This is a genomic window from Flavobacteriales bacterium, assembly GCA_020635855.1.
In the GTDB taxonomy this organism is placed as follows: domain Bacteria; phylum Bacteroidota; class Bacteroidia; order JACJYZ01; family JACJYZ01; genus JACJYZ01.
The window spans coordinates 1,730,146-1,787,816 of sequence record JACJYZ010000002.1 but is presented as its reverse complement, the minus strand read 5'-3'; the positions used below and the strand labels follow the sequence as shown (position 1 = coordinate 1,787,816).

The window sequence follows — 57,671 nt, the reverse complement described above, 5'->3', positions numbered from 1 at the left end:
TTTGTGTTTACCAGGTGAAAGATGGCAAAATCGCCCGGGAGCAGTTCTTTCATACGCCCATGATGGCTCCGGCCCAGGCGTAAGGAAGCCCGGTAAAAGTACCCATGAGGTCCGTTCCGACGATACCGGAGCGGACCTTTTTGTTTCCTGTGGATGTCCGGGGTCACAAAAAAGCGATGACAGCATACAACTTGCGCGTACTTTCCCTACCTTTGCACGCGATTTTGAGGAGGTAGCCGAGAGCCGGTTATCCGGTAAAGGTTTCATGTTTATCAATCCCGTTGGAAGCGGGTTTAGAAAGGATCAGGATGCAAAACATACGCAACGTAGCGATCATCGCCCACGTCGACCACGGTAAAACCACCCTGGTAGATCGCATCATCGAGGCATGCCAGACGCTGAAGGACAAGCGCAAAGACGACGGAGAACTGATTCTTGATAACAACGACCTGGAACGGGAGCGAGGTATCACCATTCTTTCCAAAAACGTATCGGTCATGTACCGCGACGTGAAAATCAACCTTATCGACACCCCCGGTCACGCCGACTTCGGAGGAGAAGTGGAGCGTGTATTGAAAATGGCCGATGGCGTGCTGTTGCTGGTGGATGCATTCGAAGGCCCCATGCCGCAGACACGTTTTGTGTTGGGCAAGGCGATCGAGTTGAAGTTGAAACCCATCGTGGTGGTGAACAAGGTCGACAAGGAAAACTGTACCCCCGAAGAAACCCAGGAGAAAGTATTTGACCTGATGTTCTCACTGGGTGCCACAGAAGATCAGCTGAACTTCAAGACCATCTTCGGATCCTCCAAATTCGGATGGATGAGCGACGACTACAAGCACAAAACAGAGAATATTTTCCCACTGCTGGATGCCATCCTGAGCGAAATCCCGGCACCTCCGGTGGTGGAGGGAGCCGCACAGATGCAGATCACATCCCTGGACTACTCGTCATTCAAAGGCCGCATCGCCATCGGTCGCGTGTACCGCGGTGCCCTGGAGGTGCGGAAGGACTACATGATCATCGAAAAGGGAGATGTCAAGCGAAAGGTGCGGATCAAAGAGCTGGAACTGTTCGACGGTCTGGGAAGGGTGCCTGCGGAGAAAGTGGTATGCGGTGATATCTGTGCGATTTCCGGTTTTGATGATTTTGAAATAGGTGACACCATAGCGGCTGTTGAACTGCCGGAAGCACTTCCCCGCATTGCGGTGGATGAACCCACCATGAGCATGCTGTTCACCATCAATACATCCCCTTTCTTCGGTAAGGAAGGAAAATTCGTGACCTCACGTCACCTGCGTGAACGCCTGATGAAGGAAACGGAAAAGAACCTTGCCCTCAAGGTACAGGAGACCGACTCGGAAGATAAGTTCATGGTGTTCGGACGTGGTATCCTTCACCTCTCCATCCTCATTGAAACCATGCGCCGTGAAGGATATGAACTGCAGGTGGGCAAACCCAAAGTGATCCTGAAAGAGATCGAAGGCAAGAAATGTGAGCCCGTGGAAACACTGGTGATCGATGTGCCGGAAGATGTGGCAGGTAAAGCCATTGAACTGGTAACACAACGCAAGGGTGAAATGAAGATCATGGAACCCAAAGGCGATCTTCAGCACCTGGAGTTTGAAATTCCGGCACGTGGACTGATCGGACTTCGCAACCTGATGCTGACCGCCACCGGCGGTGAAGCCGTAATGACGCATCGCTTCAAATCATACGAGCCCATCAAGGGCGACATCACCGTGGAAGCCAAAGGATCGCTGGTGAGCATGGAAACCGGACAAGCCCTGGCGTATGCCATCGACCGTCTTCAGGATCGTGGCAGGTTTTTCATTGAACCCGGCGACCAGGTGTACAAAGGCCAGGTGATCGGCGAACACACCCGCAACAACGACCTCGACGTGAATGTGATCAAGGGTAAGAAACTCACCAACATGCGCGCATCCGGCTCGGATGAAGGTGTGAAGATCGCCCCGCCCATCCGCTTTTCACTGGAAGAGTACATGGAGTATATCAAAGACGACGAGTACCTGGAAGTGACACCGCAGAGCATGCGGATGAGGAAGATTTAAGTTGTTGGCTGTTGGTTGTTCGGGATTGAGGCAACCTGCTCCGTAGGAGCAACACATTGGTCGCATGCAGTTCAACGATGCGTGAATGCGTGCCGTAGGTACGCCACCAAAGTCTCAAGTTTCAAGTCGTGAGTTTCAAGTTGGTCCAAGGCGTCAGGGGGGCGCTCGGTTGGTTGGGGATTGGTAGTTAGGAATCAGGAATAGTCGCTCGGACCCCAATGACGCGACCATCGGGAGCAATTTACAGCGTAGCGCATTGACGGCGCAGCCCTCTTACGCGACAGCGACCGGGCATTTACAAAATAGACGGGATAGCAGTGGAAAGCCCCATTCAGTCATTTGAGGGTAGGCAGGGCTTGTAACGGATAGCCCGACAGGAGTTGGAACAGGCGATCGGCCATCTTCTTCAAAATAACACTATTGCTGGCGGATTTGTAATCCGTGCCTGAATACCTGACAAACATGTGATGGCCGAGTATCGGCATAGGTAGCAAATGCTACGGGATATTCAGACGAAGGTGCAACCTTCGCCTAACGCAGCAAACAACTTTGCATTTTAGGTTGAATAAGGCACGGATTACAAATCCGCGCCAGCTGCAGACAACTTGAGACTTGAAGCTCCTAACTTGAGACTCTCTACCCCGCCACCAGCTTCTCGCGCTGTTCGGTCACCCTTTCGTTTTCGAGGTATTCATCGTAGCTCATCACTTTATCGATGCAACCGTTGGGGGTAAGTTCGATGATGCGGTTGGCCACGGTTTGGGTGAAGGTATGGTCATGTGAAGTGAACAGGACGGTGCCCGGGAATGAGATCAACGCGTTGTTGAAGGCGGTGATCGATTCCAGGTCGAGGTGGTTGGTGGGTTCGTCGAGGATGAGCAGGTTGGCCTGGAACTGCATCATGCGGGCGATCATGCAGCGGACTTTCTCGCCGCCCGACAGCACGTTGGATTTCTTCAGGCTTTCTTCGCCGCTGAACAGCATTTTGCCGAGGAAACCACGCAGGTATACATCGTCTTTTCCGGGGGCGAATTCCCGAAGCCAGTCGATCAGGTTATCGTTGGACTTGAAATACTGGTCGTTCTCATTCGGCAGGTAAGCCCAGGTGATGGTTTGTCCGAACTTGAAGCCACCGGCATCCGCTTGCAGTTCACCTGCCAGGATGCGAAAGAAGGAACTGACGGCAAGACCGTTCTGACTGATCACAGCGATCTTGTCGCCCTTGTTAACGGTGAAGTGGATATCTGAGAACAGCAGGTTTTTTTCAAGGGATTTACCCAGGCCTTCTACGGAAAGGATCTCGTTACCGGCCTCGCGTTCCTGTTGGAAGATGATGCCGGGATATTTCCTGGAAGAAGGTTTGATTTCGTCGAGGTTGATCTTGTCGAGCAGTTTCTTCCTGCTGGTGGCCTGGCGTGATTTGGAAGCATTGGCGCTGAAGCGGGCCACAAATTCTTCCAGTTCCTTTTTGCGGTCTTCGGCTTTTTTATTGGCAGCCTGGCGTTGTCTCAGGGCGAGTTGGCTGGACTCGTACCAGAACGAGTAGTTACCTGTATAGATGGTGATTTTACCGAAATCGATATCGGCGGTATGTGTACAAACGGTGTCCAGGAAGTGGCGGTCGTGCGAAACCACGATCACGATGTTGGGGAAATCCATGAGGAAGTCTTCCAGCCAGGTGATGGTTTTCACATCCAGGTCGTTGGTGGGCTCATCGAGGATGAGGATGTCGGGGTTGCCGTACAGCGCCTGTGCAAGCAGCACCCTTACTTTCAGGCTACCCGGAAGGTCGCGCATCAGCAGGTGGTGGTTGGATTCGGGGATTCCCAGTCCGCTCAACAGTTCTGCGGCGTCGGCTTCGGCATTCCATCCGCCCATCTCAGCGAATTGTGCTTCCAGCTCGGAGGTACGCATGCCGTCTTCTTCGGAAAAATCCGGTTTGGCGTAGATGGCGTCTTTTTCTTCCTTGATCTTCCAGAGCACTGAGTGGCCCATCATGACGGTATCCAGGACGGTGTTGTCATCAAACGCGAAGTGGTCCTGTTTCAGCACGGCCATACGTTTTCCGGGTTCGATGTGTACGTGGCCCGAATTGGGTTCGATCTCACCGGAGAGTATTTTGAGGAATGTGGATTTACCTGCTCCGTTGGCTCCGATGACTCCGTAGCAATTGCCGGGGGTGAATTTGAGGTTCACTTCATCAAAGAGTACCCGTTTACCATATTGAAGGGAAACGTTGTCGACCTGGATCATAACGTAGTTTATTTAGGACTGCAAAGGTACAGCGAATGTTTGAAATGTGGTACAATCCCTGCAAATAAAGAGGTAATGGAAGGGGAGTGGGCAAAAAAAATCCCCCTGCGGCAAGCAGGGGGACTTTTTCGGATTGGTTAAGACCGGATCACTTGGTGAATTCGGTCCACGTATAATGATGTATATAGGTATTGGTGCTTTCCACCTCAGTCTCGGTAGCCACGCGGCCGTTATCATACGTATAGGAGACGGTGAAAAAGGGTGTGGTGGGTGATGCGGACAGATATATTTTGGTTTCGTTGTTGGTGCAAAACATGTCCAGGATTTCCTCGGGGTCATTGGTCCAGCTTTTAAAAGGCCTTTCGGCGGTCAGGTCGTAGTCTGCCTTCACCATTCCGTAGCTGTTGCTTTGTGCATCTGCCAGCATCAGGGAATCAATGTTGCCGTTGGTGAAGACAATGGAACTGAAGTCGGCAGGTTCATTCGGTGCGTCATTCTTACCGGAACGGAAAACCTTGTGATACCTGGTTAGTGTGCCTGAGGCGTAGGTGTAAATGTGTGAGAGTGCATAGGCACCGCTGTCGTTGGTTCCGGTTTCTGTTATCGAATCAAGTACGCTGCCGGAGTAAAAATAGGTTTGCACCTGTTCCGGGGTGGAGGAGCCGCTGTTATACCTTTGCAGCTTGGACAACTTTCCGGAAGCATAAAGAAGCGTGTCCCAATCGCCAGGTGTACTGCTTCCATTGTAGTAATTGGCGATTTTGACCGGTTGATCGGATGTGTTGTAGGTGTATTTGGCAATGGAAATGTTGGTGCCGTCTGAGGCACTGTCCTGGGTCAGCAATACCACGGTTGTGGTGCCACCTCCTCCACCGCCATCATCATCGTCATCATCTTCTTTTTTGCAGGATGCAGTGAATGTCAGGCCGGCGAATACAAGTCCGCCCAGAAGTAGCAAAGAGGCTCTTTTCATGATATGTGTGTGTTGATTGGGTTACGGGGTGCGGTTTACGGAAGGATATGCGGATGGGTTACAAAGAAAAAATGCGCTTCGGAAAGGCATTGTAATTACAGGCCTTTTGTTATCTTTGCCGCCACTTATCCGACTCCGTAGCTCAGTTGGTAGAGCAGCTGACTCTTAATCAGCGGGTCGAAGGTTCGAGTCCTTCCGGGGTCACAAAACAGTTTGGAGTGTGAGTGGTGAGCGAGAGCGAGCTGCTCGCACGTAAAGCTGTTTTGTTTCTCGAGTCTCACACTGTAACTCACACTCCTATGTTTGATTTTGAAAAACTGGGGGTATATGTCAAAGCAAAGGATTTCAATCATTCTGTTTCGGATTTTATAGAAACTTCTTTGCTTGACAAACCTACCCAGGATCAGCTAAGGAGGGCGTCATTTAGTATCATGTTGAATATTGCGGAAGGTTCGGGTCGGTTTACCAGACCTGATCGTCGTAACTTTTACGTAATTGCCAGAGGGTCGGTATTTGAGTGTGCGGCGGTCATGGATTACCTGAAAGATCGCAAGCTGCTACCGGAATCTTCATACGCACGATACTATTCCGTATTAGAGGAAATGTCGAAAATGCTTTATGCATTGATCAAAGGTCTGACGGATTAAAATACGTTTGAAAAGCGAGCTTTTCTTTTTGTAAGCGCCTTGTGAAATGCATGCGAGGAACGAGCATGCCCATGATCTGGTTTGGAACTTGAACCACCGAAGGCCCGGCGCAGCCAATCATTGGCAGCATACAGCAAGAGCATACAGCATACAGCGAGCACAAACACGGGGATTGTTAGGGAGTCGCTCAACATCAATTACCTTTTTTCGGGGTTACAGGTATGATCCGTTACGGATGTATGCTGCGATCGTTTTATCCGTGGCGGGAACCCAATGCCGGAGGCATTGAAGGTTTATAGACGATTGCATGGGTATGATGACGTACGACCCCGTTGGGGTCGCAGCATTTTCCATGTTTATGTTTTCTATAAACGTTGAATCCCGCCGGGATTCTTTTGGAACCACCGAAGGTCCGGCGCAGCCAATCATTAACAGCATACAGCATACAGCAACGGCATACAGCAACAGCATACAGCAACAGCATACAGCGAGTACGTGCCGGCCATATGCTCTTGCTCTTATCAACCTTGAGTGACCGTCGGTTCCCATCTACCCAGCTTGTGCAGCATTTGGATATGGTTCCAGATGGCCAATGCAAAAGTTTTTTGGCTATGATAAGGCACGTTGAACTCTTTGGCGGTATCCGACACGATTTTGGATATTTTCCGGTAATGCACGTGGCAGATCGTCGGAAACAGATGATGTTCCACCTGGTAGTTCAGTCCACCGATCAGCCAGGAGAAAACCCTGCTTGAGGGAGCGTAATTGCTGGTTGTCATCATTTCATGTATGGCCCAGCTGTTTTCAATGATTCCTTTGTTGTTGGGCGTTGGGAATTTACATTCGGGCATGACATGGGCTGTCTGAAAAATCAGGCTCAGGATGATGCCGGTGGTGAAATGCATGGCAAGGAAGGATATCAAAATCAACCATGCAGGAACCGGAACAAACATGATAGGTAATACCAGCATGTAGGTGAAGTAAAACACTTTCCAAAGTGCCAGTTGGGTCAGCAGGTTTCGAAACTTGTGCTTCCCCTTGACAAGTCCCATTTTCTTATACCTGAATGCCTGAAAGAATTCTTTCGACGTCATCCATGACAAGGTGGAGATACCATAGAAAAACCATACATAGAGAAATTGGTACCTGTGAATCCAATACCGCTTGTCGTAAGGGGAGAAACGCAGTATTTTTGGGGTGTGTATGTCATCATCCGCGCCGTGTATATTGGTATAGGTATGATGCAGTATGTTGTGCTGGAGTTTCCATATCTCCGCGTTGGCGCCAATCAGGTTCATGGAATACCCGAGAAACTTGTTGATTCTTTTTCTGGAAGAATATGCTCCGTGATTGGCATCATGCATGATGCTTAGCCCGATTCCGGCCTTCCCCAATCCCATGGTTACCCAGAGGGCTACAAACATCACCGGCTGCGTGATGTTTCCGGACAGGATGAATACATACGGGGTGAGGTATAACGTAAACATCATAACCGTTTTCATCCGCATACTCCAGTTGCCGTATTTGGACCGGTTCTTTGTGTGGAAGTAGCTGCCGACCCGTGTTCGGAGTACACGGAAAAATTCAACATTTTCTGTTTGGGAGAACTTTTGCGAAATGTAATTCATGCGTGCAATGTATTTGGCTGACGAATGGCATCAAGCAAAGCTTTGCACAACCGTCTGCTATCGGGGTCATTTTTTGAATAACCCCGATGAGTGAAACTCCTAAAACTAATGGCTAAATACCGAGCCGGATTTGGCTTTGACCGGAAAGCGCCTTTTGGGCCGAGAAGATGTACTTCCTACAGAGAGGACTAGTTTTAGATAAAATGAAGATACGAATAAATTCCGACACCGGCCGTATTTGCTTAATCCCGGCACTTCCCTCATTGTGAAGACGGCGGCAGGGTGGGGCGTATCAATTCCCCGGCCCACCGAACTGTACACCCACTGTTAATCCGGCTGTAAAGGCCCTGCGTTCAACATCCATGTCCATCCAGTGTCCCAACAAGGCATACTGAGCAGTGGGTTGGGCATACAGATTGAATGCTTCATGTTGGACCAGTTGATAGCCGAATCCTGACAGCACGGTTACATTCAGTGCCCGGTATTTTTCGTAGGAGGTTTCCTGCGGCAAATCAACGGGGTCCCCATTTTTGTTTTGCATGACAGTGCGTGTAGAGGAACCGACATGAAGCAAACCACTGCAGCCACCAGTGGCAAACCAACGGTCTCCAATTTTGAAAACCATACTGACCGGCAATTCAAGGTCGTGGTAGTTGTCGGTGCGGGTGTAACTGACAATGTCGTAACCCGCCACATAGACCGGGTAACGGAATCGCATCCCTGTGTTCCTGTAACCGAGGCCGGGGCGAAGTGTCCATGAATCACTGAGAGGGACTTCCACCGAGATGCCTGCTGAATAAGAGAACTTGGGAGACTCAATGGTTTTTTGTTGGTCGATGAAATCGTCTGTCGCATCCTCCGGAAATGTATACTTAAGCATACAAACATTGGGATAGGCGTACACCCCCAATCGGACGGGTGGGAGGGATTGTGCGTGGGTGTTCAGCGTTGCGATGAACAGGAGCGGCAGCAGGATTGCTTGTTTGTTGAACATGGCGTATGGTGTTTGTTGGTTGAATGTAAACGTCGGATCATAGCTGCTTTTCAATGATGACTTGTTCAACAGGTTCTTTCCATCTTTTGTGTTTCTTCTGAGGCACCATCAAACCGATTGTCAGGCCGGCCACCACCATGCGGCGGTTCATCGGATCATTGACATATAAGGATCGTATCATGCATTGTGCGCCGGGTTGAATGTCAATCATGATGCGGTCTTTGTATGCCATCCGGTAGCCGATAGCCACTTGCGCTGCAACATTCTTCTTCCTGGTCTCTAACTCCGGAATCCCGTTATCAAACCTTTTGTTGTAGTAATATTTGTAATGACAAAAGTTGTAAAGTCCTGTTACACCCGCAGCCGCGTACCAGTGTTTGCCGAATCGTACCACAAAATCCAACGGTATCTCTGCGTAGTAAAATGTATGCTTCTCGCCGGTTTTAATGGTGTCTTTGAGTCCGGTGATGGTGTCGGTGTTGATATATATCAGGGGTCTTATGCGGTATCCCGTACTTCTGAAACCCAGGCCGAGCCTCAATGCCAGGCGCTGGTTCAAATGATATTCCGCCATGATGCCACCGCTTAATGATTTCTTTTCGAATTCCTGGTTGCGGATGAAGGATTCCTGATCAACCGATACACCACCCTTGTTCTTATATAGCATGTTGCAGGTGTTCGGAAATACATAGTTGCCCAGGAAAAACTTCGTGGAATCCTGTGCCTTTGTTTGGTGTCCCGTAAACATGACCATCATCATCATCAGTATGATTTGCCTCACTTTTTTAAGGGTGTTGGAATTCATGTTTTACATAAATTGAAGGGAAATTTATTTGTGGGCTTCGGGAAAAACGTACTGATTTTCAATGGAAGTCCGGACGCGGTGAGCAGGTAATGGATGCGTTTTTTGCTCTCGGATGAAACGAAAGGTGAACCATATTAGTACAATGCTTGTTATCTTTGCAGCATGAAATCGAAGATTGCCACATACATCCGGATGTTTGCCATGGTGCTCCTGTTCTCCATGGTGCAGCAAACCGTATGGGCATGGCAGCAGTCTTCCAAGGCCCTTTCACAGGACCTGATCACCTGTTTGGCCGGCTCTGCTTCGGATGAAGGTGATACTTCTTCAAACCCTTTGGGGGATCCTGCGGAAGAGGGTACGCCTGATAACCAGGAAAAGCAGGAAAAAGATGGCAAGGAAAAGAATGAAAAGGATGAGCATGACCTGAATGTATATTCATTCTTCATCCTACGTTCCTTCGAGAACCGCATCGAACTTCCGCGTGAAGATAATTTACGCAAACCCATCCTGACCATCCAGGTTCCTCCGCCCGAGATCGCCTGAGTTTTAGTCTCAAGTTTCAAGTCTCAAGTCTCGAGTCCTTGGTTTGACAGCTGAGTTCTGAAGTCTATCATCTAATATCTTCTATCATGTTTCAAAAAACATTCCGGCAGGATTTTCCTGCCAGCATTGTGGTGTTCCTTGTTGCCTTGCCCTTATGCCTGGGTATTGCACTTGCATCGGGGGCGCCTTTGTTTTCCGGGTTAATATCGGGAATCGTCGGCGGTATCGTCGTTGGTATGCTCAGCAAGTCGAGTCTGAGTGTAAGTGGCCCTGCGGCCGGATTGGTTGTGATTGTATTAACTGCCATCGAAAACCTCGGTGGATATGAAGCTTTCCTTGCAGCGGTGGTGCTTGCGGGGGCCATGCAGTTGATTCTGGGTTTCCTGAAGGCCGGTATCGTGGGTATGTTCTTCCCGTCATCGGTGATCAAGGGCATGCTGGCTGCCATCGGCCTTATCCTGATCCTGAAACAGGTGCCGCACCTGGTCGGATTTGATACGGATGCATTCGGTGAGATGGAGTTTTTCCAGTCGGATGGAAGCAATACGTTTTCATTCCTGGCCGTGGCACTTGACCATTTTCATCCGGGTAGTTTCCTCGTGGGAGCTGTGTCTTTGTTGCTGGTGATTTTATGGGAAACACCGGCGATCCGATCTAACCGGACCTTGAAAATGATCCCCGGTGGCGTACTGGCCGTGGTGGTTGGAATTCTGCTGAATCAGTTTTTTGGCCAGATGTTTCCCGCGCTTGCCATAGGAACCGAACACCTGGTTAGCATTCCTGTGTTTTCAGGAATGTCGTCTGCGTCTTCCGCCCTTGTATGGCCCGATTGGGATATATTAACCAATCCTCAGGTTTACCTGACAGCGGTTACTCTTACCATTGTTGCCAGCCTGGAGACCCTCCTGAGTATTGAAGCTGTCGATAAGCTGGATCCGGCCGGAAGGCGAACCCCTCAAAATGCTGAATTGAAAGCGCAGGGAGTGGGGAACATGGTGAGCGGCTTGCTGGGCGGCTTGCCTATAACGGCTGTTATTGTCAGAAGTTCTGCCAATGTGGGAGCCGGGGCCAAATCCAAGATGTCGGCAATTTTCCACGGTATTTTGTTGCTGGTGGCGGTGGTGGTATTTCCATCTGTGATGAACCTGATTCCGCTGGCTTCACTGGCAGCAATTCTGGTATTCGTTGGATACAAACTCACCAAGCCGTCGTTGTATAAAGGTCAGTACAGCATGGGGCGGCAACAGTTCATTCCCTTTCTGGCCACGGTCGTGTCGATCCTGTTCACCGATCTGCTGATCGGGATTCTGGTGGGGATGGCCATTGGTGTGTTTTACATCCTCAGAGCCAATTACCAGTCGCCTTATCACTATGATGACGAGCATTGTGAGATCAACGGGCGCCAGATCACCATCCGTCTCAGCGAGCACGTGTCTTTTCTCAACAAAGCCAGTCTGCAACTGACATTGGAACAGCTGCCGGAGAACAGTCAGGTGGTGCTGGACGGCTCGCGTTCCAGGGAAATTGATCATGACGCCTTGGAAGTCATCCACAATTTCCGCAATCTTGCATCGGAAAAGAACATCAAGTTGAGCCTGGTGAACATTCCCGATGGCAAAACATCAAAGAAATCATTCACCATAGTAAAAAGTAAGCTTTATGGACAAACTATATAAACAACTGATCGAGAACAACCGCAACTGGGTTGCGGAGAAACTCAAGGAAGACGAACATTTTTTCACACGCCTGGCGGAAGGACAAAAACCGCCGCTCTTATGGATCGGTTGCGCCGACAGCCGCGTGCCGGCCAATGAAATCACAGGTACCATGCCCGGCGAGGTATTCGTGCACCGCAACATCGCTAACATGGTTATTCATACCGATATGAGCATGTTGAGCGTGCTTGACTATGCGGTGAATGTACTCGGGGTGCAGCACGTGATTGTATGCGGTCACTACGGATGTGGCGGTGTATTGGCCGCGATGCAGAACCGCCAGTTCGGTTTGATCGACAACTGGATCCGGCACATCAAAGATGTCTACCGTTTGCACAAACACGAGTTGGAAGCCATCAAAGACGAGGGCGATCGTGCCAACCGCTTTGTGGAGCTGAATGTGATGGAGCAGGTATACGACCTGAGCAAGACCTCCATCATCCAGAATGCGTGGAGGGAAAAACAGCAGCCCGTATTGCACGGCTGGGTTTACGACATCCGCAATGGATTGATCAAGGACCTGGGTGTGAACATCCGCGATAATTCCGAAATGGAAGATGTGTTCAAGGTAGATCCTGCGGATATCGCATGATCTCTGCAAAATTGAAGTGACAAAAAGAGGAGCCCGAAAGGTTCCTCTTTTTTGTTGTCAGGCATCGTTCTTTCTTAGGATGATCTTCTTCTGGGTGAATTCGTAGGCTGCCTCCAGGAACGCCTTCATGAGGTCCCACTGTTCTACAGGCACATCGGCCTTCTTGTACTGTTTGTCGGTGGTGACAACCAGGGTGTCGCCTTCCATCTGCGCATCTGCGATGAAAGCGCCGGCTTCATTATCAACGTTGTATTTGAGGTTGTCGAGTCCTTCAGCTGTGTATCCTTCGGGTATTTTCAGGCGGATGGTATTTTGATATGATCGCGCACTGTTCATGTGGATGTCGGATTTGCGATCCATGTCCTGGTCATTCAATTCAAGCTGACCGCCGATCATCTTACCTATATCCATCACGTAATTCCGCCCGGCCCGGTTGATCAGGTTGTTGAGGGTGAATACCTCCTCGTATTTCAGTTTCGTGTTCGCATCCCAGCGACCATCCTGATATATTTGCAGGGTATCGACCGATGCGACGTCACCGAAATCTTTTTCAAGTTCTTTCTTCACTTCTTCCATTTTCACGCGCTGACGCTCTTTCAGAATTTCGGTGTGTTTGTCTTCTTCCTCAGCCGAAAGCATATGATTGAGGCCAGACCTGTATACGGATGGCAGGAACTTGTCAAAATCCTCCTTTAGGTACTCATGGTTGTAAAGCGGCAGCAGCGAGCTTTTGTCTTTCAGGTTTCCGGCTACCTCTGTTATCCTGGAAACTTTTGCCGATGTCAGGTCGCCCGATGGTTCGATCTCCACATATGTATTGAGATAGTTGTCACGAACATCCGTGAAAGGGATCCGGATCTTTTCCTTGAAAACGAAGTGACGTTTGGTGTACTCCAAAACATATGCGTCGGCACCTTCAACCGAAGGATCGGTATGCGCAAAATCGCTGAGGTTGCTGAAAGGATAAATGAATTGATTCCCTTTGTAACGCAGGAATACTTTCAATTCATCCCGTAGCAACACACTGTCGATCGATCCCAGATTCCGGGGCAGTGCCACAACCAATTCAAGTTGGGTGTGCTTGCTCTTCATGATCTTCAGGATGGCGTCTGCAATTCGTGTGTCTTTGGCATACACAAGGTTGTCCACCTCATCAAAAGCCATGTCTCCATACCTGGATTTGAAATGGGCGGCCATGAACTGAAAGCGGAGATAGTAGTACGAAGCATTGAGATACTCATATGTGCCACCCCGGGTGCCATACTTCGAAAATAAATATTGTCGGGTCTGTTTGATGGGTACTTTCAGATCACGTGAGTAGCCCTTGAATAACAGGTCTTCCACCCGGCATATTTCTTCCTTGGTAACGAACTCTTTCGGGGCGCCGGTGGCATTGAAATAATAGGGTGCTTTCATAATCGCACCGGCTCCTGTGATTCTGTATGCCTGAAACTTGAAATGAGGTTCGTGAAGGAAGTCATAATCCCAGAATTCATCTTTCAATTTCTCCCGGGCGCCGTCTTTCAGCATATACACCCGCTCGGAGGAGGAAAAACCCAGGTTGGTTCTCATTTCCTGACTTACTTCCTTTAGCTTGGGTGCGCCCTTATAACTGTTGAAGTTCATATATACATGTGCACCGAGGGCAAATATGATTTTTTGCTTGATGATGGGGTAAGATGTGGCCAGGGTGGTGATGACCGGGGAGTAGGAGTAGGCTTCCAGGTAGTTGATTTCATTGTGTTCAACTGTTTCTTCTTCGCTCTCAAAATAGTCGATGATGTCTCCGGTTTCCATGCCAGGGATGGCCAGCTTTTTATAGGTGATGGTTTTGCCGGTGGTAAAGAAATTGGGGATGCCGGTATTCACATCAACCGCCTTGCTCAGTTCGGGTTCCAGGGTTTCGCCATTTTTCTTGATGATGCGGATACCAACCACTTGCATGGGGTCGAAGTAGAATTCCGAGAATGTTTCCACGGCGGGTTTGTCGAGCAAAAGGATCCTGCGCCGCATACCGGATTCCACATCCTTGATGTTGTAGAATTTGTAAATCGCCTGAGAAAGGATTACCGCCGATTCGTTGTTCCATTTTTCGGGTGCCACCGTGGCCTGAAAATCGGTGTCGTCTTTGCTGAAGTATTGTCCGAGCAACCTTTCGGACATGAGCCGGTGCATGCGTTCGGCATTGGATTCCTGAGCCCGCAAGTGATTGGGAAAAGAGATTCCTGCCAAAAGCAAAAGTACGACCCCGGTTATGAGCTTGAGGTTTTTTGCCATTGTTTCAGGGCTTCACCAGAACAATCTGGCTGTTGTAGAATTTATTCACCTGGTCAACCGCCTGGTTCCAAGCCTCAAAGTCTTCATGTCGGAGCAAGGCTTCATCGATCGATATGCTTTTCTTGTAATGAATGGTTTGTCCTTCCACACGGTATTGAAGTTTGAAGGCAAATCTATCGGTTTGGATATCCACCGGATCAGGCAGGAAATCAATTTTCCAGGAAGCGGGAAAGTGTAGTTCCTGCTTGCCTTCAATCAGCACCTTGTTTTGGAATTCGTAGTCGTTGATGCGTTTGTCGGTAAACCTTGCCTGCCCGTATTCCTGGCGGTTGTCAAGGGTGATGTAGTATTCGTTGCCAACTTGTGTCACGTGGTTGTTGATACGTGCATCGTAATGAAAGATCAGGTCGGAACTGCGGTCGCTCAGGCCGGTTGCTTCTACATTGTTCACCTGAACATTTTTATCGCCGCCTTTCAGGAATTCCTTCAGTGCATCTTCCTTGTCGTTATTTTGCATGGCTGCATAGCTTCTTCGGATGACGGTTTTTTCCTCGCCCCGGTACTGGCTTTCAATGTGGCCTTTCAGTACCGCATTGCTGTCGACAGAGAAGGATGCGTTATATGACACCTTGTTGTGGGTTTTGTCGAATTCCGGCACGGTGTCGAGGATGAAATTTTCTCCATCTTCAATCATCACCTGGCGACCTTGTATACGTGAGGCATAGTCGGCAACGCCGATGAACTCTTCGGTTCCGTCCAGGAAATACCGCTTTCCATCCAGGAAGAGGGTGCATATCATGTGGTTATCCACAGCCAGGGAGGGTATGCTGTAATTGTAGGGAATGTCTTTGGTGCCGATCCAGGTAAGGCGGGCATCAAATCCGGCTAGCACCAGCATTTCCTTCATCAGGTTGGCCATGCCTTTACAATCGCCATAGCGGTTGTTAAACACTTCATCTGCGTTCTCCGGGCGAAATCCCATGATGCCGTTCTCGAAAGCAATGTAACGGATGTTGTCCTGAACCCAGTAAAAGATGGCTTCTACTTTATCGAGGTCTTTTTCTTTGCCGGATGTAAGAATATCGACAGTGGTTTTTAGTACGTCCGGTTTGTTCTTCACGCCGGCCACCAGGCTTGCATACCATTTGTACAGGTCTTTGGTGTTTGCCAGCAGGTCATGCGATTGGTCGTGTTGGGTATATCTCTTGCTGAGCACAAGTATGTGCGGGTATACTTTGGCGAGTGGGGGAGCACCGGTTTCATCCTTCATTTCCGGCAGGTTACTGACTTTGTAAATGTAGCTTGTAGACTTCCGGTCTTCGTGGCGCACCTGTTGTTTTTCTATGTTGTAGCCTTCAAAATTGAATTCCCTCAATTCAATATCCAGCCAGTCCGGAATTTCAAACTCAAGGGTTTTGTCAACCACCGGGTAGAAATCCGGCAGGTATACGGATGTCAGGTATTTGAGGTCTTTGTAAGTCTTGTCGAACTGGCAATTGAGCAAAGAGCCTTTGGACGGAAAATCAAGAATGAACGTACACAGTTTTGCATCATCATAAAAATATTCACCGGTCTGATAAGGCCCGTAATAGGGGAACACGGTGACTTTTTTGTTCCGTCCGTCTGTTACTTTCAGCTCCTTGACTTCGGTCATGTCATCATAAAAAACAGACCGGTTCATCTTAAGGTTATATCGAAGTGCCAGGTAGGATTCTTCGGAATGCAGATTTCCCCGCACAGGGATGGAATCCTTATCGGATAGCGTGAAGGTGTATGTCTGGTGACATTCTTTAATGGCTACTTCCGCGTTGGGATATGTGGTTTTCAGGGACTCGGCGAGTTGAACGTCGTCACCCTGAACAGTTGCGGTTGTTCCGAATGCTTGTGCACCCACGAGCCAAAACCAGCTCAACATATGTAAACGCTTTATCAAGACAACCCGCAGCACAATATGGGTGTTTCCGTCATGCGGGCATCTGTGACCCGCAAGCGACACCGGTTGAATGGTAAATATACAGAATACTTGCCCAAAAGGTTCCGCCAGGGCCGTTTCTGCTGCTTCTATGCTTTTCTCCTGCGCAGGTAGAGGTAGTCGAGATAGTAAATGGCCTTAACGGAAAGGCTGTTTGCATGTGGTTCCCTACTGATGGTGCGCATGTTTTCGGAGAAACCGGGGTAGGTCAGGTTCTGTTCGGTTTCCAGTGCATTCTTATAGGCCAGCGTCAGGGTACTGCCAGGGGCGAACCACCAGGTGAACACGCCATCGATGTTGAATGCATTGTAATTGAAATCGTAATCCTGCGATTGATATTTCAGCGGGGTGAGGGATCCGTCTTCATTCAAGGTATAGAAGTCTTTGGCATAGCCCCTGCTCCAGTAATGCCGCGCCACCAGGCTGATGCTCATGGTGTGGGTGATGGGGAGTCTTACTTCCATTGAATGGGTGATGGTGCTGATGTGGTTGCCGCTGAAGAGTGTGGTGTCGGTTCCCCATTTGTCTGCATAACCCAGTCTGTAGTGGTCTGTGTTCAAGTCGTATATATAGATAACCGTGAGGTGGTTGTTTACACGGTAACGTTGCGCCAAGGTGAATCCGTTACCGTGTCGGTTCGGTTGGAGGTATTCTCCGAGAAAGTAACCCAGGAATGCGCCTGTTTCCACGGCATATTTCTTCCGGCTGTCTGTGGAAAAACCCATGCTGGTCCAGGTGAAGGGCGGGCGCGCATATGGCTTGCCCTCTTCACGTGCCTCATAATAATCGTAATGCAGGTTGGGGTTGGTACCGACGTTGAGGTAAAAATGCCATAGGTTTTTCAGCGTTGCATTGCCATGCAGGGTAATATTTCCGTCGGTGGCCTTGTGGGTAACAGGGTGGCGTCCGTAGGATACATCCATGCCTGCAAAAGCATCCCTGAGAAACTTCCACGGTTGGAACCTGTAAAACTGGATCCATCCGCTCTGCCGGCTCACCTGGGTGATGGTGAAGAATCCCATGTCGGTTGCATCATAGTTTTTGTTGATGGCTTCGTGCGAAATGCCATAGCGAAGTATGCCGCTTGCTTTCCGTACGCCGATGGAGTATTTGTACCCCGGCGTAAATGTGCGTTGACCGGTGCTGTCGGGTTGGCTCCAGTTCTGGGTAAATGCGCCATCCCCCCAGGCCGTGAAAACCTGCCCTTTCGAATAGAGGTTGAATCCGGCTCCGGTCACATTCGACCGGCTGTAGTCTCCGGCCCGCAATACATCGGTGTTTGTCAGGTAGGCATTGTTGTTGCTTTTGCCGAACTGTTTGTCAACCGTTAATACGTTGAAGTTGGTGAGGGGGGAAAGCAGTTCCTGGCGTTCATTTCCCAGCGTATCCTGTATGGTTGCATAGGTGTGGTTGGTGAGTGCATTCAGGAAACCCAGTCCGAGTCCGCCGTCCGTACGTCCGGAGAGTTTGGTGGCATTGATCAGTCTTGCCTGCTGTGGAAAGTCTGTGATTTCTTCGCCGTCAGACAACTCCAGGGATGATGCCTTCTTTTTAATTTGCCCGATCCGGCGGGAATAGAAGAGGTTGTTGTGATTGAAGAGTTCAGTGCCTTCATTGAAGAAAGGCCTGTTTTCGTTGTAGGTGACTTCATTGTACCCCAGGTTTTTTACCTTCTGGTCGGATTGTACTTGTCCGAAGTCCGGCAGGAGGGTTACATCCAGTGTGAACCGGTCATCAATTCCGTATTTGAGGTCACTGCCGGCATTGTAGGAAAACGAGTTGACTTTGGAAGTGGTACCGTCTGCTCGTGTATAAGGCTGTGTGATGACATAGGCTGAAACGTAGGGTGTCATGCTGAGGCGTGCCGGGGCCTGGATGTTTTTGATGCCTGCGGTGACGCCCCAGTAGTTTTGTTCATTGGCTGCATCCTGCGGCACATTGGCCCACAAGGATGCTTCTACATGACGTTGGAGTTTGCGACCGAACTGGATGGACCAGTTTTGAACTTCAGCGCTGGGGAACCGGATGGCCGAATACGGAATTTTGACTTCCACGGTCCAGCCCTTTTCATCAATGCTGACTTCACTTTCCCAAACCGCATTGTAGGTTTCATCGGTTGCACGTGAGTCTACCTGCACGCCGGAGGCGCTGACGCTGAATAGATATCCGTCCTGGTGGTTGTTATAGGGATCAATTCCCATGATAAAGTAATCGGCATTCAGTTCGTCATCGTCCCGCTTGCCCAGTTCGGTTAAGATGCTGTCGGGGGCGGTGTCAAAAAGATGAGCTCCCACATACAATGCCTGATCACTGTAAAGGACGCGGACTTCCGTTTGCTGACTGGGCGGTTTGCCATGGTATGGGGAGTACTGAATGAAGTCAGAAATGGGAATCGCTTCTTTCCAAGCATCTTCATCCATTTGCCCGTCGATTTTGATATGGCCCTCCGTACGGGTGAAGGTGATGACCTTTTGCGGGGCCTTGTCATTGTCACCCCGGACAATGACTGCAGATGCCAGGAAATAAAGTACCAGCAGATAATATCTCATTCTACGCACGCCAGATTTATGCAAATAGACGAAACGTGCGCATAAATGTTGCAGGTAAATACACAAGCGCTGTTATTCTTTTATCATTCGGGGCTTTTCAGGTAGCGATTGAACCAGGCCACCGTGCGTTTCATAAAATCAATCTGGGCCTCCCGTTCCTTGATGCCGTGGGGTTGACGTTCGTACATCACCAGTTCTACGGGGATATTTTTCAGACGGAAGGCATTGTACATTTCAATGCCTTGTCCGGGAGGAACACGGTCATCATCAGTTCCGTGTACGATCAGGGCGGGTGTTTGCGCATTGTTGATGTAGCTCACCGGGGAACGATCCATGACCAGGTTGATGTCGTCCGGCCACATGAGGTTCCAGTGAACATATGTGTTTTCGAGGATGATGTCGGTGGTGCCCTGGAAGGATAGCCAGTTGAAAATGCCTGCACCTACGGTAACGGCTTTGAATCGTTTGCTGTATCGGGTTGCTGCCCATGCAGAGAAATATCCACCGTAGGAAAAGCCACCGGAGCCCACCCGTGTGCTATCAATCTTGTTCTTGGATGCCAGGAAATCAATGCCCTTCAGTACATCCTCAAATTCTTTTCCACCCAGATCCTTATGATCACCTTTTGAAAAAGCCACGCCACGTCCCTGGCTGCCCCTGTAATTGGGTTCGAGCACAAAGTAACCGTTGGCTGCCAGCAGTTGCACGGGGTATACGGGGCGGGTTCTCCAGCCGTTGTCTGACACACCTTCCGGTCCTCCGTGGATCTGCAAAACCAGCGGATATTTCTGTCCTTCCGTATATCCCACGGGATAGGTAAGTATACCTTCGATGTTCCATCCGTCCGCACCTTTCCATTGAACCACTTCCTGCTTTGCCATCCTGACATCGGTTAATCCCGGGTTTGAAATGGTCAGCCTTTTCGGGTCCGGCTTACCCAGGCTGGCAGTGAACACCTCATCGGGGTGTGCCGGGGTGTCACCGGCGAATGCCAATATGTTTCCTGTTCGTGTAAAACTGTGCAGGATAACGGGGCCTGAATAAATCTTTCGGGTTTTTCCGTTGGCGGCATGCACTTCATTGATGGTGGTCTGACATCCTTCGGCTGCCACCGTCAGAATCCGGTTTTCATCCAGCCAGTGTGAGAAGGTGACGGATGCTTTGTAATCTTTCGAGAGATTTCGTGCTTCGCCACCGTCGAGGCTCACCACAAAAAGACTTTGTGCCAGTGGGTCGGTGATGTCCACAGCTCCCAGGAAGGCCAATTTACGGCTGTCGGGAGAAACGGCCATGCCTGCCAGTTTGCCCTCGGCGCCATAGATCACCTTGGGCTTGCCATCGGGAAGTTGAAGTGTGTAAATCTTCTGGTACAGGTACACCTGGTCTGTTTCAGGTTTGCTGCAGGCCTGGAATACAATTGTTTTTCCGTCGGGCGTGATGGAGAAGCGCCCTACATGCAAATCTTCCTTGGTCAGTAGTGTGGCTGTGCTGTCCTGAAGTTTTCGCATGTAAAGTCGGCTGTAGGAGTAATTCTGTCCGGCGACTTTCCAGTCCTTACCTGTTTCCTTGTTCTTTTTTTGTTCTTCCGTGAGGCCATCGGTTGCCGTGTATATGATGAAAGCATTGTCGCTGCTGAGGGCAAAGGCTCCCACACCCAGTGCAGACCGGGTGATCATGTCTACGGGGCCACCGGTTGCCTTGATCCGGTACACCTGTTTCTTGTCATGGTTGTCGCGTTTGGCCACAAAGTACAGATACTGGTTATCGGCAGACCACGTGGGGGATGTTACGCTTTGAGGTGCGGCAATCAGTTGGGTGCTTTTGCCTCCATCCGCAGGTATTGTCCAAAGTTCGGCATAGCTGTTACCCGGCTTGGCACCTGCTTTTCTGGGCACCACCAGGGTGTAAGCAATGGTTTTTCCATCCGGACTGATCCAAGCATTGCCTGCGGATTTCAGGTCAGCGATCAGTTCGGGTGTCCATTCTTTGGTTTGGGCAGATGCCGTTGCAGTTAAAGAAAACAGAATAAACAGCAGGATATATTTCGGCAGGGTGGATTTCATGGGTACATGGTTATCGGTGGACGCATAAATCGGCATGAGCCGAAAATACATCATTCCGGAATAACAATGCACCGCTACCTGCGTGCCCCGGTCTGGATTTCTGCAAGCATGGCTTTGCCCGCCTGCTTGATAGTACGGATCCAAACGATGCGACCGGCGCTTTTGCTGGCGATCTTTTTCAATACCTTTTTGGAAAGCTTTCCGGGCTCCCCGATGGCTGCGATGGACATGTACAGCTGGTTCTGCTTTTCTTCAAACAAGGTTTCATTGGAAGGGGTCAGGTTGAAGGCTCCGTCTGTGGCCAGCAGGATTACATTGTTGCCATCAGGGATGAAGTTCTGATCGGCTACCTTATAGGCCAGTTCAATGCCTTCGCTTCCTGCGGTATTTCCACCCGCCTTCAGTTGGCGGATCACCTTTTCTGTGGAATCCTTCACGTTACCGGGTGCACCGTTAATGAGCACCGATGCCTTGTCGGCATATGTGACCAATGAAATGCGATCGACGCTTCGAAGTGCCTTGAGTGTTCTGAGACTAGCGGTTTTCAGTAATGCCAGTTTCAGGCTGTCGTTCATGGAGCCGGAAACGTCTACCAGCAATACAAGGTTGGTGGGTTTGTAGAGGTGCATGGGCAGGTCGGCTGATTCCTCTTCAACAGGAGCTTTAACCGTGGGCTCAGGATCAAGGAAAACCTCTGCGATTGGTTCGGGTTCTTTTTTAGGTTCCGGTTGTTTGGGGGCCGGCGCCTGTTCAGGTTCTTTCACGGGTTCCGGTTCGGTGGGGGGAGGTGAAGCCTGAACATGGGTGTCAACCGGTTCGGGTTCGGTTGTCGGCGTTGGTTCCGGTTCTTGTTCACGTTGTTTGGGTAAGGGGATGGGGACCATTTGTCCGGGGCGTGCGGTTTGCTTGTTGGAGAAGGTGTAGCAGGCCAGCATCGGGTTCGAGGTATGGAGGAGGTGCCTGAATCTCCCGGAAACAGATAGGTTTTCCGGAGTTTGTGATCCGCTGTGGTAGAGGTAGATCTTTTCTGAAAAGGCTCCGTCGGATTCCGGAACCACCAGCACTGTGAGCAATGCGGTGTCTCCTGGTTCGATGTTGCGCTTGGATATCTTCACCTTCATGGATACGGCTACATCTGCCCGGATGATGAAGATCTTTTTGTTTCCTGTGTTTTTCAGCACGAAGGAAGCTTTGGCTGAAGAAACGCTGTCAAGAACGCCGAAGTTGACCGAGCGGGGTTTGATCTTGAGTGCGCCGGTGATTTGTGCCCGGGCACCGGAAGAGATAAGCAGGCACACGATGAGTGTGGTGACAAGAAAGTGGTTGCCGGAGAATTTATTCACAACGAGGCTGGAATTTTTTAAAGAAACGAAGAAAACAAAAAGAAAATTTAGATATTACCATAATCAAAATTAAAAACCCCTAATGCATATGAAGAAAAAGAATCTGCTGGCCTCCCTTGCGATCTGTTTGGGATTGGGCGCAATGCTGTCATCGTGCAGTACCTCCGACAATTTCTCCCGAACCAGGTACCGTCAGGATCACAAGATGGTGAGGGTAGGGAAGAAGCAAAAGGATAACGAGTCGTTTGCCAGATACACGGAAGATCTGCAAACACCCAAACAGGTTCAGGCGATGGATGAACCTTCATCTACCCCGAATCATATTGAACTGAGATCGGAAGAAATGCCAAAGCTGGCGCAAAATCAGTTGGCCGGTGAACATACCGTGTTGTCAGAAAAGAAAACGAAGAAGATTGAGAAGAAGATCGGCAAGGTGCTGAACAAGGTTGAGCGTTTTCACAACAGCGACCTGATTCATGATGCCCGCTCAACCGAGAACATTGCGCAGGCAGACCACGCCAGCAGGTCGGACAATGGAAGTTTGCTGTACATTATACTGGTTGTATTGCTTGTTCTTTTGATCCTGTCGCTGTTGGGCACCATCCCTATTCTGGGGGAATTGCTGTGGCTGATCATTGTGATTTTCCTGATCGTGCTGTTGCTCCGTGTGCTGGGTGTGATATAATTCTGAAAGAATCCGAATAAAAAAAGGGACCCCGATGAGGTCCCTTTTTTTATGGTATGACGGATGGATCAACGGTTCAGGCGGGCATACTGCCTTTGCACCTCATCGTTGTCTGTCATGATATTTTTACCGGTCTCAGCGATCTTTTTGGCCAGGTTCATATAATCCTCCTTTTTAGCCAGCATGGCTGTATAATCCACGAATGCTTCCTGCATAAGGGCATCTTTCTTCATGTTCTGCGGCTCGTACTTTTTTGACTTATACTCGGCATTCAAACTGTCCAGTGCAGCCGTAATCATCATTTCACCTTCGGCTTTGTCCGCCAGCAGGTGTACCACGCCGGTGATAATTTGCAGGCCGAAATCCTGCTCATCCACCTTGGTGAATTTTTTCAGGTACTTGGTGGCATCCTTGTAGGAACCGTTTTTTACTTCTTTACCAAACTTGTTCAGCATGTATTCTTTGTATTCATCAAAGAAGTCCTGGTTGGCTTCCCAGGTTTTTCCGGATCTGTCGGCCTTACGGAATTTTGTTCCTGCTTTGATGCTTTCCATGAGGGCATCCGGGTATTTCTCGGTGAACTCACTCATCTGGCTCATTTTGTAGTAAGACATGCATACATAAAGCCAGGGTTCATCGTCACGCTTGGTTTTTTCGCTCTCGGTGTACTTCATGGCTTTCTTCATGCACTTCTCGTAGTTGTCTATGATATACATGTCGAACAAATCACCATATTTCTTTTCCATTTGTTGTGCAAGCATAGGTGTGGGAACCAGCATACACAGCCACAACATAGTCAGTAAGGTTTTTTTCATATCTCTACAGAATTGGAGGGAGCGCAATTTATGCACAAAATAAGAGCCATGCAACCGTCAGAGTCATTATCTGCGACGCTTCCACCAGGCCTTTTTGCGCGGTTCTTCGGAAGGTGTATCCGTTTCGGATTCATCATCTTTTCTGTGCTTGCCGAAAAGACTTTCAAAAAATGTCTCCTTGTGTTCCGGGCAATCCCAGTCCATGTTGTTCACATCTTCCGGGTAAGTGAACCGATCTGACCGGTAATGTGCGAAAGCCGGATCCCGGATCAGTTGCCTGTAGAACTCGGCCCAGATCGGCAGAGCCATATGTGCACCGGAACCGTAATGGAGGCTACGGAAGTGGATGGACGGGTCATCGGCTCCGACCCATGCGCCCATGACAAGCCCGGGTACAAAGCCTATGTACCAGCCATCTGCGTGTGATTGGGTGGTGCCGGTTTTGCCTGCCATGTTGCCGTTCAGTCCGTAGACAGACCTGAGCGGGTATGCCGTGCCTTCATCCACCACCTTGGTCATCATGCGTGTCATGACTGCCGCGGTCTGAGCGGTCATGACACGGACGGAACCTTTGTTTCGTCCGCCGAAATCGTCCAGCATCAGGCCGTTTTCATCTGTAATGCCGGTGATGTACTGTGTTTGGCTGCGTCTTCCATGGTTTACAAAACTTCCGTAAGCGTGTACCATTTCCATGAGTGAAACGTCAGCAATGCCAAGGGCCAGTGATGGAACTTCGGGAAGTTTACCGCTGATGCCGAATTTCCTGGCCATGGTAATCACCTGTTGAATGCCTGTATTCATCATCACTTCCACCGATACGGTATTCACAGAGTGAGCCAGTGCTCCTTGCAGCGAGTATTTTCCGCCGTATTCTTCTTCGGCATTTTCAGGCGTCCAGTCCTCGAATTCCTTGTAGGTGCGTTGTTTGTTTGAATAGAAGTCGCAGGGAGTAGCGCCGTTTTCAACGGCAGCGGAATACACGAACGGCTTAAAGGTAGAGCCGGCTTGACGTGTTGAGGTAACGTGGTCATATTGAAAAAAGTGATGATCAATGCCACCTACCCATGCCAGGATGCTTCCATCGGAGGGACGTTGTACCAGGAAGCCTGCTTGCAGAATCATTTGATAGTACGCGAGGGAGTCCCATGCCGTCATGGTGAGCACGGTATCGCCTGTCCAGGAAAAAAAGGAAGCCTTCACGGTGTCGTTGAAATGGGTACGGATTTGTTTCTCGTTCAGGCCTGACTTGCGCAGCTGCTTGAAACGATCGCTTCGTCGCATGGCGCGTGTAAGGATGTCTGTATGGTATCGCCATGGCTTGCTTCTTGCCCAATGCCTGTCGAATTGTTGTTGAAGCACGGTCATGTGCTTTTGCACGGCTGCTTCAGCATAGCGCTGCATCCGCGAGTCAATGGTGGTGTAAATTTTGAGCCCATCGGTATAGAGGTCGTAGGCTGTGCCGTCGGGCTTGGTGTGCTGACCGCACCATTCCATCATTTCCTTGCGCAGGTATTCCCGGAAGTAAGTGGCCAGGCCTTCATTGTGGCTGGCAAAACCATAATGCAGTTCAATGGGGGTGTTTTGGATGCTATCCAGTACCTGCGCTTCCAGGTACCCGTACTTGGCCATTTGCCCGAGAACCACATTTTTTCGTTCCGCTGATGCCTCCGGGTGCAGCCGGGGATTGTATGCCGACGGTGCCTTCAACATCCCAACCAGGGTGGCGCTCTCCGGGATGGTTAATGCCGAAGGACGTTTATTGAAAAACCTCCTGGCGGCCATTTCCACGCCGTATACATCCTCTCCGAACGGAACCGTGTTCAGATATAATACGAGGATTTCATCTTTGGAATAGATGTTTTCAAGCCGGGTGGCCAGCACAGCTTCACGTGCTTTGTTTACAAGCATGGTCAGGTGACCGTGAGGTCTTCTTGGGTAGAGGTTCTTGGCCAACTGTTGACTGAGGGTACTGCCTCCCCCGGAACTCCGGTCTCTTCCCAATACAGATTTGAAGATCACCCGCAACAAACTCCGGTTGTCAATGCCTTCATGTTGATAGAACCTCGCATCTTCGGTTGCTACCAGGGCATCTATGAAATGCTGGGGGATTTCTTCCCGGGCAATGTTTGTCCTGTTCTCAACGAAATATGTACCGATCAACACACTGTCGGCGGTATAGATCTCCGAGGCGGTCTGATTTCGGATATGTGACAATTCCTCCTCATCGGGCAGGGGGCCGAAATATCCTTTTAGCAAGGCGAGCAGAAATACACCGAATGCAAGCACGGGTGTGAGCAGTGTGATAGCGATCATCCACAACCATTTCTTCTTGCCTTTTGGCAGCCTTGGCCTGGGGATGCGGTTGCGCACAAAGAGCCATGCCGTGCGCACGAACGCAAGTTCTTTGGCCACCATCTGTAAGGTTGGTTTTATTTGCTTACCAAGGCCGGAGATGAACCGTTTGATCCTGTCTGAGAAGCGTAAGATCATTTGCCGCGAAGATACGGGTTTCCTTATCTAGGCATAACGGGGTGAGCAAGGAAAACTTACTTTCTCCTTGTGTGTTTGTTTGGCACCTGTTTGTGGGATGCCAGTATCAGGAAAATGCACGGAATTTTTTGAATGGGTGGGGAGGAGGATTTCCATTCTGAAACGGATTTGGTCCGGATGAAACTGTTTTTGCCACCCAGTCCGGCAGCCACGCAAAGCAAAGTATTCGGCTTCAGGATCCTGATCAGGTCTTCAAACAGTGCCATGTTCCGGTAAGGTGTTTCCATGCAAATCTGCGTATAACCACGATGGGTGCTATCTTTTTCAATATGAAAGATGGCTTGTCTCCTTTGTCCCGAATCACGAGGAAGGTAACCATGAAAAACAAACTGTTGTCCGTTGAATCCGGATGCTACCAGTGCCATAAAAATGGAGGAGGGGCCGGCCAGTGGACGAACCGCTATACCAATTGTATGTGCCATTGAAACAATCCTGGCTCCGGGATCGGCAATACACGGCATGCCTGCTTCGGAGAGGATACCGGCATGCGTTCCTTCCGTAAGTGGCAACAACATTTGTAATACTTCGTCGTCTGAAAGTTCATTGGTGATTTCTTCGATCACCACATTGTGCATGGTCTCTTTATCAAGGTAGGACGACAGAAATCGGGTGGCGGATCGAATGTTCTCAACGAGGAAAATATGGCATTGTGTCACCGCTTCTTTTACTTCCTGTGAAAGTTGCAATTCGGGTTTCCCGTCCGTAATCGGAGTGGGGATGAGGAAGAGGTTACCTTTGGCTGATTTCACGGGCGATCTGGTCACAAGCCTGTTCCAACATATGAAATACATTGTCGAAACCTTCGTCTCCACCATGATAGGGGTCGGGTACGGCCGGGGTGTTGTTGGGGTAAACGGTCGAAAGAATCAGCCGGATTTTTGTGTGATGGTGAGGTTGTGCCATGGCCTGCGCATCAGCCAGGTTTTGATGGTCCATGACATAAATCCGGTCGAATTGATCAAAATCCGAAGTAGATAATGGTCGTGAGCGTTGAGCTGAAATATTTACACCGTATTTGCTCGCGGTTTGTGTGGCCCGGCGGTCGGGATGTTCGCCTTCGTGCCAACCTGAAGTACCTGCCGAGTCGACTTCGATATTCAGGTTATACTCGAGTGCCTTTGCCTGCATGATCCCCTCCGCCAGGGGAGACCGGCAGATGTTGCCAAGGCATACCATTAATATGCGCATTGATTTTTTTTACGAAGGTAGAAAAATGGACCGGACCCTTGGTTATTCTCCAAGGAAGCTCCTCAGAACGCGACTCCGGCTCTTGTCGCGCAACCGGCGCAAGGCCCTTTCCTTGATCTGCCTGATGCGTTCTCTTGTCAGGTGCAACCGGTTGCCGATTTCTTCCAGGGTGAGGCCATGGCTGAAACCGATACCGAAGAAAAGTTTGATCACGTCCTTTTCCGTTTCGGTGAGGCTGCTGAGTGCCCTTTCAATTTCACGTTTCAGCGACTCGTCCATCAGGTGTTCGTCTGCGTCCGGAGCATCATGATTCACAAGCAGGTTGGCTACCGTTGCATCTTCGTCTGCATGAATGGGGGCATCTATGGAACTGTGCTGTTGCGCAGCTTGCAGTGTTTCCATGATCTTGCTGCTATCGCTTTCCAATTTTTCCGCCAGTTCTTCCGGGGTGGGTTCCCGCTCAAATTGTTGTTCAAGATCGGAGAAAGCCCGGTTGATCTTATTCAGGGATCCGATCTGGTTCAGGGGCAACCGGATGATCCGGGATTGCTCGGCCAGTGCCTGCAGGATCGATTGACGGATCCACCAAACGGCATACGAGATGAACTTAAAGCCTTTGGTTTCATCAAAGCGTTCAGCCGCTTTTACCAGTCCGATGTTGCCCTGGTTGATCAGGTCCGCCAGGTTCATACCCATGTGCTGGTATTGCTTGGCAACAGACACCACGAACCTCAGGTTTGCCTGGATGAGCTTTTCCATGGCCACCTGGTCTCCCTGGTGAATGCGTTTGGCCAGTTCGGTTTCTTCTTCAGCGGTAATGAGGCTGTATCTGCTTATATCCTGAAGGTAACGATCTACGGAAGTGCTACTCCGGTCGGTAATTTGTTTGCTGATTTTTAGCTGTCTCATATTAAAATCCTCCTGGTATTCATCTTACAAAAACCATACCATCATACAAAATGGATTTGTATAAATTAAATTGGTAGTTTTGAATGACATTTTGTTGTCATATGTCAAAGAACACGGCAGATAACAAAATGTTGCATCGCATCAAAACGTAACCATGGAAGACAAGGACTGGAACGGTATCCGTCTCGTGTTAAGAACCCTTCCCATCAACAGGATCAAGGAATGCATTGAAGCAAAGGGCATGAGTCAGGCCTTTGTTGCACGTCAGATGAATAAAACATGCAATACCCTGAATGGTTGGTGTTCCAATAAATGCCAGCCCCATTTGGTGGATTTGTATCTATTGGCCACCATTCTCGATTGCGAAGTACATGATTTGCTAGTCCCCATGCAAGGACGACAAATCAGAAACGCTGCACGTGCGCGTCAAAATGGCAGCGCATAAATAGCAGGTACCCGAATTCCTGAAAATGTTAAGATGAAAACAAAAAAAGCAGAGCGACCCTGTTCATACCCGCTCTGCTTTTTCCATGGTTTTGGTCGGGGTGACTGGACTCGAACCAGCGACCCCCACGTCCCGAACGTGGTGCGCTACCAACTGCGCTACACCCCGATTGTTTAACCTCGATGGGATAAGAACTTCCCGTATAACCGGATGCTTGGTGCCATCCGGCTGCGAACGGGGCTACAAAAATAGCGGAAAAATGGAATTGGGAAACAAGACGAGGTATATTCCTGTGGCTGATCAACCTTTTTACACCTTTCATGCAGCACCTTGGACAACGGGTTCGTCCTTTGGCTGAAATACAAATCACCGGATTCAAATGAGTTTAACACTCGTTAACAGGTTGGTGATGCGGTTTGTCAGATCTTTGCACCAGAAAATATAGAATCATGAGAGTTGTTTTTACGTCGTTGTTGTTGATTGCAGGTTTCACCCGATTATTCGCTGTTGAACCGCCCAAAGGAAGTGTAACGGGTTCCGTGATGTCCGCATCCGAAGGCCAACCCGTTGAATTCGCCACCGTTTCTGTTCACAATGTGCTGGATTCGGTCTTGGTATCCGGTACCGTTACGGATGCACAAGGCGGGTACGTAATCAAAGATCTACCTGAAGGAAAATACTTTTTAAGGATCGGGTTCATTGGCTATAACACGCAGGAGGTGTCGGATGTGAACATCTCTTCCAAGAACTGGCACGTGACCGTGCCTGCGGTGAAATTGCAGGAAATGGCTACGGCGTTGCAAGAGGTTGCTGTTACTGCAGACAGATCGCTGGTGGAAAACCACATAGATAAGAAGGTGTTCAATGCTGAAAAGAGCATGGCCAGCCAGGGAGGAACCGGCCTGGATCTGATGAAGGAGGTTCCTTCCGTGGATGTGGATGCGGATGAGAATATTTCCCTGAGAGGTGATGGCAATGTGAAGATACTGGTTGACGGTCGACCGCTTACAGTTCCGGCGTCGCAATACCTGAAGCAACTTCCGGCCAATGCTATAGAAAGGGTGGAAGTGGTCACCAACCCATCCGCCAAATACGATCCGGAAGGCATGTCGGGCATCCTGAACATCATTCTGAAAAAACAAAAGCAATCCGGTTTCAACGGAAGCGTGAACCTTTCGGCCGGAAGAGGAAAACGAAACAAGGGCAATGCCGGAATCAATTTGAACTACAGGAAAGACAAGTTCAACTATACCTTCGGGTATAACCAGAGCAGGGGTGAAGGTTGGTTCGGGGGTGAGATAGACCGGAGCTTTGTATTACGCGACACGTTGTTCGGCCAGATCGGATCGGACGAAGGCGCATTCAATTTTGTGAACCACTGGCTCCAGGGTGGAGTTGATTTCTTTCTGAATGATCGCAATACTTTCTATGTTTCCGCCAATGGCCAGTTCAATGATAATCAGGTGAAGCGCCACTACGACAATGCATTCCTGGAGGCGGATGAGGTTTCCTACACATCCAACCGCGAGTCAACCAAAGACGTTAATGGTCAGAATACCAAAGTCAATGCAGGCTGGCAAAAAAAGTTCAAGAAAAAGGGACAGTCCTATGACCTGGATGTGGAATACAGTGTGGGCAACAACCCAACCACAGAATCCAACCTGGAAACATTCGACCCGCTGAATTCAGGATACATGTTTGATATGGTTTCGCAACGTGTATCATTCAAAGATCTGGACAAGCTGTTCAATGTTCGAAACGATTTCGTGTTACCGGTGAATGATTCTATACGCTGGGAAACCGGTGTACATTACACAGGTACCTGGCTCAATGAAAACGTATATTCGGAACGACTTCAATCCAACTCGGGAGAATACGAACCCGATACCGCCATCAACAACGAATTCAACTATGCACAACATGTAGGTGCCGTGTACGGAATTTACCACAGGCAACAGAAAAAATGGGGATATCAGTTCGGCCTCCGGGTAGAGAAAACTCTGGTGGATGCTGAGTTGCTAACCACCGACCAGTCTTTTACAAATACCTATACTTCCTTTTTTCCGTCAGCACATGTCAGCTACAAGATTAAAGAAATGGATGAACTGTCTTTCAGTTACAGCCGCCGTATCAACAGGCCGGATCCCAATGAGCTGAATCCATTCCCGAGTTCTTCGGATCCGTATACGGTTATGATGGGAAATCCTTTCCTTAAACCCGAATTCATTCATGTGTTCGAGGTGGGCTATCTGAAGTATTGGGAGAAATTCAATGTGAACGGTACAGTTTACTACCGCCACGTAAATGACATGAAGCGGCGTTTCCTGGATCTCACCGACGAGGGCGTTTCCGTGGTTAGCTTTGACAACCTGTCAACAGGTCACCTGTATGGCGTTGAGGCTATCCTGACCTATAACCCGGCCAAATGGAACCGCAACACACTTACTTTGAATGCATGGCAAAATCAATTGGAAGACCCGGCCATCACAGAGAATTTGTCGACCACGAATGAAGGATGGAGTGCGACATTGGCCTCGTCGCTTAACCTTCCCAAAAACCTCAGCTTGCAGGTGAATGGTAACTATCGCAGCCGCATGGTGGTGGTGCAGGGTACCCTGATGCCCCGATATACCATTGATTTTTCGGCACGCAAATCCATCTGGAAAAACAAGGCCAGCATTTCAGTGCGTGTGAGCGATATCTTCCAAACCGGTGCGTTTCGCTTCAAGAGCAAGAACCTGATCAATTATGATTTTGAGATTGATCGCCGCTGGGAGTCGCAACAATTCTGGCTGACATTCACCTACAACTTCGGAAAAATGCAGCGAGGAGGTGGCCGCAGAACCAAACGGGTGAAAGATGCCAGCGATAATTTCTCTACGCCGGATATGAACTAAAAGCAGTTTGTTACATCTGCGTAAAAGCCTAACTTCGGACTTGAATGACGCAGATGTTTCAATCCTGGTTCTGGCTATGCCTTGGTGTGTTGATGTTCCCATGCACCGATTTGCAGGCCCAGTTTGTCAAGGTAGACAGTGTGTCCTGGACCATCGAGGTTCCCGTTACGTATGTGAAAACTTCGCTGTCTGGTCCCAACGCATTGAATCCCGTCATGCGGGTGAACGGCGACGGATTCGGCTGGAAAGCCGGCTTGGGACTCAAAAGACAGGTACTGCGGGATCTATATACCAGATTTTTTCTGCAAACCGTGCACACAAGGTTCAATGCGGTCACCCACGACACAGCCGGAACAACCATCAGCACGCACGAAGAGTTTGGTAAGTTTTCATATTCGGGGGCGGGTTTCAGGATCCAGATTGAAAAGGATTTCTATCATTTTGCGCTGGGTGCCGATTTTCTGGGAGGCACCACTTACCGGTCGGATCACATCGCAACCAACCCAACTGACGGAACCGTAATAAGGTCGTTCGGTACCAACAAATCCAACGCTGCAAGTCGTTTTGAAAGCCAATTGAACCTGGTGTTTGCCACCGGTTTTCGTATTGAACTGCAGAAGCATCTCTGGCTGTATCCCACCTTTGAATTCGCCGCGCCGCTCAAACCCCTCTTTCATAGCGGTGTGTATTCTGATGCCATGATTGATGTGGAAAGAGAGGAACTGAATGTGCAGTCGTTTCAGCTGCAATTTGGCGCTATACTTGGGTTTGATCTGTCCGGAAGACCTTAACAACTCTTAACACTTTTTAAAAGTATTGCGCAGGCTGACGGTTTACCTTTACCTCTGAATCCCAAAAAACCAACGTCATGCAACGCAATGCCCTATTCAAATTTGTTGTGATGCCGATTGCCATCCTGCTTCTGTCCGTCGGCGGGTGGTATGCATTGGCCAAAAACATCACCGGAGAGGATGACGGAGAGAGAAAAGTGAAGGTCACCATCCGGGTAACCGAAGATGGAAAAACCACGGAGACCACCAAGGAGATCACACTGGAAGAAGGCCAGGATGCTGAAGATGTACTTCAGGATATGGGCGTATTCGATCAGCTGAAGTTGAAAGAAGCAAAAGGGAACATCGAAATCACTGTGCGCTCTACAGATGATGATGACTGGAGCGAAGATCATGATTTCCGGTTCTGTTTCCCGAGAGGAGGATGGACAGCCTGTCACGACAGCCTGACCGAGAAGAAAGCATACCTGGGTGCAACCCTCGGCAAAGAGGGTGATAAAGGAGAAGGTGTGGTGATGGAAGAAGTGATCCCGGGTTCACCAGCCGAATCAGCAGGTTTGCAAAACGGTGACATCATCCAAAGCATCAACGGTACAACGGTGGATACACCGGAAGAACTGGTGGATGCGATACGCCACATGAAGCCTGGAGACAAAGCCCTGATTGCATTCAGCAGAGATGGTGAAAAGGAAGAAAAGGAAGTAACATTGGGCGAATCCAGCTTTAGTGCCATGTCGTTTCCTTTCCCGCACATCGAGTTCCTGGATCAGCAGTTGAAGAACATGGATTGGGACAAGTTCGGAGAGGAAATGGAAAAGAACATGAAGGATTTCGACTGGGATGCTTTTGGTAACCAAATGGAAGACGCCATCAATGAGCACGATTGGGAAGCGTTTGGAAAAGATCTGGAAGAACAGATGCGCGAACTCAGTGAATCCCTGGAGGACCACATCGGAAATACAGCCATGCTTGGCATCATGGGCTCGGGAGAACCAGGGGAGAACAGTGACGGAATACGTATTGAGCACGTGATGAACGGATCGGCTGCTGAAGAAATGGGACTGAAAGAAGGAGATGTGATTGCCAGTTTGAACGGCAATCCCGTTCGCACCATGTCCGATCTTCTGGATGGGGTCAAAAGCACAGGGGCAGGAAACGAGGTTACCATAGAATACCTGCGCGATGGTAAAGAAAATACGGCAACCGGAGTGTTGAAATCCAGGGAAGACATGCATGGCATGAACCCCAGCAGAAATCATATGTACATGCCCGAAGATCATGGCCATATGGAAGATCAGCACCACAAGGTCCGAATGACCATCCGCATCGAAGATGTGACCGATAAAGATCAGCAAAAGCTCTCATCCATGGATGGCGTGAGCGCTGAGAACAACCTCGAACTCCGCTCGGTTTCCTTAAGCCCCAATCCAGGTGACGGCCGGTTCGAACTGAAGTTCTCCGTCCCCAAAAGCGGCACAACCACCATTCGTATGTTTGATGCAAGCGGAAGAAGGGTGTACGATGAGACCTTGCACCAATTTAAAGGAGCCTACTCGCAGGTGATTGACATCAGTGACCAACCCAAAGGAATCTACTTCCTTAACATTGAACAGAACGGAAAAAGGTTCAGTAAGAAAATAGTGAAGCAATAGGGGTTTCATTCTTCACGAAGGCGACCGGTTGAGCACAATCAACCGGTCGCTTTATTTTTTTGAACTTTTCTCTGGGTTGAGTGTTCTGGATATATGGAAACCTCAACTCCTGAAATCTGCATATTCTGGTTCCGAAGGGATCTCCGGCTGGAAGACAACACCGGCCTGATGGCGGCATGCGCATCCGGCTTGCCTGTTCTGCCGGTTTTTGTTTTTGATGCATACTACACCCGGCAATTGCAGCCAGATGATGCACGCACCTTATTTGTATACCAACATCTGCAGAAGTTGCATGCTTCATTGCTTGCCTATAGCTCGGGATTGTTGGTCAAAAGAGGTGATGTGCTGTCTGTAATTCAGTCTCTATTGAAACAGTACCGTGTAGGCGCTGTTTATACCAACCGCGGATATGAGCCTCAAGACAGGGAGACCGAGCAAATCATTAACGTGGCACTTACAGACCAGGGTGTCGCCTTTCATACATTCAAGGATCATGTGATTTTTGAGAAGGACGAAGTGCTTTCTGCTACAGGCACCCCCTACACGGTATTCACTCCCTACAAAAGAAAGTGGTTGGAGGCGTATCGGCAAGTCCCGGTTTCGTTCACAGAAGATGTACCGGTATCAAGTGCTTTTTATAACTGGTCTGCGGAATTTCCAACGCTTGAGCAGTTGAGTTTCAGGCAGTCGCTCATTTCCATACCACCACCGCGGATGGAGGAGGAAGTATGGGTGAAATATGCCGACTCCAGAGACTATCCGGCCGCCAAGGCAGGAACATGTTTCGGACCGCATCTTCGTTTTGGTACCCTGAGCATTCGCAGGTTGATGCATGCCGTAACACCCGTCTCCGAAGTGTTGCAATCTGAGCTGATCTGGCGCGAATTCTTTTTTCAATGCCTGTGGCACTTCCCAGAGACGGTGAACGAGCCTTTCAGGACAAGAGGAAAATTTGTGACATGGCGCAACAACGAAGAAGATTTTGATCGCTGGCGGTCCGGTAACACCGGTTTCCCTTTGGTGGATGCCGGAATGCGACAGCTTGCAAAAACAGGAACCATGGCAAACCGGGTTCGCATGATCGCCGCTTCCTTTCTGGTGAAACATTTGCTGGTCGACTGGACATGGGGGGAGCGATGGTTTGCAGCGCATTTGCTGGATTACGAACAAGCATCAAATGTGGGCAACTGGCAGTGGGTTGCAGGAACCGGAACAGATGCCGCCCCATACTTCCGGATCTTCAATCCACTTGCTCAGCAAAAGCGCTTTGATCCGAAAAACACGTACGTTAAAGAATGGGTTCCCGAGTTCAATTCACCTTCCTATTTGCAACAACAACTCGACTTGAAAGTGGCTTCGCAAAGGGCATTGGAAGCGTTTCGTCAGGGAAAATGATTCATCCGGCTACGGAAAAAATGAATTTGTGTAATATTGCATCATAAACGGAGGTGAATGCCCGGAGTCCTCCGACCGGCTTTCCCCACACATCGCACACCATGGAAATTACTCAATGGGTGACAACCTTCGGGTTGCCGGCCCAAAGCCGGGGTATTAAAATCAAAGATCATTCGGTCGCATTGCTGGACAGTGGCATTGATGCAACACATCCGGATCTGGTTGGTGTAGTGAAGGAATCCCAGAATTTTTTCTGGCCGGGCAAAGATTGCACTGATACTGACGGGCATGGAACGCATGTGGCCGGGATCATATCAGCAACGGGTGCGGAACGCATTCGCGGAGCCATTCCCGGCTTACCACTCAACATCGGAAAAATTACCGGTGTACGTGGTTTCGGCATCAATGACGGTGTGCTTACCAATGCGTTGGCATGGGCTTTGGAAAAATCAGATGTGGTTTCCATTTCTCTCGGTGTCCCCCATGCGGTTGATGGCATCTCGGATCTGGTGAATGAAGCAGTGAAAAGAAACAAAATCATCGTTGCAGCCATTGGCAACAAAACCGAAGATAAGGGAGATGCAGATTATCCTGCCCTATATCCCGGCGTGGTGGCCGTGGGTTCGGTGGACGACAATTTTCAACTTTCTGATTTTACGGTTCAAAGTCCTGCCGTTGATATCAATGTACCCGGTCGGGATATCACCAGTTGCTATCCCATGATCAAAGGTGGATACGGAACCGAATCGGGAACCAGTATGGCAACACCGCTGGTGGCTGCCATGGCTGTATTGTTCAAAGCGTATTTTCCCGGAACCGGCGTGCAGGATTTTCGCACATGGCTGAAAAACATCTCTGAAGTTAAGCAGGTCAATGGGTACGACTACCGCGCCATTCGCCAGGAAATAATCCTCCTTAAATGAAAAAAATCCTCTGCTTTATAGGTGCCGCACTTTTTGCGTCGAGTGGAATGTCGCAGAACGCCTGGATTGATGCGCATCGTCTGGCCAGCTATGTAGCTCCGGCCAATTTCTTCGCCCCGGAATCGGATGAAGCAAAAACCATCATCCTGCAAACCCTCGACCAATACGGGTATCCGCGATCGGGGCAACAAGGCAATCCCTTCCTGGATCCCATGATGGCCCAGGGCGGACTCAGCAGTGCCGAGTCCACACAAGTACCATTGGCAGGCGGATTTTCATCCCTGAACCCTTTCGGTGGCCTGTCGGCAACGAACATTGCGGGTGGGCTTGCAGATTTTCTTGTGGAACGGGCACAAGCGGAACTCACCGTCAGCTTCTTTCAGAAAATGCAAAACGCACTGGCAAATGTGCCAGAACTGACGACGTTGTTTCCAGAAACTGCCAAACTGCTCTCTAACCTGGATGCCGCACAGGCCATGAACCTGGTGCCTACACTACGGCCTGCATTCCGAGACGACCTTGAGACGCTGACACAACATGTGCCCGACCTGGCCAGCATGCAGGTGGCAGCCAACGCCAAGCCGAAGGCGAAAGAGCGTGCCGTAGCCATAGAGAAGTTTTTTCACTCAAAAGACGGGCTTGTGATATGGGCTTTGTGCGATGTGTTTAACGGTATTGTTGATGGAGACGACCTTGAGGTTGCACTGGCTGCCATCTACCAGGATCCAATGTTTATGGCCGCTGAGGATTCGGTATTGTCCAACGGCGTGAACCTGATCAAACTGGCAGATTTCCTGGTTCGCGGAACAACAAGCGGTCGTGGCTTAAACTGGCAAAACCTGGTTACCAATGCCACACTCCGTAAAGTATACCTTGGCTTGCTTTGGTCGGATGCAAATCAACATAACATCCGATTCAAGGTGGGACAGAATGTGGTGTACCTGAAGAATGTAATAGAAGACCTGGATAAAAACCCCGCCGATATTCCCGCATTGTTCGCTTCCTGGCAGGGCATGGGTGACAATGGAAGAAAACTGGTTTCCGATATGAGGAAACAGAACACAGCCGATGACACACAGCGGTTGTCTGCCGCAATTCCCTACGCACAGCACCTGACCAACCTGTTCGAGTCGCTGGAAAAAACACTGGTGAAATTACAGGTGGTGAAGCCAGCACAGCAACTTTCGGAAGATGCGCGTAGCTTCATGTCGGAAATCAGGGACGACATTTCGCAGGCATCACATACCATGGCTTTGTTGCCAGCCATCACTGCCCAGGATTTTCAGGAAGTGGTCTACCATGCATTTCAATTGCTGGATGGTATGGACCTTCAAAGCAATCACATCCTTACTTATGCACGGTTGATGGCTGCGGTACTCACCGCCCAATCTTCAGATGAGGCAAAGCAAGCCATCGAGGCGATTGCGCTTCCGCCGGGTAGCGCTTCCGTGAAGCGTGCGTCTGCATGCAACATCTCGCTGAACGCATACATAGGCCCCTTCTATGGCAGGGAATATTCCACCACGGCCGGTACAGATCCGTCTTCCATTACCGGAATTTCTGCTCCGGTGGGACTTGCCATAAGCAGCGGTAAATGGGATAAAAAACAGAAGATCATCGCGGGAGGTACCCTGTTCTTCTCGGTAATTGATGTGGGCGCATTAACGGCTTATCGCCTTGAAAATACGGATGCGGAAGACTTGCCGGAGCTAAGTTTTCAGAACCTGCTCGCACCCGGCGCGTCTTTGTACCTGAACATCCGCAATACACCCTTCTCCGTGGGCGGTGGCGGACAATTCGGTCCGGCCCTCCGCGAAATAAGCTCAACCGGCACCGGCACCTCCAGTGCGGTACTTACAGGTGGAAAAAGATGGCATGTGGCGATTTTGGTGGATATCCCCCTGCTTAACTTTTTCACCAAGCCATGAAAGTCAAACAACGGTATACCTGGAGAAACTCCATCAAACACCTGGCGGTACAGCCGCTGAAATACTGGATCCCCGAATCGCTGGATGACCTCGTGGAAATCATTAATGAAGCCACCCGGCAAGGATTGCGCGTGCGCGCCGTCGGATCCGGTCATTCATTTTCGGATGTTGCCATCACGGGAGACTACCTGGTTGATACCCATTCCCTGAACCGGTTTCTGAAGATCAATAAAGACCAGTTGAAAGATGATTGGGTGAGCCGGAACCTGGTGGAAGTGGAGTGCGGAATTACCATCCACGATCTCAACAAAGGTCTTGACAGCCGGCAGATGGCCATCATCAACATGGGAGGCATCGATCACCAGACATTCGGCGGTGCGTCATCCACTGCCACCCACGGATCAGGCAGAAGCCTGCCCGCTTTGCCCGGCATGGTGCACTCGTTTGTGATGGTCACCGAGTCAGGTGAGATCCAACGTATCGAACCATCCAACGGCATAACCGATCCGGCGCGGTATACAAATTCCAAGATCCGGTTGGTACAGAACGATGATGTGTTTCACAGTGCCCTTGTGGGTTTCGGTGGTTTCGGACTGATCTATTCCTATACCATTGAGACACGTGATATGTATTACATCCGTGAAGACCGCGTGCTGCGAAAATGGGCAGAAGTGAAAGCAGCCATCCTTGACGGATCAATTCATAAGGATGATGACGGCTCGGAGCTTCGTTCGGTGAGCGTGCGGGTGAATCCTTACATCGTCAAGGGACAGTCTGACCACACCGCGATCCTCATCAGACACCGCGACCTGACAGAGAAACCGACGAAACGGGGCCTGGGGGGCGCTACACGACCGATCTTGTTAAGTATCCTTGGTTCCATACCGGGCATGCCCAGACTGGCGCTGATGTGGATGCAGCTCAATCCGCGCAAAATCCCGAAGATCGTGGAGAGCAGCCTCACCGGTATGAAAGACCGCATCTATACCAACCGGGCACACAAGGTACTGTTCCTCGGACAGGTACGGATGAAAGAACATGGCATGGATTCGGAGTTTGCCTTTGATGCCAACGATCCGGCACGCCTGGTGGCTGTGATGGAAAAGTTGTTTGCTACGGCAGAACATGTCTCAACCATCAGCAACCTGTATCACTCTTCACAGATCGGTATGCGGTGGGTGAGGTCATCCGGGCATTACATGGCTCCGGATTACAACATGGACGTTTGCTACATCGATACACCCAACGTGGCCCGTACCAAAGGCGCTTACGAGATCACTTCCCACTACCAGGATGTGCAGTTTTCCATGGGGGGAAGGCCTCACTGGGGCAAGCTTCACAACCGCATTACTTCGGGGTATCTGGATCGTATAGGGGCGTGGTATCCCATGTTCGGTGTGTGGAAAGAGGTGTTCGCCCTCTACAACAAAAGGGGAACTTTCCGCAATGCATTTACCGACAGGTTGGGTGTGGGACAGGATGCTTCGGCGGAGGCTTGATCCATTCCTCAAGCAAATTATTCCGATCTTGCAGCATGCAGGTTGCAAGCAGATATAACACTCCGGCTGAATTCTGGAAAAGCAGGTTCCCGGGGAAAATTCAGAAGGTATCCCTGAATACAGGTTTCACCTGTCCGAACCGTGACGGTAGCAAAGGATACGGCGGCTGTACCTACTGCAACAACAATTCATTCAACCCCGACTACTGCGAGCCCACCAAAACCATCCACAACCAACTGGACGAAGGCATCCGTTTCTTCTCCCGGAAGTATAAGGACATGCAATACCTTGCCTATTTCCAGGCCTACACCAATTCATATGCGGCGGATGATACGGTGATCCGCTTGTATGAAGAGGCGGTCAGCCATCCGCAGATCATCGGGCTTGTGGTGGGTACCCGCCCCGACTGTGTATCGGATCGTGTGCTGGATTACCTCGGCTCGCTGAACAAGCGAATGTTCGTGGGACTTGAATTTGGTGTAGAAAGTACGCTGAACAAAACCCTGGAATTCATCAACCGTTGCCACACGTTCGAGGAAACCATTGAAGCATATGACCGTGCTGCCGGTCGGGGACTTCACCTGGGCGCGCATATGATTCTCGGACTTCCGCATGAAAGTCAAGATGAAATGGTGGCACACGCCGATCGCCTGAGTCAACTGCCCATCCATGCGGTGAAACTACATCACCTGCAAATCATTCGGAAGACCATCATGGAGAAACAATACAAACTGCACCCCGAATGGTTCCCGGCATTTACACCCGAATCGTATGTGGAGCTTGTGGTTGATTTCCTCGAGCGCCTACGTCCGGACATTACTGTGGAAAGATTTATGGCTCAGGCACCGCCCGGACTGCTGGTGGCACCCCAGTGGGGTGGATTGAAAAACCATGAGATGATCAGCCGCGTGGAAAAACACCTGGAGGCCAGGGATACCTTTCAGGGCAAATTGTATCATCCTCAAACCCGATCCTGACATGAGAAAAATGTTGCTGCTGGCTGCGGCCCTGTTTACCGGCGCCCTTGCAAACGCTCAGAACAATTCACCCGCAACGCCATGTAAATGTTGCACGGCTCCACACCGGTCTTTTGATTTCTGGTTGGGGGAGTGGGAGGTAACCAACCCGCAGGGGAAACTCGCCGGTCATAACCGGATTACGATGGAGCAGGACAGCTGCGTGCTCGCTGAACATTGGACTGGCAACGGTGGCAAGTTCACTGGCACCAGCCTGAATTTTTTTGATGAGGGAGATCAGCAATGGCATCAGACCTGGACAGACAACCAGGGAGGTAGCCTGTTGTTGGCAGGCCGCATGATCAACGGTAGCATGGTGCTTGACGACAAGTCATCCACCGGCAATACCGAAACCTATAACCGCATCACCTGGACACCCAATTCAGACGGCACCGTCAGGCAACATTGGGAAAAAACCGAAGATGGGGGAAAGACGTGGGCCACCCTTTTCGACGGTACCTACAAGCATCCTTAGAAAACAATTTCTTTAGGCTTTTCCGGGAGAAGACACGGGTACATCAACCGGCTCTTTTTTTGAGATGATGTTGCGATCAATGTTCCACATCATCAGGATGCAGATAGCCATGCTGCACACCACCACCCAGCCGATCGTGTTGAAATGAAGAATCGGCTGGTCTTCTCCTTTCTGATCTACAATCAAGCCTGCGATCACTGAAGCAATTCCGCCCGACACCTGTTGAATGGACGAGTTGATGCCCATGAAGGCACCTCTGTCTTTAGGTTCGGGAACAGCCGTAATCAAAGCGGTGGCGGAAATGATGCGGGAGGATATCCCGATGAACAGAATCACGTTGATGGCCAGTACCAGCCAGAAAGTTGATGGTGGAAGATTTGTATACACATACACCATGAGCCCACCGATAACGGATCCTACGGCAAATACCCGGAACTTACCCAAGACGTCGCTCAGTCTTCCTATGATAGGACCTGTAACTACGGAGAATAAACCGGTGAACATGAAAAGCTGGGGCAGGTCATGCTCGGTCAAGCCCACATTGTTAACCAGGAATGCTGTACTGAAGGGCATCAGCATGAAGCCGCCGGTAGCGAGCAGTGTTGTGGTCAGAAATGCCTGAACATATTTCCATTCTTTCAGTGTATGCCACAAGTGCAGGAATGCATTCTTTTCCGACTTCAGCTTAAGATGTTCATTCACCGGTTTCATTTTGAAGGAAACCACAATTGCTACGGGGATGGACAAAGCGGCGATCATCAGAAAAGGAGCGTGCCAGTCGAATTGGTTGGCAAGATAAAGGCCCACGGGAAGTCCCAGGATCTGACTTGCGGCAAAAGCCATCTGCACAAAACCCATTACGCGCCCGCGTTGCTGAAAGGCGAAGAGATCTGTGATGATGGCAAAGGAGATGGAGGAGATTACACCGCCGAAAATACCTGTCAGAATGCGGGCACCCATCAGCAACTCATAGGTAGGGGCGAAACCGCACAGGAATGTGCCCAGGATAAATCCACCATAGAAGAACAACAACATCCTCTTCCGGTCGAACTTATCCGCAAACCCGGCTGCAAGGAAACCGGATATACCGGCACTGAATGCATAAGCGGAAACAACCAACCCGAATTCATGCGGTGTGATATGCAGCTTGTCCAGCAGGATATATCCCAACGGTGCCAGTACCATGAAGTCCAGTACGATTGTGAATTGCAGAATGGTCAGGATGGCAACAATGAATACCTGGTAACGGGTAAATCCGGGAGGTGATGGTTTGGGGTCAGCTAAAGGCATAAACTGGGATTTATTGCAGTAGGTTACACGGGCCGCTGCATTGCGAAGGTACGCTGAATTGTTGTATATACATCCAATGCGATATTAATTCGCAAAGTGTCTGTAGGAACAGGATGAATATGTGTTACATGTTAACCACATAGACACAAAGCACACATAGGTTGTTCACACAGCTATTGTGTCTATGTGCCGATGTGGTTCAATACTTATTCCACAACAATCTTCTTGTAGGAACCGGGAAGGTCTGGTGAGAGCAGAAGATACGTGCCGTTGCCCGGGATGGATATGGACGATGTCTGTTCGGGTTCCAGCATACCCGTCCACACCGTTTTTCCCAGTATGTCACTGAGGATGGCGGACACCGGATGGTCCATGGCGCCCAAGCGCACAAATACGGTGCCTGAAGATGGATTGGGAAATACGCGGATACAGGATTTCATCACAACCGGATCCAGGCCCACCGGTGGGGTGTACATCCAGGCGCCGATATCGTCCAGGTCGCCATTGCGATTCGCAAGGGTAGGGATGTTCGTGTCAAATGCATACAAAGGAGACATTGTGCTCATGCTGTTGTTCAGGGCACCGGCCTTACCGATCAATGGCGAATTCGTGTCGGGTTGGAACACGTGGTTGTTGAGGTCTGTGAACACAGGGTCGGCACCGGTGAGGTTGCCGCTGATGTCGTTCACGTTGGCAGAGCTGTTGCTATGACTGACACGCCAGTTGCTGTTCAGCCAGTTGTTGCGCAGGTCGGCCTTTCCATCGCTGTCTACCAGGGCCAGTTTGGTTCCGCCTGCGGTTGCATAGATCACGTTGTTGCGGATGTCGGCCGATTCATCATTGGTTGATAAGCGCATCAGTGTTGTGTTGCCACTGCGGAAAGACACCACCGTGTTGTAATAGAAATGGAGCGTTCCTTTGCGGTACAGGGATGCATCGCCGTTGTCGCCACCATAGTGCAGTATCTGGCTGTTGCCGTCGTTGTCGAATTCAACCAGCACGTTGTTGTACACAAATGTTTCGCGGTATTCAGGCATGTCGATGAGTTCGCTGTAGTCGGACTCCACCAGGTCGAGCTGGCGGTTGCCGCCTTCGATCCAGTTGTAGCGGATGACCGTGCCGGCAGAGCGGTCCTTGAGGTTATTCCCGAGGCAATTCGCGCGCAGCTTCCCGAATACATTGAACTGGTAAACGATGCCCTGCGCTTCGGTGTAGGTGTTGTGTTCGTAGATGCTGTTTTCCTTGCCATTGTCGTAAATGTGACAATACTCAATGAGGATGTTGGACGATTGCCATGCCACGAAGATGCCGTTGCCACAGTCGTGTACGTCGCAATGGCTGATGGTGATGTGGTCGCCTTTTTCCACAAAAATAGCCGCGGCATTTCCGGCAAAGGTGGAAGCATTACCTCCGTCATCAGTGAATGGGATGCCTTCTTTTCCTGTTCGGATGTCGAGGTTGCGGATCTCCACATAAGCTGCATCGTCGGAAGGTGTGCTGGTGCCACCGACCTTGATGATGCCCCGGTTCTCCGACCAGAAGTCGAGCTGCTGCCGGGTAACCGCACCGTCCCCATCAATCACAGGTAGAATACCGGCCGAGTCCACACCCATGATCACCACCGGGCTGGCGGCGGTTCCGTGCGCACCGATCACAAACTTTTCCCTGTAAGGTGCACTTCGGTAGTGAATCAGTACGGAGTCACCCGCGTTCAGATTTTCAAGGGGCACATCGGAAATGGCGGAATACGTTTGCCCCGGACCTACGTGATACGTGCTGGCGCTTACGAATAGTGGTATAAGTATAATTCCGATGATGAAAAAAATGCGGTTTGGCATGCATCCCTAATTTAAAATTGAACGTATTGAAAGGTCCTGATATCGGTGTTTGTTGAATCCGATATTTATATCAAGGGTCACTTAAGGAATATTTAATTTCCTTCATCAAGTTTGCTTGTCCAATTTATTTATCTTGGACCGGAATTGCTACCTCCGAATGCGTCTTTTTTTTTTCTTATTAACCTAAACTCAAAAGCATGATCAGACGATTTACGCGCACACTCATGTCATGATGTTGGCGACGGGGACAACGTCCTTTGCGCAAACATTGAATGAAACGTTAGGGACCGGTGCCGGTTCAAACATCACATCCGGCGACTACAATGTCTTCATCGGGGACAGTTGCGGATACAGCAACTCCTCCGGCAGTTATAACTCATTTCTCGGGTATGAGGCCGGATTCAGCAGCACCAGTGGCACGGACAATACCTTCATCGGTTACCAGTCCGGGTATGCCAACACCACCGGAACAGACAATACCTACATCGGTAAGTGGGCGGGTCTGAACAGCACATCAACAGATAACACCTTTGTGGGTTCAGAGGCAGGGATGACCAACACCACCGGGTCAGACAATACGTTTATCGGTGAAACTTCAGGCTACCTGAACACCACCGGTAGTAGAAACACCTTTGTGGGTGAAGATGCCGGTTACAACAACACCAGCGGAAACGAAAACACTTTCGTAGGACGCACAGCCGGTCGTTCCTGTACCACCGGATATCAGAACACCGCGATGGGGAACGAGGCGGGTTACGACATCTCCACCGGCCACCATAATACCGCTATTGGCGACTCAGCAGGTACGGATGTCGGAGAGGGAATCTACAATACCTTCCTCGGTGCAGCGTCCGGTTCGGCCACAGAACATGCAAACTTCAATACCTTCATCGGCGCAAGGGCCGGTTGGGACAACAACCGCACCAACAGCACCAGCAATGCCAACCGCAACACCTACGTAGGTTACTACGCCGGTTACTCCAACCGTGAAGGTGAAGACAACGTGGGCATGGGTTGCAATGCCGACTTCGGCAATACCGCCCGTTACAGGAATTCCTTTTTCGGATCCGACGCCTATGTAAATGCAAACGATATCTGTAGCTTCGGATACAACACATATTGCAATGCCAACTATGGCATGGCCTTCGGTTCCGGATCGGATGTACGAAGCATTTACTCCATTGCCATGGGATACAATGTGGCCATTCCTTCCGGTGCCAATTATTCCATTGGAATCGGAAGCTCTTCCAATCCACGGGGTACATACAGCATCGGCATCGGCGCTTCAACCTACCTCGCTGATTCTGCAGATTACTCCGTGGCCATCGGGTTCAATGCCCAGGGCCTGCATGCAAATACATTCATCATTGGCGGCACCACATCAACAGATAGAATGACCGTGGGCATCGGAACCAGCTATCCCAACATGAATGCTTCCCTTGACCTGGCCGAATCCGACAAAGGGTTCATGATGTCGAGGATGAATGCATCTTCACGTACCACTTTCGGAAGCGGCCTCGGCTCATCCGAACAGGGGATGCTGGTATTTGATACCGACGACAACAGTCTTTACGGATGGACGGGTTCCAAATGGTGGGCCATCGGCGTACAGAACCTGACCCTTCAAAACGACAGCCTCTTCCTGTCGAATTCAAACGACACCATCGATCTCTCCGGTTACCTGGATAACACCGATGACCAAACGCTGTCGCTGAGCAGCAACACGCTGAGCATTGAAGACGGTAACAACGTAGATCTGTCCGGTTACATGGACAACACCGATGCGCAGAACCTGTCGCTGAGCGGCACGACCCTGAGCATCGATAATGGCACAGGTGTGGATCTGTCTTCTTTGCAAGACGGAACCGGTACCGATGACCAGACGCTGACTCTGAGCAGCAACACGCTGAGCATCGAAGACGGGAACAATGTTGACTTGTCAGGTTACCTTGATAATACGGATGACCAGAACCTGACGCTGAGTGGCAACACGTTGAGCATCGAGGACGGTAACAACGTAGATCTGTCCGGCTACCTCGACAACACCGATGCACAGAACCTGTCGCTGAGCGGCACGACCCTGAGTATCGACAATGGCACAGGTGTGGATCTGTCTTCTTTGCAAGACGGTACAGGTACCGATGACCAGAACCTGACCTTGAGCGGCACCACGCTGAGCATTGAAGACGGTAACAACGTAGACCTTTCTTCCCTGCAGGATGGTACAGGTACGGACGACCAGACCCTGACCCTGAGCGGCACCACCCTGAGCATCGAAGATGGAAACAACGTAGACCTTTCTTCCCTGCAAGACGGAACCGGTACCGATGACCAGAACCTGACCTTGAGTGGCAACACGCTGAGCATCGAGGACGGTAACAACGTAGATCTGTCCGGTTACATGGACAACACCGATGCGCAGAACCTGTCGCTGAGCGGCACGACCCTGAGCATCGATAATGGCACAGGTGTAGATCTGTCTTCATTGCAAGACGGAACCGGTACGGATGACCAGACGCTGACCTTGAGCGGCAACACGCTAAGCATCGAGGACGGTAACAATGTAGATCTGTCCGGTTACATGGACAACACCGATGCGCAGAACCTGTCGCTGAGCGGCACGACCCTGAGCATCGACAACGGTACCGGCGTGGACCTGTCTTCTTTGCAAGATGGTACCGGTACCGATGACCAGACGCTGACCCTGAGCGGCAACACGCTAAGCATCGAGGACGGTAACAACGTAGATCTGTCCGGTTACATGGACAACACCGATGCGCAGAACCTGTCGTTGAGCGGCACGACCCTGAGCATCGACAACGGCACCGGCGTTGACCTGTCATCCCTACAGGATGGAACCGGTACCGATGACCAGACACTGTCGTTGAGTGGTACCACGCTGAGCATTGAAGATGGCAACAATGTGGATCTCTCTTCTTTGCAAGACGGTACCGGTACCGATGACCAGACGCTGACCCTGAGCGGTACCACCCTGAGCATTGAAGATGGAAACAACGTAGATCTTTCTTCTTTGCAGGATGGAACAGGCACGGACGATCAGAACCTGACTTCCGCTACCCTGACCGGTACCACCCTGCAGATCGACATTGAAAACGGTTCTTCCGTTTCTGTGGATCTGGCACCGCTGCTCACCGATCTCTACAACAAGATCAGTGCACTGACCGATCGCCTGGATACCCTGGAAGCACGTGTGACCAATTGCTGCGGTCCGACTGCCATCGATCCGGTAAATCCGAACGGTACACAGCCAAACAAAAGCACCTTGTTGCAAAACATTCCGAATCCCTGGTCACAAAACACCCAGATCAGCTTCTACATCGACAAGTCGGTGAAGAGCGCTTCGTTGCAGGTGTTTGATGCCAGTGGTAAACTGGTTCGCAAGGTTGCCATTAACACCCGTGGTTACGGTTCGGTGGAACTTGATTCCAAGACCTTTGCTCCGGGTACATACATGTACAGCTTGAGCCTGGACGGACAGCAATCTGAAGCCCTGAAAATGGTGCTTGACAGATAAGCCTGTTTACTGTTAAAACTGAAAAAGCCCTGCCTTTCCGGCGGGGCTTTTTTTATGCTATCTGGTTTGTGTCAGTTGGTGCTGCCGCTCCCTGTCCTTAGCTGCAAGTGCCGGACGTCCGGTTTCGTCATACAGCATGGCGCGCATTTCATACAACACCGGACTTGTCGGGTTGAACGACAGGGCGGTCTCCACATCCTGCATGGCCATATCAAACCTGCCCATGGCGCGCCAGAGTGCGGCTCGTTCCTGGAGGGCAGGGATGTCTTTGGGCATCCGGTTCAGGTAACGGGAAAAATCCTGTATTGCAAGATCCTGTTCTCCCATTTCTTTGAATAGCAAGGCCCGGTTGTAATAGCCGAGTGCATAGGTGCTATCCGATTCAACAGCCATGTTGAGATCGCTCAGACTTTTCCGAAGTTTGCCGGTGTTCAGATAGATCAGGCCCCGGTTCACATAAGCTTCGGTGTGATGCGGATTCAGCTGAATGGTTTTGTTGAAGTCTGCCAGTGCTTCTTTCAATTGATGCCTGTCCATTAAAATACATCCTCTCCGGTAGGCTGAAATGGGAAGACTGGGATTGAGTTCAAGTGCTTTGCTGAAATCAAGGAGGGCCACATCGGGTTCGTTCATGTCCAGCCGTGTCAGTGCACGTTCTTGGTAGAAAGAACCCTGGGCAGGAGCCATGTCAATGGCTTCATTGAGATCCGATAATGCCTGTTGGGGTTGGTTGTTGAGGTGGTATAGGTGGCCGCGGTTGAAGAGGGTGATGGGGTCTTTTTCCAGTTTGAGTGCATGATTGAGATCCGCGAGCGCTTTGTCATAGTCGTGCGATGCAATCCAAAGCAACGCCCGGTTGGTATAGGCATTCGGAAATGTGCTGTCTATGCGTATACAAGTGTTGTAGTCATTCATGGCATCCCCGTACCTGCCCATGGCTTTGTACGCCATGCCGCGGTTGTTGCGGGACTCTACAAAGGTTGAGTCGAGTTCGATGCTTTTGTTGTAATAATTGAGTGCCATGTCCCGCCGCCCCGTTCGATCATAGTACAGCGCCAGGCTGCCATAACCAAAAAAGTGATCGGGGTCATTTTGGATCACTGCCGTCCACAATGTTTTACCATTTTTCCAGACGGTGGCTCTCCGGTTGGAGATCCAGGCTAAGCAAAGGAAACACACACCGATCAACCCCCAGGTGAGTTGTTTCCGGAGAGGATTGTGAATGAACCGTTCAGGCTTGAGTTGAGCCATGCCGGCCACGAACAAGCCGAAATAAGGCAGGTAGGTAAATCTTTCCGCCTGCATGGTGATACCGAACGGAATCAGTTGCAGTGTGGGGGCAATGGTGAGCATGAAAAATGCAAGACCGAATCCGGCCATATGTTTTTGCCGGATCCATCGGTAGCCGAGATACATCAATGCCAGAACCAGCAAGGACGCCAGGTAGTAGTGCCATGGAAGAGCTCCGTGATAAAACGATGGGGGGAACGGGTGATAGGCACTGAGATGAATGGGAACGATGCATTTGAACAGGTACGTGAGAAGGTTATGCGATGCAACAAACACATTCAGATAGGAAGGAACGTCTGTGAAGTGATCCAGGGCATGTCCCTTTTCCTGACCCGCATAGGATATCCATATGAACAAGAAGGCAAGGATCCAATATGCAGTCTTCCGAACGGACATTTGTATCATGTTGCGCCGACCGAATACATAGTCGATCAAGAGAAGAACCACCGGTAATGTAATGGCAACACCTTTTGACAGCAGGGCGGGAACAAAGAAAACCAAGCTCAGGTGACGCTTCCATCCGTGGTGAATACACGTGGGTGAATGCCACCTGGCATAGGAGATCAGTGAAGCCAGGTAGAACGCCGTCATCAGCAGGTCCTTCCTGGAAGATATCCATGCAACTGTTTCCACATGCATGGGATGGATTCCAAACAACAGGGCCACGCAGGCAGATTGCCAGTAAGATTTCAAGAAGTAACCAGCCAACACAAACACCAGTGCCGTATTCAGCAGATGCAGCAACAGATTGGTGATGTGAAATGGAAAAGGACTTCCGTTGCCTGTGCGCCAATCGATGGCCCATGATAGAAGCACGAGCGGGTTGTACGAACCGTTCACCTGGGGCGTAGTGAAGATGTCAGATACTTGTTGCCACGAAATACTGTGAACCAGCATATTGTCCAGGATGTATGCCGGATCGTCCCATGTCACCCAACCATTGTACAAACAGGGCCATAGCACAAGGGCAGTGATCAACACCACACCGGCACACCATCCCCATTTTGAGAAAAGCAATTGTTTCACGCGATTCATGTATGTCTTCTAGTTGTCTTCACCCGAAGCGAACAAGGTTTTTATTTCATCCAACCGGTCCTTCTCTATCAACCGTTTTCTGACCTCCTGCATCACCGGACTGGCGGGCCACTTGCGAACATATTCGGTTGCCAGTGCCAAAGCATCCTGGTACAATTCGGCTTCCAGTGCACAATGAATGGCAATGCTTCTGGCCCTTTCGTCCGATGGGTATTGTCTGTCTGCCAATTTCAGGGCGGCATAATAAGCTTCTTTGAATTGATGCAGTTCGAAGTGTGCTTCCATCCGGTACAACCAAAGGTTTTTTCCAATGGAGTCGTAATAAGCTACCTGGTCAAGCACCTGGAGTGCGCTGTTGTATTCCTTGCGACTACGGATGAGGTGCTTGGCTTTCAGGGACAGAATCCAGCCATATTCGTAATCCACATCCGGCGTGGCCCACGGTTGTAGTTCGGTCAGTACCTTTTCCCTGCGTTGCTCGCGTACATCCTCGCTTTCCTCAAGGCTCAAGGCATCATCCAGCCGCCGGCTCGACCATTCGTAGTATGCTTTGAAATTGTCTTTCATGAGTACTTCCAGTCGTTGCGACAACCATTCGGTTTTGGCATTCACACATACAACCGGGAGGAGGAAAAGTGCGAACATACCCGCCCATCGTGTGTGAATGGGGCGGAGCAAATCTCCCTTCATGGTTGCTGCAGCACCGGTTACCAGCAAGGCAATCCCCGGGATGGAAAACAGATCCGAGTCAAAAGGCATACCCAGCAGCGGATTGATCATGAAGAAGAACATGATGAATGTGACCACCGTTCCGAAAAGGATCAGTAGGTGTGGCGTGGGTTTTATGGTTGCCCTTTGACGTGCCAAAAGTCCAATGGCCATCCATGCGGCGGGTGACCATATCCATAACTGATTGAGGTAGTCGGTAAGGTGCGCAACCGACAGAAGGTGGTAGCGATGGAGGGGCGGATCGGGTGGAAGCAAGGGCAAGAATAAATGTTCCAATCCGCTTTTCACATTCGTCATGCTTCTAGAGTCGTTGTAATCGCCGAATACAAAAAAGTACAGAACGAGTCCGCCAAATACCAGGGGGAGTAACCAGAACCGGATGGCATTTTTCAAGGTGAAGTAGCGGGACGTAGCAGGTCGGAACAGGATGATGGCAGACAGCATCCAGGCAGGTACAAGTAGCAACGCCGTGTTGTGAAAACGCAAGGCCATCAGCAACACCACAAGTGATAGGGACAGCCACCTTTTGCTCTGGCGGATATGCGCCATTGAAAGCGACATAAGAAAGAGCCCCTGGGAAAGAATGACGATGGGATAGAACTCAAGGTGCCGGAAGAATATCCACATCCATGGTGCGCTGCATCCGGCGATCGACCAGAACCACCTGGCCATTTCGGAAGTTTGCGTGTTGCGAATGAACAGCATCCATGCAATCATCAACAACACACCGCATACAAGGCCGATAACGCCGAATGCATGCTCATAGCTGGTATGGAATAGCAGGGCCACACCGTTCGCAACGGCAAGACCAGCCAGTTCCGGCGCCCATACGTTCAGCGACCCGGAAAGCAGAGATGCTTTTGCCTCAGGTTGCATTTGGGTGGGAACCTGGTCTTTGAAGGCGTTCACTTTGAATCCATCGCCATAATAATCATGGGCGATCGGAAACAGGAGGATGAGGGCGGTGATTACAACAGGCAGCAACCAACGGGTACTGTTTGGTATGTTCGGGTTTGAACGAATGGGTAGAAAGATGAGTGTGGCACAGGCGGCCCAGAACAACAACTGGTCTGCTACGGGCAAAAGGGTAATTTGATGAAATGCCCAGGTTCTGCCGGGGAAGAGATACAAACACCCTGCAGCCAGCACAAGAAATAGAATGCCCCAAGCCTTCCGTTTGCTTTTCATGGTTGTGTTTGGGTTTGCACCCTGTGGCCAATGACTTGGGCGATGCTGCGTATGCTTACCATGTTCAGTGGGAATTCAACAAAGATGTGAAGGGTGCTGAGGAAGGTGACCGATAGGATGCCGATGCGGTAGTTCCATGCAAACAGGGCGATACATGTCAGCCATATCATCAGAATGATGAGGCTGCGTTTTTTTGTGAGACCCTTGTGCCAGCCGATCACCGTGGTTTTGGAGAACCAGTTCAGGTAATGGTACAGGTAGGCAAAGGCAATGAATATCTGCACTTTCAGGTCGGCAACCTCATAAAAGAAAAAACCCTTGCCGTTTGAAGTGCCGATCCATTTTCCAAGTGTGGCACCGAGTATATGAAAGCGGGTATCCAGGAAAGCCTGCTTGGTAAGATCGGAGAAATGGTACCAGTCGGATCGCACGGGGATAAACGAGATTACCAATGGAACAGCAGCCAGGCAAAGGATGCTGATCATACCTGTTTGGCTTTTGTCCTTCAGTACACCGAACAGCATGAACAACCCCGTGAACACGTACACATGCACCACGGAAGGCAGGAACAGACCCATCCATATGTTATAGGTCAGTGAACTTCGCAACAGAACCGCCAGGATCACCGCCATGCCGATGGTGATCCAAAGCTGGTAGGGTTTCTTGGTGAAGACGAGTCCGCCCGCTGTAACAAAAGCGATCAGGATGGCGGCGTTGATCCAGGTGAAAAGCGCTGCAACATGTTCCTGCAAGTCTGAAAGGAATGGCAATTGCAGGAGGTAGGGGAGGGCGAAGGCCAGGGCAAGAACTGCGAACAGCCAAAACCATCGCTTGTCTCCCACAAAGTACTGGCGTTGTTCAAGCCAGCTGATCTCTGTCAGGTAATGCAGCGGCCCTAAGATGGCGAATGCAATCAAGAACAGTTCGAATGGCAACAGGCAGGCCAATATCAGGGAAACGGCAATCAGGCCGATGTTCAGAAGATGGACGCCTTTTGTTTGCATGGTGAAAATGGTCACGCAAACATAGCCAAATTTGACTATTGGGGATCTTCCGGTAAATCGGATGGGTGCACTTCCTTCCGTAACATCCGTTTAAGAAAATAAAACATCCACGCAGCTACCAGGAGAACACCTGTCATGATGTACCAGGTGACTTCATACCCGAAGAAGTGAATCAGGTGCATGCCTGTATTGTGCCCAAGGATATGTGCGATGCTGAAGATCATGGCGAACATGGCCATGTAGGCGCCAGAGCGTCCGTATGCCGAGCGGTCCATGGCAAAGCGGTTCATGAATGGGAAGTTGAGCATCTCACCCACGGTCATGAAGACTACACCCATAATGGGCAGCCCGATCCAGTGGCCGAGGTTCAGCACCAGGAAGCTGGCGGCGAAGAGCACGGTACTGAAGGCAAGCACACCGATTTGCGAAAAAGCAGGGCGTTCCACGAAACGGATGAGCGGCATTTCAAACACGAAGATCAGGAATCCGTTCAGCCCAAGCAGCAGTCCGATTTCTGCTTCGGGCAGGTGATATACTTCCTTATAATATAAAGGAATGGTGGAGAAGTGTTGTACGAATGCAAAACTTATCAGGATGCCGGTCAGCAAGAACCACATGTACGGCATATCGGTATGGGGCTCTTTGCTGCTGTTGATTTCCGACTCCTGGTTATGATCCGAGTCGCGTTTGTCAAGCAACATGATGAAAAGAATTCCGCCCGCCAATGCGCTGAGTCCATCCACCCAGAAAAGACCGGCATAACCCAGTTGACTGATGATCACACCGCCGATCGCAGGCCCCATGGAAAAACCCAGGTTAATCGCCAATCGGATCAGGGTAACGGCCCGTGTCCGGTTCTCCGGTCTGCTGTAGGTACGCATGGCCACAAAGAGTGCGGGCCGCAACGTATCGGCCACGCACATCAGGAAAAAGACCCCGGCGCAGATGCCTCCGATCGTTTTCAGGTATTGCAAAGCGATAAAGAAGAATGCCGACCCGATAAGACTTCCCCACATCACCGGGTAAAAGCCTAGCTTATCGGTAAGCTTTCCGCCGAGCCAGGAACCTACGACCGAACCTGCACCGAATGCGGTGAGCACCCAGCCGGCATCTTCCAGGGAAAAACCCAGGTCTTTGGTCAGGTAGAGGGACATGAAGGGAACGACCATGGTACCCGCGCGGTTGATCAGGGTTACCAATGCAAGGAACCACACTTCGCGGCGGAAACCTTTGAATGAGTCGAAATAGTATTTGATGGATCTTGTTAACATGGCAAAAAAAAACCCGGACTGTTTAAAGGTCCGGGTTGTGTATATATGGGATACTAGACTAATGTTCTCATCGTGTACAAACATGACCGGTGCCTCGCTGGCATAGCTTCGTCTGGTAGACGAACTGCCTTTGATCGTTGGATTGAATATGACACCATGTGGTTTGCATGCGGCAAAGATAGGAAGCGGAAAGGAAACGGCAAAAAAAGTCTTAAGTCGTGGGTCTTGAGTCTATAGCAGGCGGTGGTGTGTGAGTGGCGGCCTGCTCCGGAATAATTACGAATGAGAATTGCGAATGACAAATGGGCATCGGTCGGTTTTTGTGGCTTCCGTCAGAAGGGATGTGATTTCTTGCATGGGAAAGAATCTGCATCGGTCCGGTTCATTTTGCATGGCAAATATGTCTACCTTGAACCGGGGAGGGGATTCGTATCCCCCGGACGATGCCCTCTAGCATCTAATGTCTAACATCTAATGTCTAACATCTAATGTCTAACATCTAATGTCTAACATCTAATGTCTAACATCTAATGTCTAACATCTAATGTCCCGCCTCCATTCAACATTGAAATCGCTAACCCATATACCGACCCTGATCATGTTGCTTGCGTCTACGTCTTATGCGCAGACCACAGATGCAGGTGATCAACATCCCGACCTTATTTACGATTGTCAGTTCCACCTGCCCGAAGCACTGGAGCAATGGTACAACCTGAATCATACATCTGTAAATCCTTTCGGCACGTGGACACTTGCCGGCATTTATAAAACACCCGACCGTACATCCGAAAAACGGGGAGACCTTATAGCATTGTACGATTCCACTCAATCCAATTTTGTCCTGCGGTTCACAAACAACGGGAAACAAGTGGTCAGGGAAGTAAGTGATGTGGGCGACTGGGGATACGGCATTCATCTCCATGTGATCAACTACGCAGGAGATTTTGTCAAGCTGCCAGATGCATACTTCGGCGGCGATGCGTGGCTGGAGGTGAAAGGTCTGAACGCCATCACCGCTTCATTCAAGGGCGAAATCGTGTCGTTGTGTGATGTAGAGGCGACAGGGCAAACAACCGGTAAGCAAGTGATCCTGCCGTGCGACAATTACCTCGTTGAAGACATAAAGAACGGCCGGTTCGTGATCCGGAAATCTGTACCAACCGACATGCCCTGTGGCGATATCCTCGAAAACAGCGAGAACCTGGAGGCGCTACCCAGGTACTACCTGCAACCTTTGATGCTTAAAACAAAGAATGGAGACTTCCACATCTCCCTCGCTTACCCCAGGGGTTGCTGAAGACCACCGCTGATCGCTCCGTTCAACGGCCTTCGGGCTTTCCATTTCTACGCGCCCGAACATGCGTTCACCCGTGATACACCCGCCCGGTGGCATACATACGTGTTGCCCGTGCATACCCGAAGGCGGGTATCCATTCCAATCCCGTCTATGCTGGATGGTCCGGGCGTTGTATGATGCGGGTGGTTGTGGATACCAGATTTTAGATATTGGATTTAGATGTCAGACTGTCGCGGCCACTCTTGTGTATGTGACGGTCCGGTAGACTAAAAAATAATTTCAATAATAATTGAAAGTTCGAAAACTATATGTATGTTTGTACCATGGATTACGAAGAAGCCAAACGCACATTCATTCAAACCTGGGGCAGCCTGGGCAGCCAGTGGGGCACCAACCGTACCATGGCTCAGATCCATGCCCTCCTGCTGCTATCTCCGGAGGCATTGTCTACCGAAGACATCATGAAAGAGTTGAACATTTCCAGGGGCAATGCGAACATGAATGTGCGCACGCTGATCGACTGGGGCATTGTTCGAAAGGAATTGAAACCCGGTGAACGCATGGAGTACTTCGTGGCCATCAAAGACATCTGGGAAGTGGCACGCCGCGTATCCAGGGAAAGGAGAAGGAGGGAGCTGGAACCCATGATGCAGGCGGTGAGTGAGCTGAAAGCGCTGAAAGATGACGGAAGAAAAAAGGAAGTACAGGAGTTGAAGAAGATCGTGGCAGACGTGAGCGAATTCTCAGGCAACATCGACAGCATGCTGGTGAAATTTGAAAAGAGTGATAACAACTGGTTCACACGCACTTTCATGAAACTGCTCCAGTGATTTTTTTTGATACAAACTTTCAATAAATATTGAAAATACAATAACATGAATCTTGTCGCATATATGATTTACCTGCCCTTTACCTACCTGATCACGGTACATGTGGGGTGGGTTTTCTACCGGAACGGGGAGGTGTATATACTGGATATGTTTCGCGGTGACAGCAAATCAGCGATCGCCATGAACAAATTGCTGCTTACCGGTTATTACCTGTTAAATCTTGGGTATGCTACGGTGGCACTGGCAGGATGGGGAGATGTTGTGAACTGGCGGATGCTTATCGAGCAGGTCGGGAGCAGCATCGGGGGCATTGTGCTGCTTCTGGCGGTCATGCACTACATCAACCTAGCGGTGATCGCATTGTTAAGTAAAAAGTTGTCCTCCTCGGCCAACGCTACGGAGGGCAAATAAGTCGGAAGTCGTTAGTTAAACCAAATACACACAATCATGGAAACACAAACAATTGAACAAGTGCTCAGGGAGGCACTGGAAAACAAACTCATCGTGCGGGCCTATCTGGTATACTTGCCGGTGGTAATAGGGTTGACCCTCTTCGTATCCCGCATCCTGTTCCGAAACGGCAAGGTCTTTTTGTTGGATATTTTCAATGGGCGGGAGGACATATCCAATTCCACCAGCCGCCTCCTGGAGGTGGGCTTTTATCTGCTGAACATCGGGTTTGCCTTGCTGGTGATGAAAATCGGAACCGGCAGCTATGATCCGATGGACACCAACCGCGAGTTCACCGAAGTACTGAGTTACAAAATCGG

General features: G+C 50.2%; 42 protein-coding genes, 2 tRNA genes and 1 pseudogene (2 of these 45 only partly in view). 23 read left to right on the top strand and 22 right to left on the bottom strand.

The features are described from left to right. Together H6585_07330 and typA are read left to right on the top strand one after the other, a co-directional pair. Window positions 1-83, top strand: the 3' portion of a protein-coding gene (locus tag H6585_07330) for a nuclear transport factor 2 family protein (protein ID MCB9448137.1). The gene continues 298 nt to the left of window position 1, outside the view; 83 of the gene's 381 nt are visible here — the last part of the coding sequence; the start codon falls outside the window, past its left edge; it ends in the stop codon at window positions 81-83. Window positions 84-308: 225 nt separating this feature from the next. Beyond that, on the top strand, window positions 309-2,072 hold the full coding sequence (gene typA / locus H6585_07325; protein MCB9448136.1) for a translational GTPase TypA: 1,764 nt from the start codon (window positions 309-311) through the stop codon (window positions 2,070-2,072). A 636-nt stretch (window positions 2,073-2,708) separates the two neighbouring features. Here the strand turns inward: typA and H6585_07320 are convergent. Then, window positions 2,709-4,325 (bottom strand): ATP-binding cassette domain-containing protein, encoded by a 1,617-nt coding sequence (locus tag H6585_07320; GenBank protein MCB9448135.1) that lies wholly within the window; start codon window positions 4,323-4,325, stop codon window positions 2,709-2,711. Window positions 4,326-4,473: 148 nt separating this feature from the next. After that, complete coding sequence (locus H6585_07315; GenBank protein MCB9448134.1) at window positions 4,474-5,298, bottom strand: hypothetical protein; 825 nt, start codon at window positions 5,296-5,298, stop codon at window positions 4,474-4,476. A gap of 131 nt (window positions 5,299-5,429) precedes the next feature. On the opposite strand from H6585_07315, the gene H6585_07310 reads away from it, so the two are divergent. Both H6585_07310 and H6585_07305 read left to right on the top strand, forming a co-directional pair. Next, window positions 5,430-5,502, top strand: a tRNA-Lys gene (locus H6585_07310). 95 nt (window positions 5,503-5,597) lie between these two features. Continuing rightward, a complete protein-coding gene (locus tag H6585_07305) occupies window positions 5,598-5,945 on the top strand; it encodes a four helix bundle protein (protein ID MCB9448133.1) in 348 nt (115 codons plus the stop codon). Between the two features lie 521 nt (window positions 5,946-6,466). Here H6585_07305 and H6585_07300 read toward each other — a convergent pair. The 3 genes from H6585_07300 to H6585_07290 form a co-directional block, all read right to left on the bottom strand. Continuing rightward, window positions 6,467-7,573: an acyl-CoA desaturase gene (locus H6585_07300; protein MCB9448132.1), complete on the bottom strand. Its 1,107-nt coding sequence runs from the start codon at window positions 7,571-7,573 to the stop codon at window positions 6,467-6,469. Window positions 7,574-7,865: 292 nt separating this feature from the next. Continuing rightward, complete coding sequence (locus H6585_07295) at window positions 7,866-8,567, bottom strand: PorT family protein (protein ID MCB9448131.1); 702 nt, start codon at window positions 8,565-8,567, stop codon at window positions 7,866-7,868. 37 nt (window positions 8,568-8,604) lie between these two features. Continuing rightward, window positions 8,605-9,372, bottom strand: coding sequence for an outer membrane beta-barrel protein (locus tag H6585_07290; GenBank protein MCB9448130.1), 768 nt, complete (start codon window positions 9,370-9,372; stop codon window positions 8,605-8,607). A gap of 162 nt (window positions 9,373-9,534) precedes the next feature. Between H6585_07290 and H6585_07285 the strand changes: the two genes are divergently transcribed. The 3 genes from H6585_07285 to can all read left to right on the top strand — a co-directional run bounded on the left by H6585_07285 (window position 9,535) and on the right by can (window position 12,222). After that, on the top strand, window positions 9,535-9,915 hold the full coding sequence (locus H6585_07285) for a hypothetical protein (protein ID MCB9448129.1): 381 nt from the start codon (window positions 9,535-9,537) through the stop codon (window positions 9,913-9,915). Window positions 9,916-10,001: 86 nt separating this feature from the next. After that, window positions 10,002-11,591 carry a SulP family inorganic anion transporter gene (locus H6585_07280; protein MCB9448128.1) on the top strand — a complete coding sequence of 530 codons (1,590 nt, stop codon included), beginning with the start codon at window positions 10,002-10,004 and terminating at the stop codon, window positions 11,589-11,591. Further along, window positions 11,575-12,222, top strand: coding sequence for a carbonate dehydratase (gene can, locus H6585_07275; protein MCB9448127.1), 648 nt, complete (start codon window positions 11,575-11,577; stop codon window positions 12,220-12,222). Before H6585_07280 ends, can begins: the two co-directional genes overlap by 17 nt. Before the next feature lie 57 nt (window positions 12,223-12,279). Here can and H6585_07270 read toward each other — a convergent pair whose 3' ends face one another. The 5 genes from H6585_07270 to H6585_07250 form a co-directional block, all read right to left on the bottom strand. Next, on the bottom strand, window positions 12,280-14,499 hold the full coding sequence (locus H6585_07270; protein MCB9448126.1) for a hypothetical protein: 2,220 nt from the start codon (window positions 14,497-14,499) through the stop codon (window positions 12,280-12,282). Between the two features lie 4 nt (window positions 14,500-14,503). After that, window positions 14,504-16,414 (bottom strand): transglutaminase domain-containing protein, encoded by a 1,911-nt coding sequence (locus tag H6585_07265; protein ID MCB9448125.1) that lies wholly within the window; start codon window positions 16,412-16,414, stop codon window positions 14,504-14,506. Between the two features lie 146 nt (window positions 16,415-16,560). Next, complete coding sequence (locus H6585_07260; protein ID MCB9448124.1) at window positions 16,561-19,020, bottom strand: carbohydrate binding family 9 domain-containing protein; 2,460 nt, start codon at window positions 19,018-19,020, stop codon at window positions 16,561-16,563. Window positions 19,021-19,103: 83 nt separating this feature from the next. After that, on the bottom strand, window positions 19,104-21,083 hold the full coding sequence (locus H6585_07255) for a S9 family peptidase (GenBank protein ID MCB9448123.1): 1,980 nt from the start codon (window positions 21,081-21,083) through the stop codon (window positions 19,104-19,106). A gap of 74 nt (window positions 21,084-21,157) precedes the next feature. Beyond that, window positions 21,158-22,426, bottom strand: a complete 1,269-nt coding sequence (locus tag H6585_07250; GenBank protein MCB9448122.1) for a VWA domain-containing protein — start codon at window positions 22,424-22,426, stop codon at window positions 21,158-21,160. 88 nt (window positions 22,427-22,514) lie between these two features. Between H6585_07250 and H6585_07245 the strand changes: the two genes are divergently transcribed. Further along, a complete protein-coding gene (locus H6585_07245) occupies window positions 22,515-23,111 on the top strand; it encodes a hypothetical protein (GenBank protein MCB9448121.1) in 597 nt (198 codons plus the stop codon). 68 nt (window positions 23,112-23,179) lie between these two features. Here H6585_07245 and H6585_07240 read toward each other — a convergent pair whose 3' ends face one another. From H6585_07240 to H6585_07220, 5 genes are all read right to left on the bottom strand, one after another. Then, window positions 23,180-23,926 carry a hypothetical protein gene (locus tag H6585_07240; GenBank protein MCB9448120.1) on the bottom strand — a complete coding sequence of 249 codons (747 nt, stop codon included), beginning with the start codon at window positions 23,924-23,926 and terminating at the stop codon, window positions 23,180-23,182. A gap of 66 nt (window positions 23,927-23,992) precedes the next feature. Then, the gene (locus H6585_07235; GenBank protein ID MCB9448119.1) at window positions 23,993-26,416 is read right to left on the bottom strand and encodes a transglycosylase domain-containing protein; all 2,424 of its coding nucleotides are present in this window, start codon (window positions 26,414-26,416) and stop codon (window positions 23,993-23,995) included. 56 nt (window positions 26,417-26,472) lie between these two features. Then, the gene (locus tag H6585_07230; protein MCB9448118.1) at window positions 26,473-27,225 is read right to left on the bottom strand and encodes an SAM-dependent methyltransferase; all 753 of its coding nucleotides are present in this window, start codon (window positions 27,223-27,225) and stop codon (window positions 26,473-26,475) included. Continuing rightward, window positions 27,206-27,652 carry a low molecular weight phosphotyrosine protein phosphatase gene (locus H6585_07225; protein MCB9448117.1) on the bottom strand — a complete coding sequence of 149 codons (447 nt, stop codon included), beginning with the start codon at window positions 27,650-27,652 and terminating at the stop codon, window positions 27,206-27,208. Before H6585_07225 ends, H6585_07230 begins: the two co-directional genes overlap by 20 nt. A gap of 54 nt (window positions 27,653-27,706) precedes the next feature. Next, the gene (locus H6585_07220; GenBank protein MCB9448116.1) at window positions 27,707-28,573 is read right to left on the bottom strand and encodes a sigma-70 family RNA polymerase sigma factor; all 867 of its coding nucleotides are present in this window, start codon (window positions 28,571-28,573) and stop codon (window positions 27,707-27,709) included. A 154-nt stretch (window positions 28,574-28,727) separates the two neighbouring features. On the opposite strand from H6585_07220, the gene H6585_07215 reads away from it, so the two are divergent. Then, window positions 28,728-29,018: a helix-turn-helix transcriptional regulator gene (locus H6585_07215; protein ID MCB9448115.1), complete on the top strand. Its 291-nt coding sequence runs from the start codon at window positions 28,728-28,730 to the stop codon at window positions 29,016-29,018. Window positions 29,019-29,110: 92 nt separating this feature from the next. Here the strand turns inward: H6585_07215 and H6585_07210 are convergent. Beyond that, window positions 29,111-29,186 (bottom strand) — tRNA-Pro (locus H6585_07210). Window positions 29,187-29,467: 281 nt separating this feature from the next. Here H6585_07210 and H6585_07205 point away from each other — a divergent pair. The 9 genes from H6585_07205 (at window position 29,468) to H6585_07165 (ending at window position 41,594) form a co-directional block, all read left to right on the top strand. Beyond that, window positions 29,468-31,915: a TonB-dependent receptor gene (locus H6585_07205; GenBank protein MCB9448114.1), complete on the top strand. Its 2,448-nt coding sequence runs from the start codon at window positions 29,468-29,470 to the stop codon at window positions 31,913-31,915. 44 nt (window positions 31,916-31,959) lie between these two features. Further along, the gene (locus H6585_07200; protein MCB9448113.1) at window positions 31,960-32,706 is read left to right on the top strand and encodes a hypothetical protein; all 747 of its coding nucleotides are present in this window, start codon (window positions 31,960-31,962) and stop codon (window positions 32,704-32,706) included. Between the two features lie 77 nt (window positions 32,707-32,783). Continuing rightward, on the top strand, window positions 32,784-34,358 hold the full coding sequence (locus H6585_07195) for a PDZ domain-containing protein (protein ID MCB9448112.1): 1,575 nt from the start codon (window positions 32,784-32,786) through the stop codon (window positions 34,356-34,358). A 93-nt stretch (window positions 34,359-34,451) separates the two neighbouring features. Next, window positions 34,452-35,753: a deoxyribodipyrimidine photo-lyase gene (locus H6585_07190; protein ID MCB9448111.1), complete on the top strand. Its 1,302-nt coding sequence runs from the start codon at window positions 34,452-34,454 to the stop codon at window positions 35,751-35,753. A 101-nt stretch (window positions 35,754-35,854) separates the two neighbouring features. After that, complete coding sequence (locus tag H6585_07185) at window positions 35,855-36,676, top strand: S8 family serine peptidase (protein MCB9448110.1); 822 nt, start codon at window positions 35,855-35,857, stop codon at window positions 36,674-36,676. After that, window positions 36,673-38,604: a hypothetical protein gene (locus tag H6585_07180; GenBank protein MCB9448109.1), complete on the top strand. Its 1,932-nt coding sequence runs from the start codon at window positions 36,673-36,675 to the stop codon at window positions 38,602-38,604. The genes H6585_07185 and H6585_07180 overlap by 4 nt, the downstream gene beginning before the upstream one ends. Beyond that, window positions 38,601-40,103 carry an FAD-binding protein gene (locus H6585_07175; protein ID MCB9448108.1) on the top strand — a complete coding sequence of 501 codons (1,503 nt, stop codon included), beginning with the start codon at window positions 38,601-38,603 and terminating at the stop codon, window positions 40,101-40,103. Before H6585_07180 ends, H6585_07175 begins: the two co-directional genes overlap by 4 nt. A gap of 35 nt (window positions 40,104-40,138) precedes the next feature. Next, window positions 40,139-41,080, top strand: coding sequence for a TIGR01212 family radical SAM protein (locus tag H6585_07170; protein MCB9448107.1), 942 nt, complete (start codon window positions 40,139-40,141; stop codon window positions 41,078-41,080). 10 nt (window positions 41,081-41,090) lie between these two features. Beyond that, window positions 41,091-41,594 (top strand): hypothetical protein, encoded by a 504-nt coding sequence (locus H6585_07165; protein ID MCB9448106.1) that lies wholly within the window; start codon window positions 41,091-41,093, stop codon window positions 41,592-41,594. Between the two features lie 12 nt (window positions 41,595-41,606). Here the strand turns inward: H6585_07165 and H6585_07160 are convergent, their stop codons facing one another. Next, window positions 41,607-42,884: an MFS transporter gene (locus H6585_07160; GenBank protein MCB9448105.1), complete on the bottom strand. Its 1,278-nt coding sequence runs from the start codon at window positions 42,882-42,884 to the stop codon at window positions 41,607-41,609. A gap of 206 nt (window positions 42,885-43,090) precedes the next feature. After that, entirely contained in the window at window positions 43,091-44,722 is a 1,632-nt protein-coding gene (locus H6585_07155) for a right-handed parallel beta-helix repeat-containing protein (GenBank protein ID MCB9448104.1), read from the bottom strand. 268 nt (window positions 44,723-44,990) lie between these two features. Between H6585_07155 and H6585_07150 the strand changes: the two genes are divergently transcribed. Further along, on the top strand, window positions 44,991-48,257 hold the full coding sequence (locus tag H6585_07150; GenBank protein MCB9448103.1) for a T9SS type A sorting domain-containing protein: 3,267 nt from the start codon (window positions 44,991-44,993) through the stop codon (window positions 48,255-48,257). Window positions 48,258-48,314: 57 nt separating this feature from the next. On the opposite strand, the gene H6585_07145 is transcribed toward H6585_07150, so the two are convergent. The 4 genes from H6585_07145 to H6585_07130 are packed head-to-tail and all read right to left on the bottom strand — an operon-like array spanning window position 48,315 to window position 54,774. Further along, window positions 48,315-50,573, bottom strand: coding sequence for a tetratricopeptide repeat protein (locus H6585_07145; protein ID MCB9448102.1), 2,259 nt, complete (start codon window positions 50,571-50,573; stop codon window positions 48,315-48,317). Between the two features lie 18 nt (window positions 50,574-50,591). Next, a complete protein-coding gene (locus H6585_07140; GenBank protein ID MCB9448101.1) occupies window positions 50,592-52,499 on the bottom strand; it encodes a hypothetical protein in 1,908 nt (635 codons plus the stop codon). After that, entirely contained in the window at window positions 52,496-53,503 is a 1,008-nt protein-coding gene (locus H6585_07135; GenBank protein MCB9448100.1) for a hypothetical protein, read from the bottom strand. The genes H6585_07140 and H6585_07135 overlap by 4 nt, the downstream gene beginning before the upstream one ends. Window positions 53,504-53,538: 35 nt before the next feature. Further along, window positions 53,539-54,774 carry an MFS transporter gene (locus tag H6585_07130; protein ID MCB9448099.1) on the bottom strand — a complete coding sequence of 412 codons (1,236 nt, stop codon included), beginning with the start codon at window positions 54,772-54,774 and terminating at the stop codon, window positions 53,539-53,541. A gap of 544 nt (window positions 54,775-55,318) precedes the next feature. Between H6585_07130 and H6585_07125 the strand changes: the two genes are divergently transcribed. The 4 genes and pseudogenes from H6585_07125 to H6585_07110 all read left to right on the top strand — a co-directional run. Continuing rightward, window positions 55,319-56,071, top strand: coding sequence for a hypothetical protein (locus H6585_07125; protein MCB9448098.1), 753 nt, complete (start codon window positions 55,319-55,321; stop codon window positions 56,069-56,071). A gap of 323 nt (window positions 56,072-56,394) precedes the next feature. Continuing rightward, the gene (locus H6585_07120; GenBank protein ID MCB9448097.1) at window positions 56,395-56,901 is read left to right on the top strand and encodes a transcriptional regulator; all 507 of its coding nucleotides are present in this window, start codon (window positions 56,395-56,397) and stop codon (window positions 56,899-56,901) included. A 45-nt stretch (window positions 56,902-56,946) separates the two neighbouring features. Further along, the gene (locus H6585_07115; protein ID MCB9448096.1) at window positions 56,947-57,312 is read left to right on the top strand and encodes a hypothetical protein; all 366 of its coding nucleotides are present in this window, start codon (window positions 56,947-56,949) and stop codon (window positions 57,310-57,312) included. Window positions 57,313-57,387: 75 nt separating this feature from the next. Continuing rightward, window positions 57,388-57,671, top strand: a pseudogene (locus tag H6585_07110) (hypothetical protein) (it continues 79 nt past the right edge of the window).

Bases quoted from the DNA above. Each gene is read 5' to 3' on its own strand.
- typA (MCB9448136.1), top strand. From the start codon at position 309: ATGCAAAACATACGCAACGTAGCGATCATCGCCCACGTCGACCACGGT.
- H6585_07320 (MCB9448135.1), bottom strand. From the start codon at position 4,325: ATGATCCAGGTCGACAACGTTTCCCTTCAATATGGTAAACGGGTACTC.
- H6585_07315 (MCB9448134.1), bottom strand. From the start codon at position 5,298: ATGAAAAGAGCCTCTTTGCTACTTCTGGGCGGACTTGTATTCGCCGGC.
- H6585_07305 (MCB9448133.1), top strand. From the start codon at position 5,598: ATGTTTGATTTTGAAAAACTGGGGGTATATGTCAAAGCAAAGGATTTC.
- H6585_07300 (MCB9448132.1), bottom strand. From the start codon at position 7,573: ATGAATTACATTTCGCAAAAGTTCTCCCAAACAGAAAATGTTGAATTT.
- H6585_07295 (MCB9448131.1), bottom strand. From the start codon at position 8,567: ATGTTCAACAAACAAGCAATCCTGCTGCCGCTCCTGTTCATCGCAACG.
- H6585_07290 (MCB9448130.1), bottom strand. From the start codon at position 9,372: ATGAATTCCAACACCCTTAAAAAAGTGAGGCAAATCATACTGATGATG.
- H6585_07285 (MCB9448129.1), top strand. From the start codon at position 9,535: ATGAAATCGAAGATTGCCACATACATCCGGATGTTTGCCATGGTGCTC.
- H6585_07280 (MCB9448128.1), top strand. From the start codon at position 10,002: ATGTTTCAAAAAACATTCCGGCAGGATTTTCCTGCCAGCATTGTGGTG.
- can (MCB9448127.1), top strand. From the start codon at position 11,575: ATGGACAAACTATATAAACAACTGATCGAGAACAACCGCAACTGGGTT.
- H6585_07270 (MCB9448126.1), bottom strand. From the start codon at position 14,499: ATGGCAAAAAACCTCAAGCTCATAACCGGGGTCGTACTTTTGCTTTTG.
- H6585_07265 (MCB9448125.1), bottom strand. From the start codon at position 16,414: ATGTTGAGCTGGTTTTGGCTCGTGGGTGCACAAGCATTCGGAACAACC.
- H6585_07260 (MCB9448124.1), bottom strand. From the start codon at position 19,020: ATGAGATATTATCTGCTGGTACTTTATTTCCTGGCATCTGCAGTCATT.
- H6585_07255 (MCB9448123.1), bottom strand. From the start codon at position 21,083: ATGAAATCCACCCTGCCGAAATATATCCTGCTGTTTATTCTGTTTTCT.
- H6585_07245 (MCB9448121.1), top strand. From the start codon at position 22,515: ATGAAGAAAAAGAATCTGCTGGCCTCCCTTGCGATCTGTTTGGGATTG.
- H6585_07240 (MCB9448120.1), bottom strand. From the start codon at position 23,926: ATGAAAAAAACCTTACTGACTATGTTGTGGCTGTGTATGCTGGTTCCC.
- H6585_07235 (MCB9448119.1), bottom strand. From the start codon at position 26,416: ATGATCTTACGCTTCTCAGACAGGATCAAACGGTTCATCTCCGGCCTT.
- H6585_07225 (MCB9448117.1), bottom strand. From the start codon at position 27,652: ATGGTATGCCTTGGCAACATCTGCCGGTCTCCCCTGGCGGAGGGGATC.
- H6585_07220 (MCB9448116.1), bottom strand. From the start codon at position 28,573: ATGAGACAGCTAAAAATCAGCAAACAAATTACCGACCGGAGTAGCACT.
- H6585_07215 (MCB9448115.1), top strand. From the start codon at position 28,728: ATGGAAGACAAGGACTGGAACGGTATCCGTCTCGTGTTAAGAACCCTT.
- H6585_07205 (MCB9448114.1), top strand. From the start codon at position 29,468: ATGAGAGTTGTTTTTACGTCGTTGTTGTTGATTGCAGGTTTCACCCGA.
- H6585_07200 (MCB9448113.1), top strand. From the start codon at position 31,960: ATGACGCAGATGTTTCAATCCTGGTTCTGGCTATGCCTTGGTGTGTTG.
- H6585_07195 (MCB9448112.1), top strand. From the start codon at position 32,784: ATGCAACGCAATGCCCTATTCAAATTTGTTGTGATGCCGATTGCCATC.
- H6585_07190 (MCB9448111.1), top strand. From the start codon at position 34,452: ATGGAAACCTCAACTCCTGAAATCTGCATATTCTGGTTCCGAAGGGAT.
- H6585_07185 (MCB9448110.1), top strand. From the start codon at position 35,855: ATGGAAATTACTCAATGGGTGACAACCTTCGGGTTGCCGGCCCAAAGC.
- H6585_07180 (MCB9448109.1), top strand. From the start codon at position 36,673: ATGAAAAAAATCCTCTGCTTTATAGGTGCCGCACTTTTTGCGTCGAGT.
- H6585_07175 (MCB9448108.1), top strand. From the start codon at position 38,601: ATGAAAGTCAAACAACGGTATACCTGGAGAAACTCCATCAAACACCTG.
- H6585_07170 (MCB9448107.1), top strand. From the start codon at position 40,139: ATGCAGGTTGCAAGCAGATATAACACTCCGGCTGAATTCTGGAAAAGC.
- H6585_07165 (MCB9448106.1), top strand. From the start codon at position 41,091: ATGTTGCTGCTGGCTGCGGCCCTGTTTACCGGCGCCCTTGCAAACGCT.
- H6585_07160 (MCB9448105.1), bottom strand. From the start codon at position 42,884: ATGCCTTTAGCTGACCCCAAACCATCACCTCCCGGATTTACCCGTTAC.
- H6585_07155 (MCB9448104.1), bottom strand. From the start codon at position 44,722: ATGCCAAACCGCATTTTTTTCATCATCGGAATTATACTTATACCACTA.
- H6585_07140 (MCB9448101.1), bottom strand. From the start codon at position 52,499: ATGAAAAGCAAACGGAAGGCTTGGGGCATTCTATTTCTTGTGCTGGCT.
- H6585_07135 (MCB9448100.1), bottom strand. From the start codon at position 53,503: ATGCAAACAAAAGGCGTCCATCTTCTGAACATCGGCCTGATTGCCGTT.
- H6585_07130 (MCB9448099.1), bottom strand. From the start codon at position 54,774: ATGTTAACAAGATCCATCAAATACTATTTCGACTCATTCAAAGGTTTC.
- H6585_07125 (MCB9448098.1), top strand. From the start codon at position 55,319: ATGTCCCGCCTCCATTCAACATTGAAATCGCTAACCCATATACCGACC.
- H6585_07120 (MCB9448097.1), top strand. From the start codon at position 56,395: ATGGATTACGAAGAAGCCAAACGCACATTCATTCAAACCTGGGGCAGC.
- H6585_07115 (MCB9448096.1), top strand. From the start codon at position 56,947: ATGAATCTTGTCGCATATATGATTTACCTGCCCTTTACCTACCTGATC.